This is a genomic window from Pseudomonas sp. D4-21, assembly GCF_051132125.1.
In the GTDB taxonomy this organism is placed as follows: Bacteria; Pseudomonadota; Gammaproteobacteria; order Pseudomonadales; family Pseudomonadaceae; genus Aquipseudomonas.
The window spans coordinates 5,145,367-5,203,037 of sequence record NZ_CP071664.1; the positions used below are offsets into that span (position 1 = coordinate 5,145,367).

At 62.2% G+C, this 57,671-nt stretch carries 43 protein-coding genes; 22 read left to right on the forward strand and 21 right to left on the reverse strand.

Annotated features, from left to right (window positions below; translation table 11 throughout):
* Nucleotides 1-102: 102 nt before the first annotated feature.
* The 7 genes from purU to J3Q04_RS23310 form a co-directional block, all read right to left on the reverse strand.
* A complete protein-coding gene (gene purU, locus J3Q04_RS23280) occupies nt 103-960 on the reverse strand; it encodes a formyltetrahydrofolate deformylase (RefSeq protein ID WP_420764933.1) in 858 nt (285 codons plus the stop codon).
* 174 nt (nt 961-1,134) lie between these two features.
* Nucleotides 1,135-1,767, reverse strand: coding sequence for a sarcosine oxidase subunit gamma (locus J3Q04_RS23285; protein ID WP_420764934.1), 633 nt, complete (start codon nt 1,765-1,767; stop codon nt 1,135-1,137).
* A gap of 146 nt (nt 1,768-1,913) precedes the next feature.
* Nucleotides 1,914-4,931 carry a sarcosine oxidase subunit alpha gene (locus J3Q04_RS23290; protein WP_420764935.1) on the reverse strand — a complete coding sequence of 1,006 codons (3,018 nt, stop codon included), beginning with the start codon at nt 4,929-4,931 and terminating at the stop codon, nt 1,914-1,916.
* Nucleotides 4,928-5,257: a sarcosine oxidase subunit delta gene (locus tag J3Q04_RS23295; RefSeq protein ID WP_434561923.1), complete on the reverse strand. Its 330-nt coding sequence runs from the start codon at nt 5,255-5,257 to the stop codon at nt 4,928-4,930. The genes J3Q04_RS23290 and J3Q04_RS23295 overlap by 4 nt, the downstream gene beginning before the upstream one ends.
* A 14-nt stretch (nt 5,258-5,271) precedes the next feature.
* Nucleotides 5,272-6,522, reverse strand: a complete 1,251-nt coding sequence (locus tag J3Q04_RS23300; protein WP_030139293.1) for a sarcosine oxidase subunit beta — start codon at nt 6,520-6,522, stop codon at nt 5,272-5,274.
* A 22-nt stretch (nt 6,523-6,544) separates the two neighbouring features.
* Nucleotides 6,545-7,798, reverse strand: coding sequence for a serine hydroxymethyltransferase (gene glyA, locus J3Q04_RS23305; protein WP_420764937.1), 1,254 nt, complete (start codon nt 7,796-7,798; stop codon nt 6,545-6,547).
* A 191-nt stretch (nt 7,799-7,989) separates the two neighbouring features.
* A complete protein-coding gene (locus tag J3Q04_RS23310) occupies nt 7,990-8,700 on the reverse strand; it encodes a TraX family protein (RefSeq protein ID WP_420764938.1) in 711 nt (236 codons plus the stop codon).
* A 193-nt stretch (nt 8,701-8,893) separates the two neighbouring features.
* Between J3Q04_RS23310 and J3Q04_RS23315 the strand changes: the two genes are divergently transcribed.
* The gene (locus tag J3Q04_RS23315; protein ID WP_434561919.1) at nt 8,894-9,934 is read left to right on the forward strand and encodes a low specificity L-threonine aldolase; all 1,041 of its coding nucleotides are present in this window, start codon (nt 8,894-8,896) and stop codon (nt 9,932-9,934) included.
* A gap of 172 nt (nt 9,935-10,106) precedes the next feature.
* Here the strand turns inward: J3Q04_RS23315 and gbcB are convergent, their stop codons facing one another.
* Nucleotides 10,107-11,207, reverse strand: a complete 1,101-nt coding sequence (gene gbcB / locus J3Q04_RS23320) for a glycine-betaine demethylase subunit GbcB (protein ID WP_434561917.1) — start codon at nt 11,205-11,207, stop codon at nt 10,107-10,109.
* 284 nt (nt 11,208-11,491) lie between these two features.
* Here gbcB and gbcA point away from each other — a divergent pair, with 284 nt between their 5' ends.
* Nucleotides 11,492-12,787 (forward strand): glycine-betaine demethylase subunit GbcA, encoded by a 1,296-nt coding sequence (gene gbcA, locus J3Q04_RS23325; RefSeq protein WP_434561915.1) that lies wholly within the window; start codon nt 11,492-11,494, stop codon nt 12,785-12,787.
* A gap of 116 nt (nt 12,788-12,903) precedes the next feature.
* Here gbcA and J3Q04_RS23330 read toward each other — a convergent pair whose 3' ends face one another.
* From J3Q04_RS23330 to J3Q04_RS23370, 9 genes are all read right to left on the reverse strand, one after another.
* Nucleotides 12,904-14,148 carry a metallophosphoesterase gene (locus tag J3Q04_RS23330; protein WP_434609130.1) on the reverse strand — a complete coding sequence of 415 codons (1,245 nt, stop codon included), beginning with the start codon at nt 14,146-14,148 and terminating at the stop codon, nt 12,904-12,906.
* Nucleotides 14,149-14,175: 27 nt separating this feature from the next.
* Nucleotides 14,176-16,044: a hypothetical protein gene (locus J3Q04_RS23335; protein WP_434609128.1), complete on the reverse strand. Its 1,869-nt coding sequence runs from the start codon at nt 16,042-16,044 to the stop codon at nt 14,176-14,178.
* A gap of 153 nt (nt 16,045-16,197) precedes the next feature.
* Nucleotides 16,198-19,650 (reverse strand): GMC oxidoreductase, encoded by a 3,453-nt coding sequence (locus J3Q04_RS23340; protein ID WP_420764944.1) that lies wholly within the window; start codon nt 19,648-19,650, stop codon nt 16,198-16,200.
* A gap of 1,097 nt (nt 19,651-20,747) precedes the next feature.
* Nucleotides 20,748-21,518: an electron transfer flavoprotein subunit beta gene (locus J3Q04_RS23345; RefSeq protein ID WP_420764945.1), complete on the reverse strand. Its 771-nt coding sequence runs from the start codon at nt 21,516-21,518 to the stop codon at nt 20,748-20,750.
* Between the two features lie 15 nt (nt 21,519-21,533).
* Nucleotides 21,534-22,754, reverse strand: coding sequence for an electron transfer flavoprotein subunit alpha/FixB family protein (locus tag J3Q04_RS23350; protein ID WP_434609125.1), 1,221 nt, complete (start codon nt 22,752-22,754; stop codon nt 21,534-21,536).
* Nucleotides 22,754-24,703, reverse strand: a complete 1,950-nt coding sequence (gene dgcB, locus J3Q04_RS23355; RefSeq protein WP_434609123.1) for a dimethylglycine demethylation protein DgcB — start codon at nt 24,701-24,703, stop codon at nt 22,754-22,756. The genes J3Q04_RS23350 and dgcB overlap by 1 nt, the downstream gene beginning before the upstream one ends.
* A 171-nt stretch (nt 24,704-24,874) precedes the next feature.
* The gene (gene dgcA / locus J3Q04_RS23360; RefSeq protein WP_420764948.1) at nt 24,875-26,935 is read right to left on the reverse strand and encodes a dimethylglycine demethylation protein DgcA; all 2,061 of its coding nucleotides are present in this window, start codon (nt 26,933-26,935) and stop codon (nt 24,875-24,877) included.
* 15 nt (nt 26,936-26,950) lie between these two features.
* On the reverse strand, nt 26,951-27,481 hold the full coding sequence (locus J3Q04_RS23365; protein ID WP_018612374.1) for a DUF5943 domain-containing protein: 531 nt from the start codon (nt 27,479-27,481) through the stop codon (nt 26,951-26,953).
* Between the two features lie 79 nt (nt 27,482-27,560).
* The gene (locus J3Q04_RS23370; RefSeq protein ID WP_420765167.1) at nt 27,561-28,538 is read right to left on the reverse strand and encodes a dipeptidase; all 978 of its coding nucleotides are present in this window, start codon (nt 28,536-28,538) and stop codon (nt 27,561-27,563) included.
* A gap of 233 nt (nt 28,539-28,771) precedes the next feature.
* On the opposite strand from J3Q04_RS23370, the gene J3Q04_RS23375 reads away from it, so the two are divergent.
* From J3Q04_RS23375 to J3Q04_RS23385, 3 genes are all read left to right on the forward strand, one after another.
* Nucleotides 28,772-29,173 carry a lysozyme inhibitor LprI family protein gene (locus tag J3Q04_RS23375; RefSeq protein ID WP_434609121.1) on the forward strand — a complete coding sequence of 134 codons (402 nt, stop codon included), beginning with the start codon at nt 28,772-28,774 and terminating at the stop codon, nt 29,171-29,173.
* 109 nt (nt 29,174-29,282) lie between these two features.
* The gene (locus J3Q04_RS23380) at nt 29,283-30,059 is read left to right on the forward strand and encodes a DUF4239 domain-containing protein (protein WP_434609119.1); all 777 of its coding nucleotides are present in this window, start codon (nt 29,283-29,285) and stop codon (nt 30,057-30,059) included.
* Between the two features lie 49 nt (nt 30,060-30,108).
* Nucleotides 30,109-30,525: a DUF3010 family protein gene (locus J3Q04_RS23385; protein WP_434609117.1), complete on the forward strand. Its 417-nt coding sequence runs from the start codon at nt 30,109-30,111 to the stop codon at nt 30,523-30,525.
* Between the two features lie 130 nt (nt 30,526-30,655).
* On the opposite strand, the gene J3Q04_RS23390 is transcribed toward J3Q04_RS23385, so the two are convergent.
* Complete coding sequence (locus J3Q04_RS23390) at nt 30,656-31,615, reverse strand: GlxA family transcriptional regulator (RefSeq protein WP_434609115.1); 960 nt, start codon at nt 31,613-31,615, stop codon at nt 30,656-30,658.
* A gap of 187 nt (nt 31,616-31,802) precedes the next feature.
* Here J3Q04_RS23390 and choX point away from each other — a divergent pair, with 187 nt between their 5' ends.
* The 6 genes from choX to J3Q04_RS23420 all read left to right on the forward strand — a co-directional run bounded on the left by choX (nt 31,803) and on the right by J3Q04_RS23420 (nt 37,270).
* Complete coding sequence (gene choX / locus J3Q04_RS23395; RefSeq protein ID WP_420764953.1) at nt 31,803-32,747, forward strand: choline ABC transporter substrate-binding protein; 945 nt, start codon at nt 31,803-31,805, stop codon at nt 32,745-32,747.
* A gap of 71 nt (nt 32,748-32,818) precedes the next feature.
* Nucleotides 32,819-33,706, forward strand: coding sequence for a 3-keto-5-aminohexanoate cleavage protein (locus J3Q04_RS23400; protein WP_045157164.1), 888 nt, complete (start codon nt 32,819-32,821; stop codon nt 33,704-33,706).
* A gap of 143 nt (nt 33,707-33,849) precedes the next feature.
* Complete coding sequence (locus tag J3Q04_RS23405) at nt 33,850-34,815, forward strand: L-carnitine dehydrogenase (protein WP_420764954.1); 966 nt, start codon at nt 33,850-33,852, stop codon at nt 34,813-34,815.
* A gap of 160 nt (nt 34,816-34,975) precedes the next feature.
* Nucleotides 34,976-35,452 (forward strand): thioesterase family protein, encoded by a 477-nt coding sequence (locus J3Q04_RS23410; protein ID WP_434609112.1) that lies wholly within the window; start codon nt 34,976-34,978, stop codon nt 35,450-35,452.
* Nucleotides 35,453-35,472: 20 nt separating this feature from the next.
* The gene (locus J3Q04_RS23415; protein WP_434609111.1) at nt 35,473-36,636 is read left to right on the forward strand and encodes a gamma-butyrobetaine dioxygenase; all 1,164 of its coding nucleotides are present in this window, start codon (nt 35,473-35,475) and stop codon (nt 36,634-36,636) included.
* A gap of 370 nt (nt 36,637-37,006) precedes the next feature.
* Nucleotides 37,007-37,270 (forward strand): hypothetical protein, encoded by a 264-nt coding sequence (locus tag J3Q04_RS23420; protein WP_434561889.1) that lies wholly within the window; start codon nt 37,007-37,009, stop codon nt 37,268-37,270.
* Nucleotides 37,271-37,364: 94 nt separating this feature from the next.
* Here J3Q04_RS23420 and J3Q04_RS23425 read toward each other — a convergent pair whose 3' ends face one another.
* Together J3Q04_RS23425 and J3Q04_RS23430 are read right to left on the reverse strand one after the other, a co-directional pair.
* Nucleotides 37,365-38,468, reverse strand: coding sequence for a GlxA family transcriptional regulator (locus J3Q04_RS23425; RefSeq protein ID WP_013694424.1), 1,104 nt, complete (start codon nt 38,466-38,468; stop codon nt 37,365-37,367).
* A 477-nt stretch (nt 38,469-38,945) separates the two neighbouring features.
* The gene (locus tag J3Q04_RS23430; RefSeq protein ID WP_434609108.1) at nt 38,946-40,322 is read right to left on the reverse strand and encodes an L-serine ammonia-lyase; all 1,377 of its coding nucleotides are present in this window, start codon (nt 40,320-40,322) and stop codon (nt 38,946-38,948) included.
* 433 nt (nt 40,323-40,755) lie between these two features.
* Between J3Q04_RS23430 and J3Q04_RS23435 the strand changes: the two genes are divergently transcribed.
* From J3Q04_RS23435 to choV, 3 genes are all read left to right on the forward strand, one after another.
* Entirely contained in the window at nt 40,756-41,703 is a 948-nt protein-coding gene (locus J3Q04_RS23435) for a choline ABC transporter substrate-binding protein (RefSeq protein ID WP_420764959.1), read from the forward strand.
* 66 nt (nt 41,704-41,769) lie between these two features.
* A complete protein-coding gene (gene choW / locus J3Q04_RS23440; protein ID WP_420764960.1) occupies nt 41,770-42,615 on the forward strand; it encodes a choline ABC transporter permease subunit in 846 nt (281 codons plus the stop codon).
* Nucleotides 42,612-43,790, forward strand: a complete 1,179-nt coding sequence (gene choV, locus J3Q04_RS23445) for a choline ABC transporter ATP-binding protein (RefSeq protein WP_420764961.1) — start codon at nt 42,612-42,614, stop codon at nt 43,788-43,790. The genes choW and choV overlap by 4 nt, the downstream gene beginning before the upstream one ends.
* Nucleotides 43,791-43,920: 130 nt before the next feature.
* Here the strand turns inward: choV and J3Q04_RS23450 are convergent, their stop codons facing one another.
* Complete coding sequence (locus J3Q04_RS23450) at nt 43,921-45,456, reverse strand: BCCT family transporter (RefSeq protein ID WP_434564071.1); 1,536 nt, start codon at nt 45,454-45,456, stop codon at nt 43,921-43,923.
* Between the two features lie 365 nt (nt 45,457-45,821).
* Between J3Q04_RS23450 and betI the strand changes: the two genes are divergently transcribed.
* The 8 genes from betI to J3Q04_RS23490 all read left to right on the forward strand — a co-directional run bounded on the left by betI (nt 45,822) and on the right by J3Q04_RS23490 (nt 57,547).
* Complete coding sequence (gene betI / locus J3Q04_RS23455) at nt 45,822-46,442, forward strand: transcriptional regulator BetI (RefSeq protein WP_434561885.1); 621 nt, start codon at nt 45,822-45,824, stop codon at nt 46,440-46,442.
* 79 nt (nt 46,443-46,521) lie between these two features.
* Nucleotides 46,522-47,994, forward strand: a complete 1,473-nt coding sequence (gene betB / locus J3Q04_RS23460; RefSeq protein WP_434609105.1) for a betaine-aldehyde dehydrogenase — start codon at nt 46,522-46,524, stop codon at nt 47,992-47,994.
* A gap of 218 nt (nt 47,995-48,212) precedes the next feature.
* On the forward strand, nt 48,213-49,916 hold the full coding sequence (gene betA / locus J3Q04_RS23465) for a choline dehydrogenase (RefSeq protein ID WP_434609103.1): 1,704 nt from the start codon (nt 48,213-48,215) through the stop codon (nt 49,914-49,916).
* Nucleotides 49,917-50,171: 255 nt separating this feature from the next.
* The gene (locus J3Q04_RS23470) at nt 50,172-51,614 is read left to right on the forward strand and encodes a TldD/PmbA family protein (RefSeq protein ID WP_434609101.1); all 1,443 of its coding nucleotides are present in this window, start codon (nt 50,172-50,174) and stop codon (nt 51,612-51,614) included.
* Complete coding sequence (locus J3Q04_RS23475) at nt 51,614-52,951, forward strand: TldD/PmbA family protein (protein ID WP_434609099.1); 1,338 nt, start codon at nt 51,614-51,616, stop codon at nt 52,949-52,951. Before J3Q04_RS23470 ends, J3Q04_RS23475 begins: the two co-directional genes overlap by 1 nt.
* A 174-nt stretch (nt 52,952-53,125) precedes the next feature.
* Entirely contained in the window at nt 53,126-54,553 is a 1,428-nt protein-coding gene (gene mdtD, locus J3Q04_RS23480) for a multidrug transporter subunit MdtD (RefSeq protein ID WP_420764967.1), read from the forward strand.
* A gap of 331 nt (nt 54,554-54,884) precedes the next feature.
* The gene (dbpA, locus tag J3Q04_RS23485) at nt 54,885-56,222 is read left to right on the forward strand and encodes an ATP-dependent RNA helicase DbpA (RefSeq protein WP_420765169.1); all 1,338 of its coding nucleotides are present in this window, start codon (nt 54,885-54,887) and stop codon (nt 56,220-56,222) included.
* 146 nt (nt 56,223-56,368) lie between these two features.
* A complete protein-coding gene (locus tag J3Q04_RS23490; protein ID WP_420764968.1) occupies nt 56,369-57,547 on the forward strand; it encodes an NAD(P)/FAD-dependent oxidoreductase in 1,179 nt (392 codons plus the stop codon).
* Nucleotides 57,548-57,671 lie beyond the last annotated feature (124 nt).

The following is a 57,671-nucleotide window of genomic DNA, read 5'->3' on the forward strand; positions in this document are numbered from 1 at the left end:
CTCCCACAGTGGATCGTGGGTGTCAGCAGGATCTGTAGAACGACACGGATCCTGTGGGAGCGAGCCTGCTCGCGAATGGGTTGCGAAGCGGCCCAAAAAAATCTAAAGAACAACCGTGCGATTGGCGTTCAAGAACACCCTTCGCTCAATGTGATACCCCACCGCCCGGGCCAAGGTGAGCCCTTCGATATCCCTGCCCTTGGCAATCAAATCTTCGGGGTAGTGGCTGTGGTCCACCACTTCCACGCCTTGGGCAATGATCGGCCCTTCGTCCAGATCGTTGTTGATGTAATGCGCCGTGGCGCCCACCAGCTTCACGCCTTTGTTGTAGGCCTGGTGATACGGCTTGGCACCCTTGAACCCCGGCAGCAACGAGTGATGGATGTTGATCGCCTTGCCATCAAGCTTGCGGCACAACTCTGGCGACAGCACTTGCATGTAGCGGGCGAGGATCACCAGTTCGGCGCCGGTGTCTTCGATCACCTGCCACACCTGCCGCTCCTGGGCCGGTTTGTCGTTCGGGTCAAGGGGGAAATGGTAGTAGGGAATCTGGTGCCAGTCGGCCAACGGCTTGAGGTCTGGGTGGTTGGACACCACGGCCACTACGTCCATCGACAACTGGCCGATGCGCTGGCGGTAGAGCAAGTCGTTGAGGCAGTGATCGGCCTTGGAGACCATGATCACCACTTTGGGTCGATAGTTGGGCGGGGTCAGTTCGAAGACCATGCCAAAGGCTTCGGCACGCTCGGCCAGGCCGGCGCGGAAACTCTGCTCATCGAAACCGTCAGGCTGGCGAAACTCCACGCGAATGAAGAAGCGCGCCGAGAGTCGGTCGTCGAACGAGTGGTGTTCGGTGACGTAGCAGCCCTGCTCGAACAGAAAGCGGGTCACCGCGTCCACCGTGCCGAGCACGCTGGGGCAATCGGCAGTCAGGATCCATGTGTCTGGGGCGCGGCTCATTGCGGTGACTCCTGTTCAAATTAGCGAAGCGACACAAAACCCGTGGCGAGGGAGCTTGCTCCCGCTCGGCCGGGCTGGCGCTCCAGTGCGTAGCAACCGCCAAAAAGCGAGGACCGCTACGCGCCCCAGCGGGAGCAAGCTCCCTCGCCACAAAAGCCGTGTCGGCTTTAATCCTTACGCCTGCACGCTCAACCCATACTCCGCCGCGGCATCCTGCAACCACAGCCACCAGTAGTCGGAGAAGCTGCGGCGGATCACCAGTTCCCAGGTGTCTTCAGCCGTATGGCGGATCACCAGTTGCGACTTGGCGAACACCGTGCCCACGGCTTTGCCCACCGGGAAATTGCTTGGGTGTACATCGTAGCTGGTGGATTTCATCAGCACGTCGCGCACGTTCGGGCCGGACAGTTCGAGGATCTGCTGGCCGCCGCTGACATTGACGATCTGGATGTGCAGGTCGCCGAGGGCTTCACGCAGCTTTTGCTCGGCGGCGAACTCCTCGCCGGTGGGCACCACCAGCAGCCATTCATCCGGGCCGAGCCATTGCAGGCTGGTTTCGCCCTTGATGACGACGGTCAGCGCGGCCGGCAATTCCAGGCCCAGGGCCTTGTGCACGCCAGCGGCGAACGCTGGGTCATGGCCGTCGCCACGAATGGTCAGGTGGCCCAGGAGTTTTTTCTCGCGCACGGTCACGCCGGCGTTCTTGCGACCCTTGCCCACCTGGCTTGCGAGGTCGGCATGGTGCAGCGACGACTCGGCCTTGGCCCCGGTGGTTGGGCGTTGTTGGTACACGTTGACTGCGGTCATATGGAGCACCTGTCTGAATACTATTGAGCCAACCTTGTGGCGACCTTCAGGCCGTCATCGCGAGCAAGCTCGCTCCCACAAGGGTTACGCGATCAACTGTGGGAGCGAGCTTGCTCGCGATTGCGCCCCACAGGATCTCAAGCCAATCAGATGTTCTGCCGATCCCCCTTCGGATCGAAGAACACCGAAGAAACGATCTCTGCCTCGATCACCCGGCCGTCGGCCAATGGCGCGAACACCCGCTCGCCCAGGCGCTTCAAGCCACCCTTGACCACACCCATCGCAAACGAATAACCCAGAGAGTTATGCGCATAGCTGGAGGTGACGTGGCCGACCATCGACATCGGGATCGCCTGCTTGGGGTTGAACACCAGCTGGGCGCCTTCCGGCAGCCAGACATTCGGGTCGATCGGCTTGAGCCCCACCAGTTGCTTGCGATTTTCGCGCACGCAATCTTCGCGATTCATCCCGCGCCAGCCGATCCAAGAGAACGGCTTGGTGCGGCCGACGCACCAGCCCATGTTCAGGTCGTCCGGGGTCATCGAACCGTCGGTGTCCTGACCGACGATGATGAAGCCTTTCTCAGCCCGCAAGACGTGCATGGTCTCGGTGCCGTACGGGGTCAGGTTGTATTTCTTGCCGGCCTCGACGATCTGCTCGAGCACACCCATGGCGTAGTCGGCCTGCACGTTGATCTCGTATGACAGCTCACCGGTGAACGAGATACGGAACACCCGCGCCGGCACGCCGCCCACCAGGCCTTCCTTCCAGGTCATGAACGGGAAGCCGTCCTTGTCCAGGTCGATGTCGGTGACTTCGCTCAGCAGCTTGCGGCTGTTGGGCCCCGACAGGGTCATGGTTGCCCAGTGGTCGGTGACCGAGGTGAAGTACACCTTCAAGTCCGGCCATTCGGTCTGCTGGTAGATCTCCAGCCATTGCAGCACACGAGCCGCGCCGCCAGTGGTGGTGGTCATCAGGAAATGGTTGTCCGCCAGACAGGCTGTCACGCCGTCGTCGAAGACCATGCCGTCTTCCTTGCACATCAGGCCGTAGCGGGCCTTGCCCACGTCGAGCTTGGTCCAGGCATTGGTGTAGATGCGGTTGAGGAACTCACGGGCATCCGGGCCCTGGATATCGATCTTGCCCAGGGTCGAGGCGTCCAGCAGGCCGACGCTGTCGCGCACGGCCTTGCATTCGCGCTTGACTGCGGCGTGCATGTCTTCGCCGTTCTTCGGGAAGTACCAAGGGCGCTTCCATTGGCCGACGTCTTCGAACTCAGCACCGTTTTTTACATGCCAGGCATGCAGCGCGGTGAAGCGCACCGGCTCGAAAATGTGCCCGCAGTGACGGCCGGCCACCGCGCCGAAAGTCACCGGCGTGTAGTTCGGACGGAACATGGTGGTGCCCATCTGCGGGATGCTCACGTTCAGCGAACGGGCCGCGATGGCCAGGCCGTTGACGTTGCCCAGCTTGCCTTGGTCAGTGCCGAAGCCCAGGGCGGTGTAACGCTTGACGTGTTCCACCGACTCGAAGCCTTCGCGGGTGGCGAGTTCGATGGCGGCGGCGGTGACGTCGTTTTGCAGGTCGACGAATTGCTTCGGCGCCCGAGCGGTGGTTTTTTCGTGGGGCACCTGGAACAGCGCCAGGGTCGGTTCTTCGTGACGGCTCAGGGCTTTGGGCAACACGCCCTCCACTGCCTTGAAACCCGCTTCGCTGGCCGCGCGCACGCCGCCTTCGAAACCGTCGGCCAAGCTATCGCCGAGGCTGTACACGCCATTTACACCGCCGACGCACACCCGTTTCTGCGGAGCTTCGCCCGGTACGAAACCGAGGATGTCTTCACGCCAGATCGGCTTGCCGCCCAGGTGCGAAGCCAGGTGGACCACCGGGCTGTAGCCGCCGGAGCTCGCCACCAGGTCGCAGTCCAGCCATTCGCCGGGGCTGGTGACTGTATGGGCGCGCACATCGATCGCGGCAACCCGTGCCCCGGTGACGCGCTTGCTGCCACGGGCTTCAATCACGGCGCTGCCGGTAAGGATGCGGATGCCCTTGGCGCGGGCTTCTTCCACCAGTGCGCCACGTGGGTTGCTGCGGGCATCGGCCACGGCAACCACTTGCAGGCCGGCGTCGAACCAGTCCAGGGCCACGCGATAGGCGTGGTCATTGTTGGTGCTCAGGACCAGTTTCTTGCCCGGCGCCACGCCGTAGCGGCGGATGTAAGTAGAAACCGCGCCAGCCAGCATGTTGCCCGGCACGTCGTTGTTGCCGTAGACCAATGGCCGCTCGCAGGCGCCGGTCGCCAGCACCACGCGCTTGGCGCGGACCCGGTTGATGCGCTGGCGAACCTGGCCGATCGGAGCGCGATCACCCAGGTGATCGGTGAGGCGCTCATGGATGGTCAGGAAGTTATGGTCGTGGTAGCCGTTCACCGTGGCGCGAGGCAGCAACACCACTTCCGGCATCGAGCGCAGTTCAGCCACCGCGGCAGCGACCCACTCGGTCGCCGGCTTGCCGTCCAGACTCTCGCGGGAATCGAGCAGGCTGCCACCGAACTCTTCCTGCTCGTCAGCCAGGATCACGCGCGCACCGCTGCGGGCCGCGGCCAGTGCGGCGGCCAGACCAGCAGGGCCGGCGCCGACGATCAGCACGTCGCAGTGACGGTTCATGTAGTCGTAGGTGTCCGGATCGTTCTCGGTCGGCGAGCGACCCAACCCTGCGGCCTTGCGGATGTACTTCTCGTAGGTCATCCAGAACGATTGCGGGTACATGAAGGTTTTGTAGTAGAAGCCCGGCGGCATCAGCTTGCCGCCGACCTTGCCGAGGATCCCCATCATGTCGTTGTTCACGTTCGGCCAGCCGTTGGTGCTGGTGGCGACCAGGCCTTGGTACAGCGCTTGTTGCGTTGCCCTTACGTTCGGAATCTGGGTGGCTTCGGTGGCACCGATCTGCAGCACCGCGTTCGGCTCTTCGGCGCCGGCGGCGAAAATGCCGCGCGGACGGGAATACTTGAAGCTGCGACCGATGATGTCGACCCCGTTGGCCAGCAGCGCGGCGGCCAGGGAGTCGCCCTCGAAGCCTTTGTAGGTCTGGCCGTTGAAGGTGAAGCTCAGCACTTTGTTACGGTCGATCCGTCCGCCGTTGGACAGGCGATTGATCTGGCTCATACCTTCTCTCCCAGAGCCTGCGCGGCCGCTTTCGGACTGTCAGCCTTGTCGGTGAATTGCGGCTTTTGACCGATCTTGTAGGTTTCGAGAATTTCGTAGGTCACGGTGTCACGGGTCGCGTTGAAGTACTGGCGGCAACCGGCGGCATGGATCCACAACTCGTGATGCAGGCCGCGAGGGTTGTCGCGGAAGAACATGTAGTCGCCCCACTCTTCGTCGGTGCAGGCGTTCGGGTCCAGTGGACGCGGGATATGCGCCTGGCCGGATGCATGGAATTCCTCTTCGGAGCGCAGTTCGCCGCAGTGAGGACAGAAGATGTGCAACATGGGGATTTCTCCTGTTAGTGGGCGACGGCAGCAGCGCCGTGTTCGTCAATGAGTGCGCCGTTGTGGAAACGGTCGATGGAAAACGGCGCGGCCAGCGGGTGCATTTCACCCTTGGCCAGGCTTGCGGCAAACACGTTGCCCGAGCCAGGTGTGGCCTTGAAACCACCGGTGCCCCAACCGCAGTTGAAGAACATGTTCGGCACCGGGGTCTTGGAGATGATCGGGCAGGCGTCCGGGGTGGTGTCGACGATGCCGCCCCACTGGCGGTTCATGCGCACCCGCGAGAGCACCGGGAACATTTCGACGATGGCCTGGATGGTGTGCTCGATCACCGGGTACGAACCACGCTGGCCGTAGCCGTTGTAGCCGTCGATACCGGCGCCGATCACCAGGTCGCCCTTGTCGGACTGGCTGATGTAGCCGTGTACGGCGTTGGACATGATCACGCTGTCGATGATCGGCTTGATCGGCTCCGATACCAACGCTTGCAATGGATGGGACTCAACCGGCAGGCGGAAGCCCGCGAGCTTGGCCATATGCCCGGAGTTACCGGCGGTCACCACGCCGACGCGCTTGGCGCCGATGAAGCCCTTGTTGGTTTCGACGCCGATGCACACGCCGTTTTCCTTGCGGAAACCGATCACTTCGGTCTGCTGGATCAGGTCCACGCCCAACGCGTCCGCCGCCCGGGCAAAGCCCCAGGCCACGGCATCGTGACGGGCCACGCCGCCGCGACGCTGGACGGTGGCGCCCATCACCGGGTAGCGGGTGTTTTTCGAGCAATCCAGGTATGGGATTTCGTCGGCCACTTGCTTGGCGTTGAGCAGCTCGCCGTCCACGCCGTTGAGGCGGTTGGCGCTGACGCGACGCTCGGAATCACGGATGTCCTGCAGGGTATGGCACAGGTTGTAGACGCCACGCTGGGAAAACATCACGTTGTAGTTCAGGTCCTGGGACAGGCCTTCCCAGAGTTTCATCGCATGTTCGTACAGGTGGGCCGACTCGTCCCACAGGTAGTTGGAGCGCACGATGGTGGTGTTGCGCGCGGTGTTACCGCCGCCCAGCCAGCCCTTCTCGACCACGGCCACGTTGGTGATGCCGTGCTCCTTGGCCAGGTAGTAGGCGGTCGCCAGGCCATGCCCGCCACCGCCGACGATGACCACGTCATAAACCTTTTTCGGCGTCGGCGTGCGCCACATCCGCTGCCAGTTTTCATGGTGGCTGAGTGAGTGTTTGAAGAGGCCGAAGCCCGAATAGCGTTGCATAGTCATTTACTCCAAAACCGACTCAGCGATAAACCGGGAAGTCCGCGCACAGGGCCGCCACTTGCTGCGCGACATTGGCCTCGACATCGGCATCGCCGAGGTTGTCGAGGATGTCGCAGATCCAACCGGCCAGCGTGACGCACTGGCTGACCTTGAAACCGCGCGTGGTCACCGCCGGGGTACCGATACGCAGGCCCGAGGTCACGAACGGCGATTGCGGGTCGTTCGGCACGGCGTTCTTGTTGACGGTGATGTGGGCGCGGCCCAGGGCGGCGTCGGCGTCCTTGCCCGTCAGGCCCTGGCGAATCAGGCTGACCAGGAACAGGTGATTATCGGTGCCGCCGGATACCACATCGTAGCCACGCTTGATGAACACGCCAGCCATGGCCTGGGCGTTTTCGATCACTTGCTGTTGATAGGCCTTGAAACCTGGTTCCAGGGCCTCCTTGAAGCACACGGCCTTGCCGGCGATCACGTGCATCAGCGGGCCGCCCTGGGCGCCGGGGAATACCGCGGCGTTGAGCTTCTTCTCGATTTCTTCGTTGGACTTGGCCAGGATCAGACCGCCACGGGGACCGCGCAGGGTCTTGTGGGTGGTGGTGGTGACCACGTCGGCGTACGGCAGTGGGTTTGGGTACAGGCCGGCGGCAACCAGGCCAGCGACGTGGGCCATGTCGACGAACAGCAGCGCACCGACCTTGTCGGCGATCTGGCGGAAGCGTGGAAAATCCAGGGTCTTGGAGTAGGCAGAGAAACCGGCAACGATCATCTTCGGCTTGCACTCGACCGCCAGGCGCTCGACTTCGTCGTAGTCGATCAGGCCGGTGGTGGTGTCGATGCCGTATTGCACCGCGTTGTAGAGTTTGCCTGAGGACGACACTTTCGCACCGTGAGTCAGGTGACCGCCGTGGGCCAGGCTCATGCCCAGGATGGTGTCACCGGCTTGCAGCAGGGCCAGGTAGACGGCGCTGTTGGCCGACGAACCGGAGTGGGGCTGGACGTTGGCGTAATCGGCGCCGAACAACTGCTTGGCGCGCTCGATGGCCAGGGCCTCGACCTTGTCGACGTGCTCGCAGCCACCGTAGTAGCGCTTGCCCGGATAGCCTTCGGCGTATTTGTTGGTCAAGCCGCTGCCCTGGGCCTGCATCACACGCTTGCTGGTGTAGTTCTCGGACGCGATCAGTTCGATGTGGTCTTCCTGGCGTTGCTCCTCGGCATTCATCGCCGCCAGCAGTGCATCATCGTAGCCTTGGATTTGGTCTTGCTTGCTGAACATCGCGTCTCTCCCAGCGGCGGCGGTGCGCCTTTCGTCTCGGTGAGGCACGGACCGTTTCGGTCGTGCCCTTTGGATGCGATGGTATGGCCGGCGCAGGCAGGTCAAATGCCTATGGACGCCACGCAAAGGTGCGTTTACGACATGGGATCAAATGGAATCGAACACCTTCCCTTGTGGTGAGAGAACAAGGGTCATGCAAAGGCTTGGCGAACCGCGAGCAACAGCAGAAAGTGCGCGGGATAGAGCAGATAGGCCCAACGTCGCATCGGCACCGGATGAAAACGACCCGCGTGTCGCAAAAGCACCAGGCCCAGCCCTGGCGCGATCAGGCAAGCCACCAACCCCCACAACGCCACCGCATCCCCCAGCCACGCGGCGCCATACAGCACCCGCCATTGATTGGCCGCCACGCACACCAGTCCCGGCAGCAAGGCCAGAAACAGCGAGCGCTTGAACGCCAGCAATGTCGCCAGTGGCAGCAGCACCCCATAGAAGCCAAACATCAACCGCGACGAAAACAGCGCCGCCAGCAGCAACGCCATCGCGGCCAGGCATCGCGCTTCCAAGGTGGGCGTCTGCCAACAACGCGCTACCAATAACCCAAGCACCAACGTAGGCATGACATTCAAGGTGGCGGGGGCGGGAATGAACAAGCGGTAGGGAATTTCGCTGACGGCGCTGAACAGCAACAGCCAGCCCAGGTAGCGCCACGCATCGGTGCCGGCGGCGCCGCCGCTGCGCGCCAGGTTTGCCGCCATCGCCAGGCAGAACCACGGAAACGCCAACCGCCCCGGCACATACAGCCAATCGACGGAAAAACCGACATATCGCAGATGATCGAGGACCATCGACAACAGTGCCAGCCACTTGAGCAGGTCCAGGGCGCCGTCGCGTCGACTCATGTGCGTCGCGGCCCTGGGGCTTTGTGATTTTCTGACAGAAACATCCCGTATGTTCCCCCGCTAATCTTGGGTAAAGTGCGCACCAACATAGACCACGGCGTTGCGCACTCAAGCACGCCGGACCAAGGAACCCCCATCCGGGAATTCCGCCAGGGATCTCTTACCCAGGACTCTCTAATCAAGGAGCACGGCCATGACCGACAAGAGTCAACAATTTGCCAGCGACAACTATTCCGGCATCTGCCCTGAAGCCTGGGCGGCCATGGAAGAAGCCAACCAGGGCCACCAGCGCGCCTACGGCGACGACGAGTGGACCCATCGCGCGGCGGATGATTTCCGTGCCTTGTTCGAAACCGACTGCGAAGTGTTCTTCGCGTTCAACGGCACGGCGGCCAACTCCTTGGCGCTGTCCTCACTGTGCCAGAGTTATCACAGCGTGATCTGCTCGGAAACCGCCCACGTCGAGACCGACGAATGTGGCGCGCCGGAATTCTTCTCCAACGGCTCCAAGCTGCTGGTGGCACGCACCGAGAACGGCAAGCTGACGCCCGACTCGATCCGCGAGGTCGCCCTCAAGCGCCAGGATATCCACTACCCCAAGCCGCGCGTCGTGACCCTGACCCAGGCCACGGAAGTGGGCAGTGTCTACACGCCGGAGGAAATCCGCGCCATCAGCGTCACCTGCAAGGAGCTGGGCCTGAACCTGCACATGGACGGCGCGCGATTCTCCAACGCCTGCGCCTTCCTCGGCTGCACCCCGGCCGACCTGACCTGGAAGGCCGGCGTGGACGTGTTGTGCTTCGGCGGGACGAAAAACGGCATGGCGGTGGGCGAAGCAATTCTGTTCTTCAACCACGACCTGGCCGAAGACTTCGACTACCGCTGCAAACAGGCCGGGCAACTGGCGTCGAAAATGCGCTTCCTGTCCGCGCCCTGGGTCGGCCTGCTGCAAAACGACGCCTGGCTCAAGCACGCCCGCCACGCCAACCGCTGCGCGCAATTGCTGGCGGAGCTGGTCAGCGACATCGAGGGCGTGGAACTGATGTTCCCGGTCCAGGCCAACGGGGTGTTCCTGCAACTCTCGGAGCCGGCTATCGCCGCGCTGACGGCCAAGGGCTGGCGCTTCTACACCTTCATCGGCAAGGGCGGCGCACGCTTCATGTGCTCGTGGGATACAGAAGAGGCGCGGGTGCGGGAATTGGCGGCGGATATTCGGGAAGTGATGGCCGCCTGAAGCAACGACCCATCGCTTCAGGCTTTTTGAGCTTTTGTGGCGAGGGAGCTCGCTCCCGCTGGGCTGCGCAGCAGCCCCATGCGGTCTATCAGGTAGTCCCCACCTACCAGATGACGACTGCTGCGCAGCCGAGCGGGAGCAAGCTCCCTCGCCACAGAGGGCCCGCCGCGATTTAAAACTCGATCCGCACATCCCCCTTCGGCACGCTGCAGCACGACAGGATATAACCCTCGGCCTCGTCGTCCTCGGTGATCCCGCCGTTGTGCTCCATCTCCACTTCCCCGCCCAGCTTCAACACCTTGCAAGTGCCGCAGATGCCCATGCCACAAGCCTTGGGGATCATCAGGCCGAGCTTGGCGGCGGCCGCGTGGACGGTTTCGCCCGGTGCTACGCCGATGCTCTTGCCGGAGGCGACGAATTCCACTTGGTGCAGGTCCGCCTGGTCAACTTCCGGTGCGTCAGCGGCCTGTTCGGCCTGTTCCACCGCATCGGCGCGGGCTTCCGGTGGCGTGGCGCCAAAGGATTCCTCGTGATAACGCTTCATGTCGTAGCCGGCGGCTTCCAGCAGGCGCTTGACCGCACTCATGTACGGCGTCGGGCCGCAGCAGAACACTTCGCGCTCGAGGAAATCGGGCACCATCAATTCCAGCATCTTGTGATTCAAGTATCCGCGGTACCCGGCCCACGGCTCGCCCAGGCCATGTTTTTCGCAAATCAGGTGCAAGCTGAAGTTGTCGATCCGCGACGCCATGTGCTCCAGCTCGCGGTGGTAGATGATGTCCTTGGGCGAGCGAGCGCTGTGGACGAAGGTCATGTCGACGTTGGCGTTGGTATCGTAGAACCAACGCGCCATGGACATGCACGGCGTAATTCCCACGCCACCGCTGAGGTAAAGCACTTTCGGACTCGGGAAATCGATGGCGTTGAACAGCCCCACCGGCCCGTGCACCGCCAGTTCCTGGCCCTCGTGCAGCGTATCGTGCAGCCAGTTGGAAACCTTGCCCCCCGGCACGCGCTTGATGGTCACCGAGAAGCTGTAGGGCACCGACGGCGAACTGGAAATGGTGTAGGAACGCATGATCGGCTGGCCTTCGATTTCCAGCTCCAGGGTGACAAATTGCCCGGGCTTGAAAAAGAACATGATCGGCTGGTCGGCCATGAAACAGAATGTGCGCACATCCCAGGTTTCCTGGATGACTTTGACGCAACGAACGATATGTCGGCCATTGGCCCAGGTCTGGGTGGTGACCGGGTTCAGGAAATTATTGGACATGCTGATCTCCACGGCCGACTGTCGGCCTTAATGATGGCGATTGTGCTTAGGCGCCTGTACCGCCATTTACCTATCTGCGACATTCACATACTTATCGCGACCAGCCCCCAACTACCGGGGCTTGCGCGTCGGGAACAGATTGGGCCATGTCGCCCATGGATAAGGTTGCGCCCCTGCGCGGCCCCACACTCGCCCCAACAGACAATCACAAATTTCTGCCTTGCGTAGCACAACCGATCAGCCACTTTTTTGATGGTCTCGTAGAGGACCATGAGGACAAAACGATGGACGTCACCACCACCCTGAGCCTGGGCGATCCGCTGGAACCCGCACGCAAGGCCACCGCGCAGATGCTGCAAGAGCGCGAGCGCACCTTTTCGCTGCCGCAGCCGTTCTACTCCGATGAGCGCTTGTTCGATATCGACATGCAGGAAATTTTCCAGAAGGAATGGTTGATCGCCGGCATGACCTGCGAAATCCCGGCCAAGGGCAACTACCTGACGCTGCAGATCGGCAAGAACCCGATCATTGTGATTCGCGGCGCCGAGGGCGTGGTGCATGCCTTCCATAACGTCTGCCGCCACCGTGGTTCGCGGCTGTGCACCAGCGACAAGGGCAAGGTCGCCAAACTGGTCTGCCATTACCACCAGTGGACCTACGAACTGGACGGTCGCCTGCTGTTCGCCGGCACCGAGATGGGTGCCGACTTCGACATGAAGCAGTACGGCCTCAAGCCGGTGAACGTGAAGACCGCCGGCGGCTACATCTTCATCAGCCTGGCCGAGAACCCACCGGCCATCGATGATTTCCTGTCGACCCTGAACCACTACATGGAACCCTACGACATGGAGAACACCAAGGTGGCGGTGCAAACCACCTTGATGGAAAAGGCCAACTGGAAACTGGTGCTGGAGAACAACCGCGAGTGCTACCACTGCAACGCCTCGCACCCTGAACTGCTAAAAACCTTGCTGGAATGGGACGACGTCACCGACCCACGCGCCGACCAGGCGTTCAAGGACCACGTGGCCGCTTCCGCCGCCGCCTGGGAAGCCGAGAAGATCCCTTACGCCCACGCCAGCTTCGGCCTGCGCAACCGCATCGTGCGCATGCCGCTGCTCAAGGGCACCGTGTCGATGACCATGGACGGCAAGCAAGGCTGCGCCAAGCTGATGGGCCGCATCAAGAATCCGGACCTGGGCTCGATGCGCATCCTGCACCTGCCGCACTCGTGGAACCACTGCATGGGCGACCACATCATCGTGTTCACCGTGTGGCCGATCAGCGCCCAGGAAACCATGGTCACCACCAAGTGGCTGGTGCACAAGGACGCGGTCGAAGGCGTCGACTACGACGTAGAGCGCATGCGCCAGGTCTGGGACGCCACCAACGACCAGGACCGTCGCCTGGCCGAGGAAAACCAGCGCGGCATCAACTCCACCGCCTACCAACCGGGCCCGTACTCCAAGACCTACGAGTTCGGCGTGGTGAATTTCGTGGATTGGTACAGCGAGCGCCTGCTCAACAACCTGGGGGCCGAACCTGCGCCGTACCTCAAGGGCGTTCCGGTCCAGGGCTAAGTCAGAAGCATCGTTGGATCGCCGCCCGGAGCAAGCTCGCTCCCACAGGTTCTGTGACCGACACAGAACCCTTGTGGGAGCGAGCCTGGTCGCGATAGCGGCCTGACATTCACCGACTACCTGGAAGACCACCGCACACTGCCATCCTCCCCATAAAACGTCTCGACAATCTCCTCCCCCTTTAGCTGAACCTTCACATACCCATTCAACACCCGCTCCGGATACGTCTCGTCCCCCGCCAGTTCAGTTTCCGACCATAGCACCCGGGCATGCCCGTTCAACTCGCTGGTGGTGCCATAGGGAATCGCCCCGTGCCCGGCGCAGCGCGCATGCAGCCCACCTTGGGGTGCGTAACAGATGCCATTGTGCAAATGGCCCCAATACCAATAATCCGGCTCGCGCCCCAGGGCGTCGCAGACCGGTTGATAAAGCGCGGTCTTGTTGTGCCCTGAAATATCGAAGCCTTGGTGATGACTGAGCACCATGAGCTTCTTGCGCTTGGGCAGGGTTTTCATCCACTCGATCTGCTGGGTGTTGAGGGTGCCGTCCATGTACAGGTTCATTGCGTCCGAAGCGTAGGCACTGTCGAGCCCGACCACCAGCCAGTCGTCGTTGTACAAGGCGAAATAACTGGTGCCCTGTTGCACCGGAAAACGCGACGCCAGCTCCTTGAAGTAGCCATGGGCGCCGCTGTACATCTCATGGTTGGAGTTGAGGGTGAACGACCCATGCTTGCCCTGCGGCCACCCGGCCATGTCGACATCTTCCTGGGAATGCGTGCCGGCGTAGTAGACATCGCCCAGGTGGATGGTGAAGTCAGCCTGGGCCAGTTGCATCTGGTTGGCGACGGCCACCGCGGGTGCGTGACTGTCGAACGGCCCGGTGCCCCAGTCGCCTGCGATGGCGAGCACCACGTCGTTGTCCATTTTCACCAGCGCCGGGGTGGTGGCGAACGTCGCGTGGTGGCGCAGGTTTTCAATCCATTTGAGCAGCGCCTCGCTCCACAGCAGGTCCAGCAATTCCCATTTGCGGCATCCCAGCAAGGTGCCGTCCTTGAGTACTCGGGTGCGCAGTTCGTCTTCGCTTTGCGGCAAGGCGCTGGCATTGCCGATCTTCAGGATCGACAAGCCATGAGCGAGCTCCCAGGGCACGGCCGGCTCATCGTCCGGCAGATCGCCGTGATCGATGACGTGCCGGGCCTGGTCATGGCCTCGCTGCAGCAACTTGACGATGGCCTGGAATTCCTCCGGTTCAAGATCGTTGACGAGTTTTTTCCAGGACATTTCCAGCCGCGTGACCAACCCATGCAGGCGGACCTTGACCTTGTCGAACTCATGTTCCCAATGATGCAGTAATGACATGTGGACGCTCCTTCGTTGTGCCCTGGGCTACAGGGTCTTCATGAATTCGATCAGGGCCCGCTTGTCGACGTCCGACAGTTGCGTGCCATACAGGTGACCGCCGTTGTGATTGCCTTCCAGGCGGGTGTCGTATTTGAAATCGGCCGACGCCTTCATCTGCGCGCCGCTGGTGATGAAGCCGACCTTCTCCTGGTCGTAGATATCGGAGCCGGTGTAAAAGACTTGCGGACGCTGCTCCGGCGCTTGCAGCAAATCCCACAAGGTCGGCACCGAACCGTTGTGCAGGTACGGCGCACGCAACCAGATGCCGTCGGTGGGCGTGTTGCTGTAGCTCTGGGTCTTGCGGTAGGCGCCAAAGTCGAACGGTGGTTTCTTGAAGCCGTGGAACGCGCTCACCAGGCCGGTGGTAAAGGAGTTCAGGCGATGGGGATCGGTGCCCAACTGGTCGATATTGGTGGTGACTTGCCCGGTATCGCTGCGCCCGAAATCGTGGCAACCGGCGCAGTTTTGATCCCAGATCGGCTTGCCCTGGGCAACTTTCCCTTGGTCCAGGGCGAACGGCCACGCCGGCGCCTTGTGGCCAAGCAGCCAGTTGGTCACGCGGTTGAAACTAGGCGGCAGTACCGATCCCGGCGTCGCGCCCACGGCCATGGCGGCGGCGTAGTTGCGTTCGTGGATCTTGTTGTTATTGCCGTCCCAGTGCAGGTACATGGACTCGCGAGGTTTCTGGTTCCACACCTGGGGCAAGTCCACGGTGCCGATGGTGGAGTCATCCGGGAAGCCAAAGACCACCATCTTGGTCGGGTTGAAGGTGTCGGTCCGCCCTGGCCCCTGGGCCGGACGCAGCTTCTGCCAGGCATAGGCCTGCTTCTGCTTGAGCAACGCGCTTTTTGCCATTGGGATGATCAGGTAGCGGTTGTAGAGCTTTTCGAAAAAGCCCAGCTGGAACTTGCCGTTGATCGCCGCCATGACGGCGTCGGGGGTGAATTTCGGGTCGCTGGCACACTCGTAGGCGAACCATTGGAAGGCTTGCAGTTGCAGGGTATTGGCCGGCGCGGCGGCGACGGGCACCGCGACATCGGAGGCATTGGCCCGATACGAACCGGTATGGCACAGGGCGCAGTTCGGCTCCACGGTGGGGTAGCCGAGCTGCCGCTTGGCCATGCCGATGGGCAGGTCGTTGCCATTTTCATAGAGAAAACCGAACACCTCGTAGCCGCCTGGCTTGGGCATTTTTTCCGGACACATCTGCGGCAGCACGGCGAACAGGTAATAGGGAATCCGCGCCTCGATGCCCAGGCCGATGGCGGCGTATTTGTAGTGATCTTCATCGGATGCAAAGTCCGGTTGCGGCACTTCCCGGATCATCTGGGACCAGGTCTGGTAGCCGATGAAACCCAACAACAAGACCACCACCAACGTGCCGACCCTGAACGCGTGGCTCTGCCAGCGCAGCGCCCAGCCGGCGCGCCACTCGCGCCAACCGGCCTGGAGCAAGGCCAGCGGACGGTTGGCCACCGGGCTGCCCAGGTAAAGCAGCACGCCCAGGATCAGGAACATGCTCAGGTCGCCCATCAACATCGGCACGAACAACGAGCCCTGGTTGTTGGTGTTGATCAGGTAGATCCAGAACACCACCGCCACCAGCCGCGACAGCACGCACAACCACGAATGCACCACGAAACGCGGCGCGTTGAAGCCCGAAGGCATGTAGAACAGGCTGATCCCCACCAGCAACATGCCGGTGTTCTCCAACCAGGGATCGGACAGCACGGGCGGCAGGCCAAGCATGGACGTCAGCAACGCCGGCGCGAACAGCGCCGGGATCGCGAAGACCATGTTCATGACGATGCCGATCCAGATGATGCGTTGGAACCAGCGGATGTGAGCGTTCATGGCATCCTTTTCCTTATTCTTGACTCACCACAAAACCCATGTGGCGTGGGAGCTTGCTCCCGCTGGGCCGCGTAGCGGCCCCCAAGACTTCAAAAGCGACGACTGCTTCGCAGCCGAGCGGGAGCAAGCTCCCTCGCCACCGAGGGCCGCCAGCTAGCCCAGCGCCGTTTTCTCCAGGTGCTCAAGAATGATCGGATACACATCCACCACCGCATCCTTGCCGAACATGCAGTCGATGTGACCGTAGCCGGGTATCTCGTGGCGGCTGAACAGTTGCGGGCCATGCATGTCGCACAGCCGCTCGTAGGTCTTGAGGGTGCTTTGCGGCAGGTAGCACTGGTTGTCGGCACCGCTGATGAAGCAGATCGGCAAACTCAACCGATCGAAATGCGGCATGTAGACGTCGTTGCCCTTGAAGTCCACCAGATGCCCCTTGCGCACGATCAACGCCAGATGCTCGAAGGTCTGGATGTTCGACTCGCCGAACAACTCGTGCAGGTTGTCGTGCAGGGTTTCGTTGAGGGTGTCGTGGCGGTACAGCGAGGCGTACATGAACGTGATGCGATGGCAGACCGGGTTGGTGCAATAACCCTGAGCCTCGATCCGGGCATAGCCATTGAGGGCCTTGTCGTAGAGTTTGTTGAACCAGCTTTCCTTGGTGTCGGCGTAGGCCGTCATGGATTTGATGCCGATGGCATCGAGCACTCCCGGCAGGTGCAGACCGGCCTTGAGCCCCGTGGCGGTGGCGACCACCGTGTCGGCCGCGATCTGCGAGCAAACCACCGAACGCACGCCCTGCAACCCGGCGAGCATCGACATGAAGAAGGTCGTCGCGCCATAGCAATGCACCACGCATTGCACGTCGCGGGCCAGGGTCGCCTGCTGGATCTGCTCGATGGCCGCCTTGAAGTCGTACTGGGCCACCTGGTCGCCATTCCATTCATGCTTGCTGGCCGGCAGCAGGATGCTGACGCGCAGGTCCAGTAGCCAGACGTCATATTCGTGCTTGCACAGGTACTCCAGCAGGTTGGTGTGGATGGTGTCGGTGGAGAAGATATTCGAGCCCACGCCCAGGCCATGCACCAACATCACGGGGCCTTTGCTGCCAGCTTGGTAGCGGGTCAGGCGAAGCTCGACGTTATCTTCGGTCTGGAAGAAATGCACCACCGGGGCCGGCGCATCCAAGGGGCGTTTCAAGCGTGGCGGCGCGTCCGGGTTGAAGTAGACGTCGCCGGCGAAGACGCCGCCGTAGCTTTCCCACAAGATACCCGCGAAGAACTTGCCGAACCGCGCCAACGCCTCCACGCGCTCGCGCTCATTGCGGGCGTTGAGCACTTTCATGGTGGTCATCTGCTTGGCGAAGTCGGCCGGCAGAATGTGCATGACGCCGGAGCCGAGCACCGCGCCGGTCTTGTCCGGCCCGCGATAAAGCGTGACGTACAGCGTGCTGGTGTCGTGCCAGATGTTCAGCACGCCGTTGTCCTCGGGCACGGTCTTGAAGGCGCTGAAGTAATAATCGCTGCCGTCTTCGGCGGTCAGCTTCATGTCGTAGTTCATGTGCCGCACGCCGACCTGTTCCTGGTATTGCTCGAACAGGTTGAATACGCCATTGCTGGCAACCAGGGGCTTGGGCGACAGCAGCGGCGCATCGAGGGTGCCCACCAGCGTCGCGGCGTGCTCCGGCTCCTTGATCAGGCGATTGAGGTCGGCGGCGGTGATGGTCAGGGTGAACTCGATGGGTGAGTTATCGGCCTGGCCGCGCTTGGCCGCCGCTTCGTAAAGGCTGAGGTCGGTGCCTTGGGGCTGGGTGAACGCCGTGGAGAAGAAGCCCTTCATGGTTTCGGTGAACTGCACGCCGAGGGTTGGCGCCGCCACCGGTTTGCGCGGCGCCGACGGTAGCGTGTAATCGATCAGCCAGCCGCGATCAGCCGCCAGCAGCCCCATGTTGCGCTCACTCACTGCTGAAATCGTCAGCAAGGGATTGACCGCCAGTGAGGTCGGAATCACCGAGCCGTCCGTCACATACAGGCCCGGGTAGACGTCGGTGCCGCTGGCGCCGCTGAACACCTGGCCCTTGTGGTTGACCACGCCCTGGACCGCGTCCTCGCCCATCACGCAACCGCCTAGTGGATGAACCGAAACGATGCTGTGCTTGAGCAACTTGGTCCAGATCGGATTCTCGACCCAGATCCCGCCCAAGGCCTTGGTGCTCTGGTGCAGGCGCTCGTTGCCAAGGGTGACGTTTTCCTGCTCGCCGACACCGGGCCAGTCGATGCGCAGTTGGTCCTTGTTATCGAGCACCATGCGGCCCTTGCCGTTGTCATGGCTCATGATCAAATAGGTCTGCATGTTGTGCAGCGCGCCGTAATACGGCCCACGCAGGAAACTCTCGGCCTCGCGGCCCTTGTACTTGAGGCTGGCACCGAAGCCGGTGTCGGTGGGCACGCCGATCGTTTCGGCGAACGCCGCCATGCTTGGCACCATGGCTCGGCCGAGGGCGCCGGGGATCGAGCCTTCCTCGATCACCATGCGGCTGCGCCAGTCGCCCTCGGTGCGCATGTCGATGACCGACGTAATGCATGGCCCCACCGGCTCGAGTTCCTTGGCCGAATGGGCGCCAAAGCCGATGCCGTTGATCACTTGATCGCAGTTGTGGCCGAAACCGAGGATGTCACCGTTGCCGCTCATGTTTTCGCCCAACTGGGCGGACATCGACAGGCCCTTGTCCCGCGAGCGCAGCATGATTTCGGTGGAACCCAGGGTGCCGGCGGACACCACCACGATGTCCGCGCGCACAAAGAGCGTCGGCGCCGAAAACATTTCGCGACCGCTGTCCAGGTATTGGAAATGCACGATCCAGCCGTCACCCTCGCGCTCCAGGTGACGCACCTCGGCCTGGCAGAAAATCTCCGCGCCATGGTTCCAGGCATCCGGCAGGTAGTTCATCAGCGTGGTGTTCTTGGCCTTGTTGTTACAGCCCGAGACGCAGTCGCCACAGCCATTGCACGGCAGTTGCTCAACGCCGACGTGATTGAGATTGTTGGGCAGCTTGTCGAAGGTGACGTTGATCGGCGGTTTGTAGAAGTGGGCGCCTTGCTTGAGGTAGTCCGCCGACTTCTTGTGGGCGTCGAGCTTGGGCAGGTTCGGCGAGGACGCCGGATAAGGGTTGGGCTTGAGCATTTCACGGGCCCGGGCGTAGCCGTCCTTGAGCAACGTATCGCTGTGCTCGCGCATCGCCAGGGGCCAGCGCGGGTCCTCGAAGACACCGGGCTCGGCTTCCAGCGCTACGTTGGCGTTGATCAGCGAGGTACCGCCCAGGCCACACCCGACCACGACGTTCTGCTGGGCGTTGACGTGCAGGTCGAACAACCCGGTGCGCGAACCGATGTGGCCGTCCGGGTCATGCACCTGCAATTCTTCGGTGGCGGCGAGCAAGGTATTGGGATACTCGCCGGGCTGGATCTCCCGGCCGCGCTCCAGCAGACAGACCTTGCGCCCGGCCCGGGACAAGCGTGACGCGGCGATACCGCCGCCGTAGCCGGAACCAATGACGATAACGTCGTAGTGCTCCTTGATTTCACTTATGGGGGTCGAGATCCGTGTCATGTTCAAGTCCTCTCAGGCAGAAGGGGCAACTCTGCGGTTGCCTGTAAATTCACAGGCGCAGGAACGCCTGGCCACTATCCCGTATGGGTTGAAGCGGCAGTCAACGGTGACTGGGGAAAAGCTCAGGTGTTATAGGCGTGCACGCTGATTGGCCCCGCGACGATGGGTGCGTCGAAGCGGCGAGACGGCAGGCGTAGGGATGCATGTCGGGGCTGAAGCGGGAAACGGTTGGGGGGCCTTGCTATCCATCGTGCGTTCTCCCTGAACCAGATATGGATAATGTTCGCTGTCCTTGTGCCATGAGTGAAGACAGGCGACACCCCTACGTCAAGGCAGTTCCTTAGAACTGTATGAAATTTGATCTATCGCGATTAGCACTAAGCCGGCCGCGGCTTCCAGAGTTTGGCGAACAAGTTATCCACATGACCACCCACAGCAAATGGGGACAAATGTGCACGCGCCGGCAATTTACCGAAGGCAATGTGAATAAAATCCGTGACTTATCAAACGGCAACAGTTTCCTGACGGTGTGACTGTTTTTTGATCAGCACTCTGAGAGCCTTTGATTTAAAGGGCTACAGGGCATAGCGAACACCTTATCCACAGAAGCGCCAACAGGGTTTGGGGGTAACTTTGACGGTTTTGTGGAAAACCCATTTCACGCCCTATAGATCCGTGTTTTCCAGTGGTTTTCCGGGTGACGGCGCGAATCTGGCTATTATTTGATCAGCGCCGTGAAAGCCTCGAAGCGCTTGGCCTGTAGCGGAGAGCGAACATCTTATCCACAGAAGCGCCAACAGAGATTGGGGGCAAGTTTTGCTCGAAGCGGGGTTTTATTCACGGAGAAAAGCCAATAAAAACCGTAAGTTAGGCTGGCTGTTTTTTGATCGAAGGGCTACAGCGCCTGATTGGCGTGGGCCGTAGCGAGGGGCGAACAGGTTATCCACAGAGGCGCACACAGGGATTGTGAGTAACGCCGAACAAACTATGGGAGCGAGCCTGTTCGCGAAGACGGCGCATCGGTCGATACCTTCAGCGGCTGACGGAGTGTCTTCGCAAGCAGGCTCGCTCCCACAGGGTTTTGTTTTGAATTGGGTTTAACGAACCACCCCTTCCTCTACCAACAATTTGAGAATTGCCTCTGCCCCTGCCTCCGGGCTCACGCCCTTGAGCACCTGCCCGCCCCCGCCGCTGGCCTTGGCCGTGGCGGCTTTCATGCGATCGGCGCCGCTCTTGGCCTTGATCACTTTCAGGCGCTTGGGTCTTGGCTTGGCCGGTTGCAGGGTCGCCACGGCCAACAACGTATCGTCAATGACCTCGACCTCCTCAGCATGCAACGCCCCACGCCGCGCCGGGCCGTAGGCGCTTTGCCGAGGTTTTGGCGCGGCGTTATCCACAGTGGCGAGAAATGGCAAGCGCACCTTGAGCCGCCGCCGCTGACCACGGGGCAAGGCTTGCAACACCAGGGCCGCGCCGTTTTCGATGGATTCGACCTGGGCCAGCCCCACCACCAGCGGCCAACCGAGGCTCTCCGCCAGCAAAAATGGAAGCATGCCCGAACCTTCGCCGGTTTCCGCCTGGCTGCCGGTCAGCACCACCTGGGCGCCGGCGTCACGCAGATAGTCGGTGAGGGCCGGCAGCGCGTCGGCTCCGACGGGGTTTTCCAGGACGTGAAGTTCATCCAGCCCCATGCCCAGATAAGCGCGCAACGCCGGTTCCGCCACATCCCCGGCATGCAGCACTTGCAGGTCGTTGCCGGCCAGCTGCAGGCCCAGTTCCACGGCACGGGCGTCTTGCTCGGCGCGCCGTGGCCGACCGGAGGTCGGGTGGGCGCCGATGGAGACAAGGCTGATCACTTGGGTACTCATGAACGTTTCCTTAGCTTAAGCCGCATCGCGCCTGGCTTCGTTGCGGTAAGCCTCTACCGCCGCGATCAGGGCCTGGAGAATCGCCGCGCTGTCACCGATCACCGACAGGTCCGCCCGTTTGATCATGTCGCAGCCCGGATCGAGGTTGATCGCCACCACCTTGTCGCAGGCGCCGATGCCTTGCAGGTGCTGGATCGCCCCAGAAATCCCGACGGCCACGTAGACCCTCGCCGTGACCCAGGTGCCGGACGCACCGACCTGGCGATCCCGGGCCATGAAACCGTCGTCCACCGCTACCCGCGAGGCACCCTCGGTCGCGCCCAATGCCGCCGCTGTCCTGTGGAAAAGCGCCCAGTCCTTGACGCCGTTGCCGCCGGAGAAAATGAACTCGGCCTCGGCCATCGGAATCGCACCCGGGTCAACCGCCACCGCGCCGAGGTCTTCAATGCGCGACAGGCTGCGCGCCACGCTTGTGGATAACTCCACCGGCAGGGCTTCGTGACGGGTTTCGCTGACCGGCTCGGCGCATTCGGCGGCGGCCAGGATCAACCGCGCCAATGGCCGAGCGAGGTCTTGCAGCCCTGCACCGGCGCGGCCGACGCAGGCCTCGTCCTTAACCTGCCAGACCCGCGTGGCCGGGCGCTCGCCCAAGGCCGCGGCAAAGCGCCGACCCAGTTCGCCACCACCGCTGCGGCTGTCGGGCAGCAGCCAGTGGCGTGGGTTGAATTGGTTATCCACAGCCCGTAACCCTTGCACCCGCTGCTCCGGTGCATAACCGCTGAATTCCTCGCCATCGAGCACCAGCAAGCGGTCCACGCCCGCCGTGGCGAAGGTGTTCTCCTTGTGTTCGCCGAAGACCACGGCCAGCACCGCCCCGTCACTGCCGGCCAGCTGATGGGCCAGGCCCAGCAAATCGCGGTCGTGGCTGCTGAGGCGGCCGCCGACCATATCCGGCACAACGCTGATATAGAACGCCGGTTGCACGATTTGATGCAGTGGCAATTGCACTTGCGTCGCGGCAGTGCGCTTGGTTGCACCGCCCTGCTGGGCACCGCTGCGATCAATCCGTTTGATCCCATTGGGGCCGATGAAACCCACGCCATGGACGTTCTTGCGAATGACGCCGTTGGGCCCCATCCAGCTGTGCTGCACCGGTTGCATGGCTGTGTGCAACGGGTGCAGCCGGTTGCGGGCAATCCACTCGGCGCGAGGGTCGCGGCGGATGATGTCGCTCATTAATGCACCTCCGCAGGTTCACGTTTGGCCGGCGCCACAGGCTTGCGCGGCGCGGCTTCTTCTAGCAGCGCGTCGGCCACCAGTTCGGCAATGTCCTTGATCATCGGCCGAGGTTCGACCACGCCTTCGAGCATCGCGGTGCATTGTGGACAACCCACCGCCACCAGCTCGGCGCCGGTTTCACGGATGTCTTCCATGCGCATGTCCGGGATGCGCTGCTTGCCCGGGATGTCGGTGATCGGCGCGCCGCCGCCACCGCCGCAGCAACGGGAACGGAAACCGGAACGCTGCATTTCCTTCACCTCGATGCCGAGCGCACGAAGCACTTGGCGCGGCGCTTCATATTCGCCGTTGTAGCGGCCCAGGTAGCAAGGGTCGTGATAGGTCACGCTGTCGCCCTTGTGCTGACCAAGATTCAGGGCGCCGGCGTCGATGATCTCGGCCATATAGGTGCTGTGGTGCTGCACCAGGTAATTGCCATCAAAGGCACCGTATTCGTTTTTCAACACGTGAAAGCTGTGGGGGTCGCACGTGACGATGCGGTTGAAGCTGTATTTGGCCAGGGTCTGGATATTGCGCTTGGCCAACAGCTGGAACGTCGCTTCATCACCCAGGCGCCGGGCCACGTCGCCGCTGTCGCGCTCCTCGAGACCGAGCACGGCGAAGTCGATTTTCGCCGCCTTGAGCACTTTGACGAAGGCACGCAAGGTGCGCTGGTTGCGCATGTCGAAGGCGCCGTCGCCGACCCAGAACAGAACGTCGGTGGATTTCTTCTCGCTGAGCAGGTCGAGGTTCAGGTCCGCCGCCCAATTCATTCGCCCGCCCGGGGCGAAGCCGCCGGGGTTATCGGTGGCGATGAGGTTTTCCAATACTTCGGCGCCCTTGTTCGGCGTCGCGCCTTTTTCCAGGGTCAGGTGACGGCGCATGTCGACGATGGCATCGACGTGCTCGATCATCATCGGGCATTCCTCGACGCAAGCCCGGCAGGTAGTGCAGGACCACAGGGTCTCGGCGTCCACCAGGCCGTTGACGATCGGCTGATGTGGATTGCCGCCGTGCTCACCCACCGGTTTGCCTGGATAAGGGCTGCCGGCGAATTTCGCATCGGTGCCGCCGGCCAGGCCGACGACCATGTCCTGGATGAGTTTCTTCGGGTTCAACGGCTGGCCGGCGGCGAACGCCGGGCAGGCCGCTTCGCACTTGCCGCACTGCACGCATGCGTCAAAGCCCAGCAGTTGGTTCCAAGTGAAGTCCTTGGGTTTTTCCACGCCCAGCGGTGCGGCAGGATCGTTCAGGTCCAACGGTTTGAGACCGGTGGAACGGCCTCCACCGAAGCGTTCGGCGCGACGGTGCCAGGCCAGGTGCAGGGCACCGGCGAAGGCGTGTTTCATCGGCCCACCCCAGGTCATGCCGAAGAACAATTCCGACACGCCCCACAACACGCCGACACCCAGAATCGCTGCCACCAGCCAACCACCGAAGTTTTCCGGCAGGATGCCCGCCACCGGCAGGGTCACCAGGAAGAACGACGCCGAGAAGGCCAGCAGGCTTTTCGGCAGGCGCATCCACGGGCCTTTCGACAAACGCGCCGGCGGGTTGCGCCGACGCAGGTACATGAAGATCGCGCCCACGAACATCACCGCCGACATCAGCAGCAAGGCGTAGCCGAGGATGCGGTTGTGCAGGCCAAAACCATGGACCAGGATCGCCAACACAATCGACGCCACCGCACCACCCGCCGTGGCGACGTGGGTGTTGGCAATGTATTTGTCCCGCGCCACCACATGGTGCAGATCCACCATGTAGCGTTTGGGCATGGCAAAAAGTCCGCCGATCAGATCGACCTTGGCCGGTCGTCCCCGGCGCCACATGTTCACCCGCCGCAAGGCGCCGAGGGCAGCGAGGCCCAGGGCTGCGAACAGCAGGATTGGAAGAAGGGTGTTCAACATAGGTGTTGCTCCCAAAGACCTCAGGGTCTTGCAGGCCAAACTGCGTGGATGCCTTGCCCGATTCCTGTGGGAGCGAGCCTGCTCGCGAAAGCGGTGGATCAGTCAATCCAACAGTGACTGACAAAATGCATTCGCGAGCAGGCTCGCTCCCACAGGGTTATCCACAAGCCGTTAGAAATCCTTGCACAACCGCAGGGCGTCGTAGATGGCCGCGTGGGTATTACGCTGGGCCACGCAGTCGCCGATGCGGAACAGCAGGTAACCATCGCCGCTCTGCTCCAGGCACGGCTGGGGTTTGATCGCGAACAGGGCTTCGACGTCGATCTGGCCCTTGTTGCGCGAACCTTCCTTGAGCGCGTAGTAGATTTCTTCGTCCGGCCGCACGCCGTTCTCCACCACCACTTGGTCGACCACGCGTTCTTCCTTGGCGCCGGTGTATTCGTTCTCCAGCACCGCCACCAGCTTGTCGCCTTCGCGGTAGACCTTTTCCAGCATCATGTCCCCGGTCATGATCACTTCCTTGGGGTACATGCTGCGGTAGTAGGTGGGGAACGAAGTCCCGCCAATGGCCACGCCCGGCTTGATGTCGTCGGTGACGATCTCGACCTGGCTGCCCTTGTCGGCGAGGAAGTCGGCCACCGACATGCCGGTGAATTCGCAAATGGTGTCGTAGACCAGCACGTTCTTGCCCGGCGCGACCTTGCCGTCGAGCACGTCCCAGCTGCTGACCACCAGCCCTTCGGCGGCGCCCCAGTGTTCGTTCTGCTCCACGTTCGGATGACCGCCGACGGCGAGCACCACCACGTCCGGACGCAGGTCCATGATGGTCGGCGCGTCCGCCGCCACGCCCAGGCGCAGGTCGACTTTCAACCGCGCAAGTTCCAGTTGGAACCAGCGGGTGATACCGGCGATCTGGTCCCGTTGCGGCGCTTTCGAGGCGGTGGTGATCTGTCCGCCGATGAATTCCTTCTTCTCGAACAGGGTCACGTCGTGTCCACGTTCGGCGGCCACGCGCGCCGCTTCCATCCCGGCCGGGCCGGCACCGACCACCACGACTTTGCGCTTGGGCCCGGTGGACTTCTCGATGATGTGCGGCACGCCCATGTATTCACGGGACGTCGCGGCGTTCTGGATGCACAGCACGTCCAGGCCCTGGTACTGGCGGTCGATGCAATAGTTGGCGCCGACGCACTGCTTGATCTGGTCGACCTGGCCCATTTTGATCTTGGCGATCAGGTGTGGGTCGGCAATGTGGGCGCGAGTCATGCCGACCATGTCGACGTAGCCGCCCTCCAGGATCCGCGTGGCCTGGTTCGGGTCCTTGATGTTCTGCGCGTGCAGCACCGGGACCTTGACCACTTCCTTGATACCGGCGGCCAGGTGCAGGAACGGCTCCGGTGGATAACTCATGTTCGGAATGACGTTCGCCAGGGTGTTGTGGGTGTCGCAACCCGAACCCACGACGCCGATGAAGTCGAGCATGCCGGTGTCGTCGTAGTACTTGGCGATCTGCTTCATGTCCTCGTGGGACAAGCCGTCCGGGTGGAACTCGTCACCGCACAGGCGCATGCCCACGCAGAAATCCTCGCCCACTTCGGCGCGCACGGCCTTCAGCACTTCCAGGCCGAACTTCATGCGGCCTTCGAAGCTGCCGCCCCATTCGTCGGTACGCTTGTTGACCCGCGGGCTCCAGAACTGGTCGATCATGTGCTGGTGCACGGCCGACAGCTCGACGCCGTCCAGGCCCCCGGCCTTGGCACGCCGCGCGGCCTGGGCGTAGTTGCCGATCACCCGCCAGATTTCTTCTGGCTCGATGGTCTTGCAGGTGGCACGGTGCACCGGCTCACGCACGCCGGACGGCGACATCAGGGTCGGCCAGTTGAAGCCGTCCCAACGCGAGCGACGGCCCATGTGGGTAATCTGGATCATGATCTTGGCGCCATGCTTGTGCATGGCGTCGGCCAGGTTCTGGAAGTGCGGGATGATACGGTCGGTGGACAGGTTCACCGAGCTCCACCATTCCTGCGGGCTGTCGATGGCAACTACCGACGAGCCACCGCAAATCGCCAGGCCGATGCCGCCCTTGGCCTTCTCTTCGTAATACTTCACGTACCGGTCGGTGGTCATGCCGCCGTCGGTGGCGTAGACCTCCGCGTGCGCGGTGCTGAGCACGCGGTTGCGGATGGTCAGCTTGCCGATCTGGATCGGCTGGAACATTGCTTCAAAAGCCATGGCGCGATCCTCGACTTACAACGGCTTGACGATGAACAGGCCGTCGTCGTGGCCTTCTTCGGAACCGCCGTAGACCTGCTCGGCCACGGTGCGGATCTGGCTGCCGCGCGCGGCGAGGATCTGGTCCATGGCGCCGGCGAACCAGCCGGTGAACATGTAGTCGACCTTGCGCCCGACCTTGCCGTACACATAGACGAACGCCGAGTGTTCGAGCTTGACGCTGGCGGTGCCTTTGTCCAGGTCAATGTCCTGGATCTTGAACAGGCCCCAGCCACGCTGCGACAAGCGCTTCATGTAGTGTTCGAACACCGCGACGCCTTCCAGGCCGTGGCATTCGGCTTCTTTTTCACACCAGTGCCAGGCGGATTTGTAGCCAGCCTTGTAGAGAATCTCGGCGTAGGCGTCGGCGCCCAGCACTTCCTCGATGCCCATGTGGTTGTTGACGAAAAAGTGGCGCGGCACGTACAGCATCGGCAGGGCGTCGGAGGTCCAGACACCGGTTTCGCTGTCGACTTCGATAGGCAGTTGCGGGGCGATCTTGGCCATGAAAACTTGACTCCGGAAATTCGTGATGTGCCTGCGGCGCGAGTGGCCGCAGGTAAAGGATTCAGTGACGCGACGGCGTTTATTCGCCCCAGACATCTTTCAAAATGTTGACCCAGTTCTCGCCCATGATCTTGCGCACCACCCGCTCCGGGTGACCGCGCTTGAGCAGCGTTTCGGTGAGGTTCGGAAACTCGCCCACGGTGCGGATGCCCAGGGGGTTGATGATCTTGCCGAAGCTGGTCAGACGACGGGCGTAGCCCTTGTCGTGGGTCAGCATTTCGAAGAAGTCCTGGCCGTGACCCTGGGTGAAGTCGGTGCCGATGCCGATGGCGTCCTCGCCGACGATGTTCATGGTGTACTCGATGGCTTCGGCGTAGTCGTCGATGGTCGAATCGATGCCCTTGGCCAGGAACGGCGCGAACATGGTCACGCCGACGAAACCGCCGTGATCGGCGATGAACTTCAGTTCTTCATCGGATTTGTTGCGCGGGTGTTCTTTGAGGCCGGACGGCAGGCAGTGGGAGTAGCAGACCGGTTTCTTCGATTCGAGGATGACTTCCTCGGAGGTCTTGGAGCCAACGTGGGACAGGTCGCACATGACGCCGACGCGGTTCATCTCGGCGACGATTTCGCGACCGAAGCCCGACAGGCCGCCGTCGCGCTCGTAGCAACCGGTGCCCACCAGGTTCTGGGTGTTGTAGCACATCTGCACCACACCGACGCCGAGCTGCTTGAAGATCTCGACGTAGCCGAGCTGGTCTTCGAAGGCATGGGCGTTCTGGAAGCCAAAGATAATGCCGGTCTTGCCCTGTTCCTTGGCGCGGCGGATGTCGGCGGTGGTTTTCACCGGGATCACCAGGTCGCTGTTCTCGCGGATCAGTTTCTGGCTGGCAACGATGTTGTTGATGGTGGCCTGGAAACCTTCCCACACCGACACCGTGCAGTTGGCTGCGGTCAGGCCGCCCTTGCGCATGTCTTCGAACAGGTCGCGGTTCCACTTGGCAATGATCAGCCCGTCGATAACGATGCTGTCGGCGTGCAATTCGGCTGGGCTCATCAGGCAGTCCCCTTGTTGGCGATTCATGCGCCGAATCGTGTGCCGGCGCTTTGGGGCCAGCATATGCCGGAGGGCCGTGGCGACCGGGTGCAAAAACGACAGGGGAATTGCCGAAAGCGTCAATCCACGACAATGGGCTGCGACGGGCCCCCTCTGTCCATCTGTTATTTACCCGGCGCTTGGGCCAGAATCCGCGGCACCACTGGCTTCCACTGGATTTGAGCGACAACCCGATGAAATCGATCTTCCTTGCCCTGGCACTGATCAGCACCGTCGCCCACGCGACCGAAGACACCGAGCCCAACCCCTGCGACGAAGTTGAAAACGACGTCCAGACCCTGGCCTGTTCCGCCTATGGCAAAGCCGCCGCCGAGCAGTTGCTCAGCGACAACCTGCAGAGCCTCAACGAACGCCTGCAAACCCGCTACGCCAGCGACAAGACCCAGCTCAACGACATCACCGCCAAGATCAAGGCCGCTCAACAACTCTGGCAAAAACAGCGCGAAGCCGACTGCGCCATCGCCGCCTTCCCGGCCAAGCCCGGCAGCGACGCCTACAAAATCGCCGAAAACGACTGCATGGCCCAGGTGAGCGATGACCGGTCGGAGTTCTTGGAATCGATTGGGCAGGAGTGAACGAACAGCGGTTATAGGAAGAACTGCGCAACGCCGTCTACACTGGCTGTATACCCGTCCGAGCCGGGCTGTACAGACGAGTCACACACGACGATCAGAGGATTTTCGTATGCACTCTCTTACAGCCTTGCCCTTCTACGGGTTAGCCATCTTTATCGCCATCGTGCTGAGCATCGAGGCCGGTCGCCAAGTCGGCAACCGTCACCTGGCCCAGGACCCGGACGGCGCTCGCCAGGGCATCGGGGCCATCGAAGGCGCGGTGTTTGGCCTGCTGGCGCTGCTGATTGCCTTCACCTTTTCCGGGGCGGCCTCGCGCCTGGACCAGCGCCGCGCGTTGATCGTTGCCGAAACCAATGCCATGGGCACCGCCTGGTTGCGCCTGGATCTTCTGCCCGCCAGCGAACAACCGGACATCCGCCAGGCATTCCGAGAGTATGTCGATGCCCGTATCGAGTATTACCGCGACTTGCGCGAAGACGAAGTCGACGAAGCGGCCCATGACCGAGCCAATGATCTGCAGCAAACCATCTGGAAACGAACCGTCGCCGCCCTGCAACAGATGCCCACCCCAACCTTGGGAACGCCTGTGCTGCAGGCGCAAAACGAAATGATCGACATAACCACGACGCGCGCCGTGGCTCACGAAACCCACCCACCCCTGACCATTTACCTGATGCTCGTGACCATGACCCTGATCAGCGCCATGCTGATCGGCTACGGCATGGCCGGCACCCGGCAGCGCAACTGGCTGCACAGCCTGGGCTATGCGGCGGTGATGGTCTGCGTGTTGTATGTGATCCTGGATTTCGAGTACCCGCGCTTTGGGGTGATCCGGGTCGACTATTTCGACAAGATCATGCTGGACCTGCGGGCGAGCATGAATTGAGCAAGGCGGATAGACTGGCGTTCCAGACCTCCGGAATCCAAGGCCAAGCATGATCATCTGCGGCATCGAAATCAAAGGCAGCGAAGCGATCATCGCCGTTGCCTTGCTGGACCAGCAGGCGTTGAGCCACGTCGCGCTGAACACCAAGAAAATCGCCCTGGACGATGACGACGAAGCCGCCAACGTCAAAGCCTTCGCCGCGCAAGTGCGGGCTTTCGTGGCGGACAATGGCATCGACCGCATCGCCATCAAGAAGCGCAGCAAGAAAGGTGAGTTCGCGGGCGGCCCGACCACCTTCAAGATCGAAGGCGTTTTCCAATTGCTCGAAGGCTGCGAAGTGACACTGCTGTCGCCACAGAGCATCAACGCACAGAGCAAAAAACATGACTTCGCCCTGCCGACGACGCTGAACAAGTATCAGCATGAGGCATACAAGGCGGCGTGCTCGGCGTTGATGAAGAAGTAGCCCTTTCCAAACACAGTACCCGTGGCGAGGGAGCTTGCTCCCGCTCGGCTGCGCAGCAGTGGTGAACCGGTTTGCAGGGGTTACCTGTTGCACCGCGGTGTCTGGTTTTGGGGGCGACCGGGCCAGCCTGTCAAACCACCTCCCGCTCATCCCCCTGCCGCCGCCGATCCTCCCTAGGGCAACGTGCAAACCGTGCCCTGTAGCTGCGGGTGAAATACGACGGCGATTCGAATCCACAGGCAATGCTGACTTCCAGCACACTCATGTCGGTCTGGCGCAGCAGTTGCCGGGCCTTTTCCAAGCGCAGGCGCAGGTAGAAATTACTCGGCGTGTCGTTCAGGTGCAGGCGGAACAGGCGTTCAAGCTGGCGGCGCGTGACGTTGATCGATTCGGCCAGCGCCAGGGTGCTCAGTGGCGGTTCGCTGTTGGCCTCCATTTCTCCAATCACATGCACCAGCTTCTTGTTGCGAATGCCGTAGCGGGTGGCGATTTCCATGCGCTGGTGATCTTTGCGTGGACGAATGCGACTGAGCACGAACTGCTCGCTGACCTGGATTGCGAGTTCCGGGCCGTGGGCCTGCGCGATCAGGTCGAGCATGAGGTCAATCGAGGCAGTGCCGCCGGCGCAAGTGATGCGGCGGCGGTCGATTTCGAAGAGCTCCTGGGTCACGGCGAGCTGGGAATAGGACTCCTTGAACGCCTCGATCGCCTCCCAGTGCAGGGTGACGCGATGGCCATCCAGCAATCCCGCCTCCGCGAGCACCACGCTGCCGGTGTCGATTCCGCCGAGGATGACACCGTCGTTATCCAGCCGGTGCAACCACCTCTCAAGCACCGGGCTGACGAACTTCAACGGCTCGAAGCCCGCCACGATCCAGAGCGTCGCGCCCTTCTTCAGCGGCTCCAGCGCAGCATCGGCGTTGACCGACATGCCATTGCTCGCCAGCACCGCTCCGCCATCGGCACTCAGGACATGCCAGCGGTAAAGCTCGCCACGAAACCGATTGGCGACCCGTAACGGCTCGATGGCCGAAATGAAACCGATGGCCGAGAAACCCGGCATCAACAAGAAATAGAAATCCTGGGACATGAAACGCTCTCGGTTGGCGGGCAGCGTGCGGACCTTGATACGCCAGTTGCAACAACCGTTCAAGAGTCGCTGTAGTGCAAGAGCACGTCGCCGCTGTGCGTTTTGCCCCGCCCGGACCTGCGTAACGTGGCATCACCGGCGCACAGACACCGGGCCCCATAACAATAAGCTGCCGAGGAACCCGACAATGAAACGACTGATCAGCTGCTGCGTTATTGCACTCAGCACCACTTCTTTACTGAACCAGGCCGCCCTCGCAGCCGAACCCGCCGCCTGCCAGAATGTGCGCCTGGGCGTGGTCAACTGGACGGACGTCATTGCCACCAGCGCCCTGACCCAAGTGATGCTCGACGGCCTCGGCTACAAGACCAAGCAGACCAGCGCCTCCCAGCAGATCATTTTCGCCGGCATCCGCGATCAGCGCCTGGACATGTTCCTGGGCTACTGGAACCCGCTGATGACCCAGACCATCACCCCGTTCGTCGAAGCCAAGCAGGTCAAGGTGCTTGAGCAGCCCAGCCTGAAGGACGCCCGCGCCACCCTGGCCGTGCCGACTTACCTGGCCGACAAGGGTCTGAAGACGTTCGCCGACATCGCCAAATTCGAGAAGGAGCTGGGCGGCAAGATCTACGGCATCGAGCCCGGCTCCGGCGCCAACACCCAGATCAAGGCGATGATTGCCAAGAATCAGTTCGGCCTGGGCAAATTTCAACTGGTCGAGTCCAGCGAGGCCGGCATGCTCGCCGCCGTGGACCGCGCCGTGCGACGCAAGGAAGCCGTGGTGTTCTTCGGCTGGGCGCCGCACCCGATGAACGTCAACGTGCAAATGACCTACCTCACCGGCAGCGAAGACGCCCTCGGTCCGAACGAAGGCATGGCCACCGTGTGGACCGTCACCGCGCCGAACTACGCCGAGCAATGCCCGAACGTCAGCCGTCTGCTGAGCAACCTGACCTTCACCGCCGAAGACGAGAGCCGGATGATGCAGCCGCTGCTTGATCACAAGGATCCGCTCGAATCGGCCCGGCAATGGCTCAAGGACCATCCACAGGACAAACAGCGCTGGCTCGAAGGCGTGACCACCTTCGATGGCAAGCCGGCCGCCGACAACCTGAAACTCACCAGTAACTGACTGAACGTTATCCCTCTGCGCGATCTTCAAGGGCTGCGCAGTGACTCACCACGCCTGAAGGAATCCGCACCATGAACCACGACGTCATCATCACCTGCGCACTCACCGGTGCTGGCGACACGACCGCCAAGAGCCCTCACGTGCCGGTCACTCCGAAACAGATCGCCGCCGCTGCCGTCGAGGCCGCCAAGGCCGGCGCCACCGTTGTCCACTGCCACGTTCGCGATCCGCAAACCGGCAAGTTCAGCCGTGATGTGGCGCTGTATCGCGAAGTGATGGAGCGCATCCGTGAGGCGGACGTCGACATCATCGTCAACCTCACCGCTGGCATGGGCGGCGACCTGGAGATCGGTGCCGGCGAACGTCCGATGGAGTTCGGCCCCAACACTGACCTGGTGGGTCCACTGACCCGCCTGGCCCACGTTGAAGAGCTGCTGCCGGAAATCTGCACCCTGGATTGCGGCACCCTGAACTTCGGCGACGGCGACACCATTTACGTCTCCACTCCGGCGCAACTGCGGGCCGGCGCCAAGCGCATCACCGAGCTCGGCGTGAAGGCCGAGCTGGAGATCTTCGACACCGGCCACCTGTGGTTCGCCAAGCAACTGATCAAGGAAGGCCTGCTGGACAATCCGCTGTTCCAACTCTGCCTGGGCATCCCATGGGGCGCGCCGGCCGACACCACCACAATGAAAGCCATGGTCGACAACCTGCCCGCCGACGCGGTGTGGGCCGGCTTTGGCATCGGCCGCATGCAAATGCCAATGGCGGCCCAAGCCGTGCTGCTGGGTGGCAACGTACGGGTCGGGCTGGAAGACAACCTCTGGCTGGACAAAGGCGTGCTCGCCACCAACGGCCAACTGGTGGAGCGCGCCGGCGAAATCCTCAGCCGCCTCGGCGCACGGGTGCTTACGCCTGCCGAAGGTCGCAAGAAAATGGGCCTGGTCCAGCGCGGCTAAACCCGAGTCCACATCTCCCCCTTGTGGGAGCGAGCCTGCTCGCGATAGCGGTGCAAGAGCCTACACATTCGTCGACTGACACTCCGTCATCGCGAGCAGGCTCGCTCCCACATTTGGATCACCGCACTATTCAGGAAACCACCATGAGCTTTATCACCGACATCAAGACCTTCGCCGCCCTGGGCAGTGGCGTCATCGGCAGCGGCTGGGTCAGCCGCGCCCTGGCCCATGGCCTCGACGTGGTCGCCTGGGACCCGGCGCCCGGCGCCGAAGCCGCGTTGCGCAAGCGCGTCGCCAATGCTTGGGGCGCCCTGGAGAAACAAGGCCTGGCCCCTGGCGCTTCGCAGGATCGGCTGCGTTTTGTCGCGACCATCGAGGAATGCGTGCGCGACGCCGACTTCATCCAGGAAAGTGCCCCCGAGCGCCTGGAGCTCAAATTGCAGCTGCACAGCCAGATCAGCGCCGCCGCCAAGCCGAACGCGTTGATCGGGTCGAGCACCTCCGGGCTGCTGCCGAGCGAATTCTATGAAAGCTCGACCCATCCGGAACGGTGCGTGGTCGGTCACCCGTTCAATCCGGTCTACCTGCTGCCCCTGGTGGAAGTGGTCGGCGGCAAAAACACCGCACCCGAGGCCGTGCAAGCGGCGATTCAAGTCTACGAATCCCTCGGCATGCGGCCGCTGCACGTGCGCAAGGAAGTGCCCGGTTTCATTGCCGACCGCTTGCTTGAAGCGCTCTGGCGCGAGGCGTTGCACCTGGTCAATGACGGCGTGGCAACCACCGGCGAAATCGACGATGCCATCCGTTTTGGCGCCGGCCTGCGCTGGTCATTCATGGGCACATTCCTGACCTACACCCTGGCCGGCGGCGACGCTGGGATGCGTCACTTCATGGCTCAGTTCGGCCCGGCGTTGCAACTGCCCTGGACCTACCTGCCGGCACCGGAACTGACCGAGAAACTGATCGACGATGTGGTGGACGGGACGAGCGAACAGTTGGGGCAGCACAGCATTTCAGCTTTGGAACGCTATCGTGATGATTGCCTGTTGGCGGTGCTGGAGGCGGTGAAGGCCACCAAGCAAAAGCACGGAATGATTTTTAGCGAATAACACCATTCCTATGGCGAGGGAGCTTGCTCCCGCTCGGCCGCGCAGCGGTCGCAAAACCAGCGAATGCCATTTGGCTGATACACCGCGTACAACCGGTTTGGGGCTGCTTCACAGCCCAGCGGGAGCAAGCTCCCTCGCCACGATTGCATTGGAGTCCAACATGCCCACCCTCACTACCTACCAAACCCGCATCCTCCCAGAATGGGTCGACTACAACGGCCACCTGCGCGACGCCTTCTACTTGCTGATCTTCAGCTACGCCACCGATGCGTTGATGGACCGGCTCGGCCTTGACAGCCAGAGCCGCGAAGCCAGCGGCCATTCGCTGTTCACCCTCGAGCTGCACCTGAACTACCTGCACGAAGTGAAGCTCGGCGCCGATGTCGAGGTGCATACGCACATCATCGGCAACGATGCCAAACGCCTGCACCTCTACCACAGCCTGCACTTGGCGGGCGGCGACAAAGAGCTGGCCGGCAATGAGCAGATGCTACTGCACGTCGATCTGGCGGGGCCACGTTCGGCGCCGTTTAGCGAACAGACCCTGGGCCAACTCAAAGCCCTGCTCGACAGCCAGTCCGACCTGCCGGCGCCATCCTGCATCGGGCGTGTCATCGCCCTGCCACCCGCCCGATAAGCCTCCTATAGGAGACCGACATGCACACCGCCGCCGCAATTGCCGACTTCCGCAGCTACCCTCTGGTCCACGCCTTGACTGCCGCAATCCCCTTGGCCGACCGGGTTCACGTCACGTGGGCCGATGGTCGGATCAGTCCTTTTCATCACCAGTGGCTGCGGGACAACTGCCCTTGCCAGGCATGCGTCTACAGCGTGACCCGTGAGCAGGTCCTGGAGATTGTCGATGTGCCCGAAGATCTGGCGCCGGATGAAATCCGCGTTGATGGTGAAGGCCGCCTGCGCGTGGCCTGGCGGGACGGCCACCAAAGCCAATTCGACCCGGGCTGGCTGCGCGCTCACGCCTATGACGAAGTCTCCAGGGCCGAACGACTCGACGGCAGGCCGCAACGCCAGCTATGGCAGTGCGACTTGCAGCTGCCAGTGTTCGAATACCAGGCGCTGATGGAGGATGCCGACGCGCTGCTGCAATGGCTGCTGGCGGTACGCGACATCGGCCTGACCCAAGTGCGGGGCGTGCCCACCGAGCCCGGCTCGCTGAGACAGATTGCCCAACGCATTTCCTTCGTTCGCGAGAGCAATTTCGGCGTGCTCTTCAACGTGCAATCCAAGGCCGACGCCGACAGCAACGCCTACACCGCTTTTAACCTGCCGTTGCACAGCGACTTGCCGACGCGGGAATTGCAGCCGGGGTTGCAGTTCCTGCATTGCCTGGTGAACGAGGCCGTGGGTGGCGAGAGTATCTTCGTCGACGGTTTCGCCATTGCCCAGGCGCTGCGCCAGGAAGATCCCGATGCCTTCGAGGCGCTGTGCCAGATCCCGGTGGAATTTCGCAACAAGGACCGCCACAGCGACTACCGCTGCCTGGCGCCGATCATTGCGTTGGACGCCCTTGGGCAAGTCTCGGAGATCCGCATGGCGAACTTTCTGCGCGGCCCCTTTGACACCTCGGTGGAGCAGATGCCCAGGCTCTACCGCGCCTACCGCCGCTTCATCGCGCTGACCCGCGAGCCACGCTTTCGCCTGGTGCAACGACTCGAACCCGGGCAGCTCTGGTGCTTCGACAACCGCCGCACGCTTCACGCGCGCAACGCCTTCGACCCTGCTACCGGGGCGCGGCATTTCCAGGGGTGTTATGTGGATCGGGATGAATTGCTGTCGCGCATTCTGGTGTTGCAACGTTAGACCGCGTCATCGTTCATCGCGAGCAAGCTCGCTGCCACAGGTGAAAGCATTTCCCTGTGGGAGCGAGCTTGCTCGCGATAGCGGCCTGCCAGACAACCGATTATTTGCGGATTCACACAGGCAAAAAAATCCCCGATCAAGCCGTGACAGGATCGGGGCAGGAGCGTTACTGGAGGAGCTGTGGCGCGAGGGTGACCAAACCATCGTGATGCAGCTTGGGGCCAGTGTGCCCAGTCCCGGACCCAGCGAGTTAGCCGAAAACGACGCGTTCATAGTCAATCATGACAGAACGACGATTTGCCCTTGCCGCCGATTCGGGTGGCTACCAGAATCCAGGCACGACCCCAATCCCTGAACAAGGAAAAGCGTCATGATGTACGCCGATTTGATCGACCAGGAAGACCTGCTGGGCCATCTGAAGGCCCTGGGGTTGCAGATACCCAGTGGCGCGACTGCCGAGCAGGCGTGCGAGTGCGCCGTACGAGGCCTGGACAGGGCTCGCGCCAATGAGCTGCGCAGGCTGGTCAAGGAAATGTACACCAGCAGCGCGACCATCCTGCCGGCGGTGCGCCAGGCAATCGATCAGCAACTGTTGCCGGCGTTGGCGCAGTACCAGCAGAACCATAACGCCTGATGAAACCCATCGCGAGCAAGCTCGCTCCCACAGGATTTGTGAACGACACAAAACCTGTGGGAGCGAGCCTGCTCGCGATGAACGCGCTGAAGTCTTAGAGCCTCACACTCGCAAACGTCGACTCATTGCGCGCCTGGCTCAGCGCCGACAGCGGGCCGGACAGCGGCGACAGCACCAACGCCTGCGGCAGCGGCATCATCGCCACTTGTTGCGTGGTGTTGGAGCCGACGCGCTCGTCCCGTGGCGGAATGCCGAAGTATTCGCGGTAGCACTTGGAGAAATGCGGCGTGGAGACGAAGCCGCACACCGAGGCCACTTCGATGATCGACATCGGCGTCTGCTTGAGCAGTTGCCGCGCACGAATCAGTCGCAGCTTGAGGTAATAGCGCGACGGCGAACAATGCAGGTATTTCTGGAACAGGCGCTCCAGCTGACGGCGGGACACAGCGACGTACACCGCCAACTCGTCCAGGTCGATCGGCTCCTCGAGATTGGCCTCCATCAGCGCGACGATTTCCTGCAACTTCGGCTGGTTGGTGCCAAGCATGTGCTTGAGCGGCACACGTTGGTGATCCTGCTCGTTGCGGATACGCTCGTAGACAAACATTTCCGAAATCGCCGCCGACAACTCGCGACCGTGATCACGGCTGATCAAGTGCAGCATCATGTCCAGCGGCGCGGTGCCGCCGGAGCTTGTGAAGCGGTTGCGGTCAAGCGTGAACAGGCGCGTGCTCATCGAAACCCGTGGGAAAGCTTCCTGCATCGCGGCCAGGCATTCCCAGTGCACGCTGCAATCGAAACCGTCCAGCAGGCCGGCGCACGCCAGGGCCCAACTGCCGGTGCAGACTGCGCCAAGACGACGGGATTGACGGGCCTGGCCTTGCAGCCATGAGACATGTTCGCGGGTTACGGTGCGCTGGATGCCGATGCCGCCGCACACGATGACGGTGTCCAGGGCCGGGGCTTTGTGCATGGAGGCGTCCGGGGTGATCTGCAAACCGTCACTGGCCCAGACCTGGCCGCCATCGACGGTCAGGGTGGTCCAGCGGTACAGCTCGCGCCCCGACAGCTGGTTGGCCATGCGTAGCGGTTCCACCGCGGACGCCAGGGAAATCAGCGTGAAATTGTCCAGCAGCAGAAAGCCGATGGATTGAGGCGCACGGTTCTGGGGTTGGGCCCCGGAGTTGGACGTCGTCATCGCGGTATCTCCTCACACAAAGCGGGTGATGGCCTCAGGCGGAGGCTCTTGTTATTGCCCTCATTCTCTTGCGTGAGAGGGGCTTTATCGGGACAGAGCAATTGCCATGCCTAAATTTGAATGCGCGTTCAATAACTCCTGAAAACGACATGCCGGCGTGTCTATATAAGGGCCCTGTCAAGGCCGGGTTCCAAGTGCCATCATGGGCTGCGGGCGAACGCCAGGGCGGGCTGTGAGCAGATCGGTAGCACTTGTGGTCACTGGGCCGCGCCGTTTGCGCGATGGTTGTCACCGCAAGCGCGGGGACGGACGGTAGGGCGGCGTACAAAGGCGTGACCGCCAAGTCACGCCTTATCTGTTTGCGACGCGCCAAAACGTGGCGTGTTTTTCCTGCGGTGTGCGTTTTACGAGCGATTTTTCAACACCCGTGGCGAGGGAGCCTGCTCCCTCGCCACGGGATTATCTTGCAGTGCTGAATCAGCATTCCACCGCGCTTACCGCCAGCCCGCCCCGTGAAGTCTCTTTATATTTGTCGTGCATGTCGGCGCCGGTATCGCGCATGGTGCGGATCACACGGTCCAGGGAGATGAAATGCTGACCATCACCCCGAAGGGCCATCTGCGCGGCATTGATTGCTTTCACCGCGGCGATGGCGTTGCGCTCGATACAAGGCACCTGGACCAGGCCGCCCACCGGATCGCAGGTCAGGCCGAGGTTGTGCTCCAGGCCGATTTCCGCCGCGTTGCACAGTTGCTCCGGCGTGGCTCCGAGGATTTCCGCCAGGCCTGCCGCCGCCATGGCGCAGGCCGAGCCGACTTCACCCTGGCAGCCGACTTCGGCGCCCGAGATCGAGGCGTTCTTCTTGCACAGGATGCCGACCGCCGCCGCGCCGAGGAAATAATCCACGACGTTGGCGTCAGTAACGGCCTCGCTGAATTTCATGAAGTAATGCAGCACCGCCGGAATGATCCCCGCCGCGCCGTTGGTCGGCGCCGTGACCATGCGCCCGCCAGCGGCGTTTTCCTCGTTGACGGCCAAGGCGTACAAGTTGACCCACTCCATGGCGCTCAGGGTCGAGCCGATCACGTTCGGTTTGTTCAGCTCTTGCAGGCTGCGGTACAACTTGGCCGCGCGCCGACGGACATTCAAGCCACCGGGCAGAATGCCTTCGTGCTTGAGGCCCTGCTCGACGCAGTCCTGCATCGCTCGCCAGAGCCTCATCAGGCCGCTGCGAATCTCTTCTTCCGAACGCCAGACCTTCTCGTTGGCCATCATCAGCTCAGCCACTCGCAGGTTATGCGTGCGACACAGCCCGAGCAGTTCCTCGGCGCTGGAGAAGTCGTAAGGCAACTCGGTGGTGTCCAGGTCCATCACGCCGCTGGACGCCTGGGCCTGGTCGACCACAAAGCCGCCACCGACCGAATAATAGGTGTCGCGGTGCAGTTCGCCGTTTTCACCCTCCGCCACCAGCGTCATCGCGTTGGGGTGGAACGGCAGGTTTTCGTCGAGCAGGCGCATATCGCGGGACCAGACGAAAGGCACCGGCAGGCGGCCATCGAGCAGCAGGGTCTGGGTCTCGCGCAGCAGCTCGATGCGCGTACCGATTTGCGACGGATCGATCGAGTCGGGCCATTCGCCCATCAAGCCCATGATCGTGGCGGTATCGCTGCCGTGACCGATGCCGGTGGCCGACAGCGAACCAAACAACTGCACCTCGACCCGCCGCACATCATTTAAAAGCGACTTGGCCCGCAACGCTTCGACGAACAGCGCCGCTGCGCGCATGGGCCCCACGGTGTGGGAACTGGACGGGCCGATACCAATCTTGAACAGGTCGAACACGCTGATGGCCATTGCCTTGACTCTCCAGAACGGACACATCCGGGCGCGGGAGCGTCCGGTGGCGCAGCTGCTACGCTCAACGCCGGGATGGCCGCATCATCCGGCTTTTGAATGGGCTTTCGACGTCTGACACCGACGCAATCATGCCCACCAACGCCGCGTCTTTGTCGCGCAGGTTTTACGACGTTTTTTACGTATCAGAAGCCAGCCGAGGGCCGAAAAAATCTGTAAACGACGTCACCAACACTGGATGCGACCCTCCCTGTACTGGATACGACGCGCCCTGTAGGCGTCGGATTTGCACTGGTACATGATCGGTTACGGCTCGTTTGCAAGGCCGCGTGCCACGAAGAGTGCCCACGCGCCGCCAACCGCAACTTAAAAAAAGCAAAAAAGCGCGGTTGTCCCGACCGGACACTGCCGATAAAACACCAGGAGTCCACCCATGAAAGGTTCCACGCCGTTGTTGTTGGCCGCCATGCTGAGTCTTCCGATGCTGGCCAACGCTGCAGAACCCGCCCAATGCAGTACCGTCAACTTCTCCGATGTCGGCTGGACCGACATCACCGTGACCACCGCCACCACCAGCGTCGTGCTCGACGCCCTCGGCTACAAGACCAAGACCACGATGATCTCCGTGCCGGTGACCTACAAGTCCCTGGCCGATGGTAAGAACATGGACGTGTTCCTCGGCAACTGGATGCCGACCATGGAAAACGACATCAAGGCCTATCGTGAAGCGGGCACCGTGGAAACCGTGCGCGCCAACCTGGAAAACGCCAAGTACACCCTGGCGGTCCCCGAAGAGCTGTACAACAAAGGCCTCAAGGATTTTGCCGACATCGCCAAGTTCAAGAAGGAACTGGACGGCAAGATCTACGGCATCGAACCGGGCAACGACGGCAACCGCTTGATCCAGAGCATGATCGACAAGAACGCCTTCGGCCTCAAGGACGCCGGCTTCAAGGTCGTCGAGTCAAGCGAAGCCGGCATGCTTTCCCAGGTCGATCGGGCCCAGCGTCGCAGCACCGCCGTGGTGTTCCTGGGCTGGGAACCGCATCCGATGAACACCCGCTTCAAGATGAAATACCTCACCGGTGGCGATGAATACTTCGGCCCGAACTTCGGCCAGGCGACCATCTACACCAACACCCGCAAGGGCTATGCCCAGGAATGCAGCAACGTTGGCCAGTTGCTGAAAAACCTGGTCTTTACCCTGGACATGGAAAGCACGCTGATGGGCAACGTGCTGGACGACAAGATGAAGCCTGAAGCCGCCGCCAAGGCCTGGTTGAAGAAAAACCCACAAGTACTCGATACCTGGCTCGCCGGCGTCACCACCGTTGACGGTAAACCTGGCCTGGAGGCCGTGAAAGCCAAGCTCGCGCAGTAAAAAGCTTATGCCGGGCGAGTTCGCTCGCCCGGGCTGTTTATTCCTTGCATGCGGACGTTCACTACCATGCTTATTGATCAGAAAATACCCTTGGGCCAGTACATCGCGGGCTTTGTCGAATGGTTGACGCAAAACGGCGCCGACACCTTCGATGCAATCGCAATGTTTCTGGAAACGATGATTCACGGCGTGACGTTTGCGCTGACCTGGTTCAATCCCCTGGTGCTTATCGGCCTCATCGCGCTACTGGCGCACTTCATCCAGCGCAAATGGGGCCTGACCGTTTTCGTTATCGCGTCCTTCTTGTTGATCCTCAACCTGGGTTACTGGCAAGAGACCATGGAAACCCTCGCCCAGGTGCTCTTCGCGACCTTGGTCTGCGTGCTTATCGGTGTGCCGCTGGGCATTGTTGCCGCGCACAAGCCGATGTTCTACACCATGATGCGTCCGGTGCTCGATCTGATGCAGACCGTACCGACCTTCGTCTACCTCATTCCTACCCTGACCCTGTTCGGTCTGGGTGTGGTCCCGGGCCTGATCTCCACGGTGGTATTCGCGATCGCCGCGCCCATCCGCCTGACCTACCTGGGCATCCGCGACGTTCCGGACGAACTGATGGACGCCGGTAAAGCCTTCGGCTGCTCCCGGCGCCAGCTCCTGTCGCGCATCGAACTGCCTCACGCCATGCCGAGCATCGCCGCCGGAATCACCCAATGCATCATGTTGTCGCTGTCGATGGTGGTCATCGCGGCACTGGTCGGTGCCGACGGCCTGGGCAAACCCGTGGTCAACGCATTGAACACCGCTGATATCGCCCTGGGCTTCGAAGCCGGCCTGGCGATCGTATTGCTGGCGATCATGCTCGACCGAATCTGCAAACAACCCGACGCCAAAGTAGGGGGTGACGCATGAGCATAATCCGCTTCGAAGAAGTCGACGTGATCTTCTCCAAAGATCCACGCGAAGCCCTCAAATTGCTCGACAAGGGCATGACGCGCAACGAAATCCTGAAGAAGACCGGGCAGATCGTCGGCGTGGAAAAAGCCAGCCTCGACATCGAAAAAGGCGAGATCTGCGTGCTGATGGGCCTTTCCGGCTCCGGCAAATCCAGCTTGCTGCGTTGCATCAACGGTTTGAACACCGTGAGTCGCGGCAAATTGTTCGTCGAGCACGAAGGCCGGCAGATCGATATCGCCTCCTGCACTCCCGCCGAACTGAAGATGATGCGCACCAAGCGCATCGCCATGGTGTTCCAGAAGTTCGCCCTGATGCCTTGGCTGACGGTGCGCGAAAACATCAGCTTCGGCCTGGAAATGCAGGGCCGGCCGGAGAAGGAACGCAAGAAGCTGGTGGATGAAAAACTCGAGCTGGTGGGCCTGACCCAGTGGCGCAACAAGAAGCCCGACGAGCTGTCTGGCGGCATGCAGCAACGGGTCGGCCTGGCCCGCGCCCTGGCGATGGACGCCGACATCCTGTTGATGGACGAACCGTTCTCGGCCCTCGACCCGCTGATCCGCCAAGGCCTGCAGGACGAACTGCTGGAACTGCAACGCAAGTTGAGCAAGACCATCGTGTTCGTCAGCCACGACCTGGACGAAGCCCTGAAGCTGGGCAGCCGTATCGCGATCATGAAAGACGGCCGAATCATCCAGTACAGCAAGCCGGAACAGATCGTGTTGAACCCGGCGGACGACTATGTGCGCACGTTCGTCGCCCATACCAATCCGCTCAATGTGCTCTGCGGCCGCAGCCTGATGCGCACCCTGGACAACTGCAAGCGCATCAACGGCTCGGTGTGCCTGGATCCGGGCGGCGACTCCTGGCTTGACCTGGCCGAAGGCAACACCATCAAGGGCGCCCGGCAGAACGGCGCCGCCTTGGACCTGCAGAACTGGGCGCCAGGGCAGTCTGTCGAAGGCTTGGGGCGTTTCCCGACCTTGGTCGACTCCAGCATCGGCATGCGCGACGCGTTGCAGATCCGCTACCAGACCGGCAACAAACTGGTGCTTCACGATAATCAGCAAGTCGTCGGCATCCTCGGCGACAGCGAGCTGTATCACGCCCTGCTCGGCAAGAACCTGGGCTAAAGCCAATGCACACAAAAACGCCGCGAGATGATCGCGGCGTTTTTGTGTGCGCAGAAACAAGAATTGGAATGCTCTTGTGGCGAGGGGATTTATCCCCTCGCCACAACAGTGTTCACAACTATCGAACGGGTCAGCTAAAGACCCGACCCAGCGCCGCCAACTCCGCCCGTTCCTGCTCAACCCGCACATCCTCGCGCATGGCCTTGTGCAGCCCGAACATGAAGCATACCAGCACCACCGAGAACGGCAGGCCAGCCAACACCACCATGGTTTGCATCGCCTCGAAGTTGCCCGCGAACAACAGGCCGATGGTCACCAGCGTGATCACCACCGACCAGAAGATCCGCAGCCAATGCGGCGCGTCTTCGTCAACGTTGCCGCCCTGGCACGAAAGGTTCGCCATCATCACCGCGCCGGAGTCAGCCGGGGTCAGGAACAGGACGAAACCAACGAAGATCGACACGCCGATCACGACCTTCGACGCCGGATAGTATTCGAGCAGCTGATAGATCGACATCGACGGCTGCGTCAACGCCGTCTTGCCCAGCTCGACCGCGCCGTGGTTCATCACCAGGTCCAGGGCCGAGTTACCGAAGATCGACAACCAGGCCAGGGTGAAGCCCAGGGGAATCAGCAACACGCCCGCCACCAACTCACGCACGGTGCGGCCACGGGAAATGCGCGCGATGAACATGCCGACAAAAGGCGCCCAGGAGATCCACCAGGCCCAGTAGAACAGGGTCCACAAGCCCATCCAACGGCCCGATTTCGCGGTGTCGTCGGCATAGACGTACAGGTCGAATGTCTTGAGCACCACGCCGTTGAGGTAGTCGCCGATGTTCTGCACGAAACCGTTGAGCAGGTGCAGGGTCGGACCGAACAGCAACACGAAAATCAGCAAGCCGCTGAACAACACGATGTTCAGGTTGGACAACCGGCGGATGCCGTTTTCCACGCCGGACACGGCGGCGATGGTCGCCACGGTGCTCATCACGATGATCACGATCAGCAAATTGGTGTTGCTGTGCTCGATGCCAAACAGGTTTTCCAAACCGGACGCGACTTGCAGCGAACCGATCCCCAGGTTGGTCACCAGCCCCAGCAACGTCACGAACATGCCGAAACCGTCCACCGCATGGCCGGCCGCGCCCTTGACCCAGCGCTCGCCCACCAATGGATACAGGGCCGAGCGCAGCGCCAGCGGCTGGTTGTGCCGATAGGCGAAATACGCCACGGCCAAGCCCACCAGGGCATAGATCGCCCAACCATGCAGGCCCCAGTGCAAGAACGTCAATTGCACGGCCTGGCGCGCGGCCATCTGGCTGCCGGCCACGCCTTCAGGGGGGTTGAAGAAATGGTCCAGCGGCTCGGATGCGCCGAAGTACAGCAATGAAATGCCGATGCCCGACGAAAACAGCATCCCGGCCCAGGCGCCGTAGCTGAAGTCCGGCGTATCGTCCTTGCCGCCCAGCTTGAGCTTGCCATAGGAGGAAAATGCCAGGCCGACCACAAACACCAGATAGGCAGCGATGACCACCATGTAGTACCAGCCGAAGCTGCGGGACAACCACGCCTGGGCAATGCCGAGCAGACGGCCGGCCTCCTGCGGGGCGATGATCAGAATGGCGGTCAGCAACAGAATCAGCGCGGTGGAGGTGTAGAACACCCAACCGTTGACCGTCACCTTCTGCGGCGGGGTCTTTATTAGCAAGGCAGAACTCATTGCACGGATGCTCCAGGCAGTGCGAGAGAAGGACAAGGCAACGCGATACCCGGCCAATCGGTGGGTTGGCAGCCGACCGGCGGGTGTTATAAAGACACCCGGAAAGCCCTTGCCCCGCGATTGCGCGGGTCTCTGGGCTCTTGATGTCTCGTTTCTGCGCCATTTACCCCGTAGGAAAACCGGTAAATCGCGACGAATTGTCGCAGAGCTTATTCTTTGTTGATTGAACGTTCAATCAAAACAAAATAGACTGGCCCTCATGACGGCGGACCTTACTCGTCCGCCCGATGGCCTAAGGAGATTTGCAGATGCCCAAGGTCGGTATGCAACCCATCCGCCGCCAGCAATTGATCGAAGCCACTTTGCAGGCTGTCGATCAGGTCGGGATGGGGGACGCCAGCATTGCGCTGATCGCCCGTTTGGCCGGTGTTTCGAACGGCATCATCAGTCACTACTTTCAGGACAAGAATGGCCTGATCGCGGCTACGGCCCAGTACCTGATGACTGTCCTGAGCGAGAACGTCACCGCGCGTCGTCAAGCGCTGACGGACCCGAGCCCGCGAGCTCACCTGAAGGTGATCATCGAGGGCAACTTCGACGCCAGCCAGGTCAACGGCCCGGCAATGAAAACCTGGCTGGCCTTCTGGGCCACCAGCATGCATCACCCGTCATTGCACAGGTTGCAGCGGATCAACGATCACCGTCTGTATTCCAACCTGTGTTGCCAGTTCCGCCGCGTGTTGCCTGTCGACCAGGCACGCAGCGCGGCCCGGGGCCTGGCCGCTCTGATTGACGGTTTGTGGCTGCGCGGAGCGCTGTCGGGAGACGCGTTCGACACCGCCCAGGCACATCGGATCGCGTACGAATACATGGATTTCCAACTGGCCAAGGCAGGAGCGCCAGAGCACACAGAACCGCTCGACTCCTGAACCCCCACCGCAGCGCGTAGTCAGCTGTAAACGACACGCTCGGTGGTCAGCCAACCACTTATGCACTTGCGAGGACTTTATGGCCCGTTTCGAACTGCAAAAACTCTACATCGATGGCGCGTACAGCGATGCCAGCGGCGACGCCACTTTCGAAGCCATCAACCCGGCGAACGGTGAAGTACTCGCCCTGGTGCAGCGCGCAACGAAAGAAGACGTCGAGCGTGCCGTGGTCAGCGCCGAAAAAGGCCAGAAAGTCTGGGCGGCGATGACCGCCATGCAGCGCTCGCGCATCCTGCGTCGCGCCGTGGACATCCTGCGCGAACGCAACGATGAGCTCGCGGCCCTGGAAACCCTGGACACCGGCAAGGCCTATTCCGAAACCCGCTACGTCGACATCGTCACTGGCGCCGACGTGCTGGAATATTACGCAGGCCTGGTGCCCGCTATCGAAGGCGAACAGGTTCCGCTGCGCACCACGTCGTTCGTCTACACCCGCCGCGAGCCCCTGGGCGTCGTCGCCGGTATCGGCGCATGGAACTACCCGATCCAGATCGCCCTGTGGAAATCCGCCCCGGCCCTGGCCGCTGGCAACGCGATGATCTTCAAGCCCAGCGAAGTCACCTCGCTGACCACCCTGAAACTGGCCGAGATCTACACCGAGGCCGGCGTTCCAGCAGGCGTGTTCAACGTGCTGACCGGCAGCGGCCGTGAGGTCGGCACCTGGCTGACCGAGCACCCGCGCATCGAGAAAATCTCCTTCACCGGCGGCACCGACACCGGCAAGAAGGTCATGGCCAGTGCCTCGAGCTCTTCGCTCAAGGACGTGACCATGGAGCTGGGCGGCAAGTCGCCGCTGATCATCTTCGACGACGCCGACCTGGACCGCGCCGCCGACACCGCGATGATGGCCAACTTCTACAGCTCCGGCCAAGTCTGCACCAACGGCACCCGGGTGTTCGTGCCGAGCCACCTGAAGGCTGCCTTCGAAGCCAAGATCGCCGAGCGCGTGGCGCGCATCCGCATCGGCAACCCGGAAGACGAGAACACCAACTTCGGCCCGCTGGTGAGCTTCGCCCACATGGAAAACGTGCTGGGCTACATCGATAAAGGCAAGGCCGAAGGCGCGCGCCTGCTGTGCGGCGGCGGTCGCCTGACGGAAGGCGAACTGGCCAAGGGCGCGTTTGTGGCCCCGACCGTGTTCACCGATTGCACCGATGACATGACCATCGTGCGTGAAGAAATCTTCGGCCCGGTGATGAGCATCCTCACCTACGAAACCGAAGAAGAAGTGATCCGCCGCGCCAACGATACCGACTTCGGCCTGGCCGCCGGTGTCGTGACCCGCGACCTGAACCGCGCGCACCGCGTGATCCACCAGCTCGAATCAGGCATCTGCTGGATCAACGCCTGGGGCGAATCGGCGGCGGAAATGCCGGTCGGTGGCTACAAGCAATCGGGCGTGGGCCGGGAGAATGGGATCAGCTCGCTGACCAACTACACGCGCATCAAGTCGGTGCAGGTCGAAATGGGCGATTACACGTCGGTGTTCTGATCTGAGACCGAGCCTGAGGCCGGGGCCCTTGTGGCGAGGGAGCTTGCTCCCGCTGGGCCGCGAAGCGGCCCCGACCCAGCTCCCAGGTTCATCCAGACAGAACACGGTCGCCCTGTTTGCGACTGCTGCGCAGCCGAGCGGGAGCAAGCTCCCTCGCCACAGAGAATGTGGCACTCGATGACCGCGACCTGAACCAACTCCAAAAGAGGGTACATTTCATGTCCCAAGAATTCGATTACATCATCATCGGTGCCGGCTCGGCCGGTAACACCCTGGCTACCCGCCTGACCGAAGACGAAGGCGTTACCGTCTTGCTGCTCGAAGCCGGCGGCCCGGACTATCGCCTCGACTTCCGTACCCAGATGCCCGCCGCCCTGGCATTTCCTCTCCAGGGTCGCCGCTACAACTGGGCCTACCAGACCGATCCGGAGCCGCACATGAACGGCCGTCGCATGGAATGCGGTCGCGGCAAGGGCCTGGGTGGTTCTTCGCTGATCAACGGCATGTGCTACATCCGCGGTAACGCGCTGGACTACGACAACTGGGCCAAGCTGCCCGGCCTGGAAGACTGGACCTACCTCGATTGCCTACCGTATTTCCGTAAAGCCGAAACCCGAGACATCGGCCCGAACGACTACCATGGCGGCGACGGCCCGGTCAGTGTGACCACGCCCAAGCCTGGCAACAATCCGCTGTTCCACGCCATGGTCGAAGCCGGCGTTCAGGCCGGTTACCCGCGTACCGAGGACCTCAACGGCTTCCAGCAGGAAGGTTTCGGCCCGATGGACCGTACCGTCACGCCCAATGGCCGTCGCGCCAGTACCGCGCGCGGTTACCTGGACGTCGCCAAGAAGCGCTCGACGCTGACCATCGTCAGCCACGCGCTGGCCGACAAGATCCTCTTCGAAGGCAAACGCGCGGTCGGCGTGCGTTACCTGGTGGGCGCCGCCGAAGAACGCGTCGAGGCCCGGGCGCGCAAGGAAGTGCTGCTGTGCTCCGGCGCCATCGCCTCGCCGCAGATCCTGCAACGCTCCGGCGTCGGCCCTGCCAAGCTGCTGGAAAACCTCGACGTCCCGGTGGTCCACGACCTGCCGGGCGTCGGTGAAAACCTGCAGGACCACCTTGAGCTGTACCTGCAATACGCCTGCACTCAACCGGTCTCGCTGTACCCGTCGCTGCTCTGGTACAACCAGCCGGCGATCGGTGCCGAGTGGCTGTTCAACGGCACTGGTATCGGCGCCAGCAACCAGTTCGAGGCCGGCGGCTTCATTCGTACGCGCCCCGAGTTCGATTGGCCGAACATCCAGTACCACTTCCTGCCGGTGGCGATTAACTACAACGGCAGCAACGGCGTGAAAGAGCACGGTTTCCAGGCGCACATGGGCTCCATGCGTTCGCCAAGCCGTGGCCGGATCCAGGCCAAGTCCAAGGACCCGCGCCAGCACCCGAGCATCCTGTTCAACTACATGGCCACCGAGCAGGACTGGCAGGAATTTCGCGACGGCATCCGCCTGACCCGCGAGATCATGCAGCAGCCGGCGCTCGATCCGTTCCGTGGTCGCGAAATCAGCCCGGGCATCGAGGTGCAGACGGACGAGCAATTGGACCAGTTCATCCGTGAGCACGCCGAAACCGCGTTCCACCCATCCTGCTCGTGCAAGATGGGCACCGATGATATGGCCGTGGTGGATGGCGAAGGCCGCGTGCACGGCATGGAAGGGTTGCGCGTGGTCGACGCCTCGATCATGCCGATCATCACCACCGGCAACCTGAACGCGCCGACGATCATGATCGCCGAGAAAATCGCCGACAAGATCCGTGGCCGCAAGCCTTTGCCGCGCAGCACCGCACCTTACTACGTCGCCGGCGACGCGCCGGTGCGCGGCAAGCCGTTGCGTGAAGTGGCGACGGCCGCGCAGTAAGACTCCAGATCGCGGCGCGGCCTTCGTCGGATCGCCGCCCGGAGCAAGCTCGCTCCCACAGGGGATTGGCGGTGAACACAGATTTTGTGACCACCAAAGATCCACTGTGGGAGCGAGCTTGCTCGCGATGACGTCCGACCTGACACCGCAAATCCCCATCTGCCTTGATCCCTCCCCCGCCCCAGGCCTACTCTAGAGCCGCCCGCGCCAATGCGCCGCACCTCGCTGCATCGCCACTCCAGACAAGGAGGTTCCATGTTCGACTTCCAACCCCAGCTCAAGCAGCGTTTCGCTGCCTTGCGCACGGGCGCTGAGTTCTTTTCCCTGCGTTACGTACGCGAGTCCGGCCAACACTTGTCGGTGCGCAAGAACGTCGCCGAACCTCCGAGCCTGAGCCACGACGAAGGCGCCATGCTCACCGTGCGGGTCAATGGCGTCGAAACCTATGCGGCCACTAACGACCTTTCCCTGGCCGGCCTGCAAGCGGCGCTGGAGCGGGCCGAGCAATACGCTCGCCAGCTCAAGCCCCACGCCCTGCTGGACCTGCGCGACCAACCGGTGTCCAGCGACCGCGCCGACTACTTCTCGCCGCATTTCGACCAGGCCTTCCCGCCCCTGAGCGATTGCTACCAATTGCTCGGCGACGAATCGGCCGCGGTGCCCGCCGACGAGCGCCTGGTGAACTGGCAGGCCAGCATCGGCCTGACCCAGGTCGAGCAGATCTACCTCAACAGCGCCGGCGCTGAACTGCGCCAGGCCCAACGCTTCATCTACCCGGCCCTGGACGTCACCGCCTTCGACGGCAATGACAGCCAGACCCGCACCCTGGGCCGGGAAAATTTCGGCCAGCAAGGCGGTTTCGATGTGATCAGCCGTTGCGGCCTGATCGGCGCCGGTCCAAGGATCGCCGACCAGGCCCTGCAATTGCTCATGGCGCCCAACACCCCCCAAGGTCCCCGCGACCTGCTGCTGATGCCCGACCAGATGATGCTGCAGATCCACGAGTCCATCGGCCATCCGCTGGAACTGGACCGCATCCTCGGCGACGAGCGCAATTACGCCGGCACCAGCTTCGTCAAGACCGAGGATTTCGGCCACCTGCAGTACGGCTCCAGCCTGTTGAACGTGACCTTCGATCCGGACATTCCCGAGGAGTTGGCCAGTTACAGCCATGACGACGACGGCACGGCCGCCAGCAAGCAGTTCCTGATTCGCGAAGGCCTGTTGCTGCGCCCATTGGGCGGCGCGCTGTCGCAGTTCCGCGCCGGCCTCGACGGTGTTGCCAACAGCCGCGCCTGCGGTTGGAATCGTCCGCCCATCGACCGCATGGCAAACCTGAACATCGAGCCCGGCGACCAATCCCTGGAGCAGTTGATCCAAGGCATCGAGCATGGCGTGCTGATGCGCACCAACCGCTCCTGGTCCATTGACGACGCCCGCAACAAATTCCAGTTCGGCTGCGAATGGGGCCAGTTGATCAAAAACGGTGAGCTCAAGGGCGTAGTGAAGAACCCCAACTACCGGGGCATCTCCGCGCAGTTCTGGAAGAGCCTGCGGGCCGTGGGCGACGCCAGCACTTCCCAAGTGCTTGGCACACCGAATTGCGGCAAGGGCGAACCGAACCAGGTCATCCGCGTTGGCCATGCGTCGCCGGCCTGTGTGTTCAGCAACGTGGACGTGTTTGGGGGGGATGCCTGATGAGCACCGTCAATAATCAAGCTGGGGCGTTCAAAGCACTGGTCGATTGGTTGCGCGACGCGTTGCGCGAACCTGAGCAATTCACCCTCGGCTACGCCGCCGAGTCGTCGGCCTTCGTGCGCTTCAACCACGGCAAGGTCCGTCAGGCCGGCCAGGTGCAACAGGCCAACGTCAGTTTCAAGTTGATCAATGACGGCCGTCATGCCGATCTGCAGATCACCTTGTCCGGCGACACCGAGACCGACCTGCGACGCTTGGCCGACGGGTTGCAACAGTTGCGCGAGACGTTGCCGCTGCTGCCAGCCGATCCCTACCTGCTGCTCAACCACAACCATTGGCAGAGCAACAACGTGCAGGACCACCCCCTGCCGGACACCGAGCAAGCCGTCGCTGAAATCAGCCGTGCCGCCGAGGGCCTGGACTTGGTCGGCTTTTACGCCGCAGGCCCCATCAGTCGTGGCTTCGCCAGTTCCTCGGGAGCGTTCGGCTGGCATCAGGCCAACAGTTTCAACTTCGACTTCAGCTTGTTCCATGAAAACGGCCAGGCCGTGAAGGCCAGCTACGCGGGACACGCCTGGAGCAGCGAAGGATTCGCCCAACGTTTCGAGCAGGCACGCCAGCAGCTGCAATTCCTCGGCCTGCCCCTACGTACGCTGCCGCCGGGCGAATACCGCGCCTACCTGGCGCCGGCCGCGTTGGAAGAAATCATGGGCATGCTCAGTTGGGGCGGATTCTCGGCCCGGGCGATCGCCAGCAAGCAAAGCCCGTTGCAGAAATTCTACGCCGGCGAAGCCCACTTCAGTCCCAACGTGTGGTTGACGGAGCAGGTCAGCGGCTCACTGAGCCCGGCATTTTCCGACGAAGGTTATCCCCGCGATGACCTGGGGCTGATCGCCAAGGGCATGGCCAACGCGCAACTGGTCAACTCCCGCAGCGCCGCCGAATACGGCCTCGCCGCCAACGGCGCCAGCAGCTATGAATACCCCACGGCGCTGGACATGCAGGGCGGGCAATTGGAACAGAAGTACATCCTCGGGCAACTCGGCACTGGGCTGTACATCAGCAATCTCTGGTACCTGAACTACTCCGACCAACCGGCGGCGCGTCTGACCGGCATGACCCGCTTCGCCACGTTCTGGGTCGAGAACGGTCAGATCCAGGCGCCGGTGAGCACGATGCGCTTCGACGACAGCGTCTACAGTTTGCTCGGCTCGCAACTCGAAGCGCTGACCCGGGAGCGGGAACTTCTGCTTTCGGCCAGCACCTACAGCCAGCGGGCCACGGCCTCGATGTTGCTGCCGGGGGCGTTGGTCAAGAAGCTCACGTTGACGCTATAACACGCAGTGCCCCGTGGCGAGGGAGCTTGCTCCCGCTCGGCTGCGAAGCAGTCGTAATCCAGGCGACGCTATCTGTCAGGCACACCGTGTTCACCGGTTTGGGGGTGCTCCGCACCCCAGCGGGAGCAAGCTCCCTCGCCACAGGTAATTGTTTTATTTCACACAAGAGGTCCCATGCCCAACCGCGCTCCCCTCGACGCCGTCACCGCCCGCTGGCTTCCGTGGGTGGTGGCGATTGCCTTCTTCATGCAGTCCCTGGATGGCACCATCCTCAACACCGCCCTGCCCGCCATGGCCAGCGACCTTGCGGAAAACCCGCTGCGCATGCAAGGCGTGATCATTGCCTACATGCTCACCGTGGCTTTGCTGATCCCGGCCTCGGGCTGGATCGCCGACCGCTTCGGCACCAAGAAGATTTTCTTCGGCGCGATCCTGCTGTTCAGCTTCGGCTCGCTGCTGTGCGCCTTGTCTAACTCGTTGAGCATGTTGATCGGCGCACGGGTCGTCCAAGGCTTGGGCGGTGCGCTGATGTTGCCGGTGGGCCGGCTGGTGGTACTGCGGGCTTACCCGCGCTCGGAGTTGGTGCGAATCATGGGCTTCATCACCATCCCCGGGCTGCTCGGCCCGCTGATCGGCCCGACCATGGGCGGCTGGATGGTGGAGTACATGACCTGGCACTGGATTTTCCTCATCAATCTGCCGGTGGGCGTGGTCGGTTGCTACGCGGTATGGAAATTCATCCCGGACCTGCGCGGCACTGAGCGCACGCGCTTCGATGGCGTGGGCTTTCTGTTGTTCGGCGCGGCGATGGTGCTGATCACCGTCGCCATGGAGGGGCTGGGTGAACTGCACCTGCCGCACCTGCGGGTGATGCTGCTGCTGTTTGGCGGCATGGCTTGCCTGGCGGCTTACTGGGTGCGCGCCGGGCACGTCGAGAACGCGCTGTTTCCACCGTCGCTGTTCAAGACCCGGACCTTCGCGGTGGGCATCCTCGGCAACCTGTTCGCGCGCCTGGGCAGCGGTGCACTACCGTTCCTGGTGCCGTTGCTGTTGCAAGTCGCCCTGGGTTATTCACCGTCCCAGGCGGGGATGAGCATGCTGCCCCTGGCGGCCGCCGCGATGGTCGCCAAGTCCGTGGCCCGCCCGCTGATCGAACGCTTCGGCTATCGCATCGTCCTGACCGGCAATACCCTTGCCCTCGGCGTGATGCTGGCGAGCATGGGCTTGGTCAGCGAGCAAACACCGTACTGGCTGTTGCTGGCGCACCTGGCAGTGCTGGGAGCGATCAACTCGCTGCAATTCACCGCGATGAACACCGTGACCCTGATCGACCTGGACGACGCCAGCGCCAGCAGTGGCAACAGCCTGCTGTCGGTGGTGGCGCAACTGTCCCTGAGCCTGGGCGTGGCTTGTGCAGGTGCCCTGCTGGGAGGCTTTACCGCCCAGGTCGGCAACGACGGTGTGGACACGGTGCTGGGCGCCTTTCAATTGACTTTTGTGACGGTGGGGATCATGGCGATGCTGGCGGCGACGATCTTTTCCCAGCTGTCGAAGCAGGATGGGCGACGGGTCAAGCGGCCGGATGAGCATATCGAGCACTAGATAGGACTCGAACGGTTTTAAGGCTTCAGGGCTTTTGTGGCGAGGGAGCTTGCTCCCGCTCGGCTGCGCAGCAGTCGCAATCCAGGCAATGCGAACTTTCAGGTGCACCGTGTTGGCCGGTTTGGGGCCGGTTTGGGGCCGCTTCGCGCCCCAGCGGGAGCAAGCTCCCTCGCCACGGGGAATTCGCCCACTTCAGAACTGCGCCACAGCTCGTCCAGATCTTTCGAAGAAAGTGGCACGAGGCTGCTACACTGCGCGACATTTTGTTTTGCAGGCCCGTCCCGTGACCACCATCGCCACCGCTTTTAATACTTTGCCGTTGTCCGCCGCCATGCTGGCTAACCTCGAATCACTCGGTTATGCCCAGATGACGCCGATCCAGGCGCAAAGCTTGCCGGTGATCCTCAAGGGCATGGACCTGATCGCCCAGGCCAAGACCGGCAGTGGCAAGACCGCGGCCTTCGGCATCGGCCTGCTGAACCCGATCAACCCACGCTATTTCGGCTGCCAGGCCCTGGTGATGTGCCCGACCCGCGAGCTGGCCGACCAGGTCGCCAAGGAAATCCGCCGCCTGGCCCGCGCCGAAGATAACATCAAGGTCCTGACTCTGTGCGGCGGCGTGTCCTTCGGCCCGCAGATCGCCTCCCTCGAACACGGCGCCCACATCATCGTCGGCACGCCAGGGCGTATCCAACAGCACCTGCGCAAGGGTTCGCTGGTGCTCGATGGCCTCAACACACTGATTCTCGACGAAGCCGACCGCATGCTCGACATGGGCTTCTACGACGCCATCGAAGACATCATCCAGCAGACCCCGGAACGCCGCCAGACGCTGTTGTTCTCCGCGACCTACCCGGTGGGCATCAAGCAACTTGCTTCCAAATTCATGCGCGACCCGCAGCAGGTGAAGGCCGAAGCGCTGCACTCCGACGCGCAGATCGAACAGCGGTTCTACGAGATTTCTCCCGAGGAGCGCATGGACGCGGTGGTCAAGGTCCTGGCGCATTTCCGTCCGGCGTCTTGCGTGGCGTTCTGCTTCACCAAGCAGCAGGTCCAGGAAACCGTCGACCATCTGACGGCCAAGGGCATCTCCGCCGTCGGCCTGCACGGCGACCTGGAACAGCGCGACCGCGACCAGGTGTTGGCAATGTTCGCCAACCGCAGCACCTCGGTGCTGGTGGCCACCGACGTCGCGGCCCGCGGCCTGGACATCGATGCCCTGGACATGGTGATCAACGTCGAACTGGCAAGGGATTCGGAAATCCATATCCACCGCGTCGGCCGCACCGGTCGCGCCGGTGAGAAAGGCATCGCCATCAGCCTCGTGGCGCCCTCCGAAGCCCATCGCGCCCAGGCCATCGAGCAACTGCAGAAATCGCCGTTGAACTGGGACCAACTGGACAACCTCAAGCCTCAGGGAGGCGGCCCGTTGCTGCCGGCCATGAGCACCCTGTGCATCGGCGCCGGGCGCAAGGACAAAGTCCGCCCCGGTGACATCCTAGGCGCCCTGACCGGCGAGGCCGGCATCCCCGGCGCCCAGGTCGGCAAGATCGCAATCTTCGATTTCCAGGCCTATGTGGCCGTGGAACGCGGGATCGCCAAACAGGCGCTGCAACGCCTGAACGATGGCAAGATCAAGGGTCGGTCGTTGCGGGTGCGGATCCTCTGACCGATAGACAGAGATCAAACTGTGGGAGCGAGCTTGCTCGCGATGAGGCCGGTACATTCAACATTGATGTTGTCTGACAGTCCGCCATCGCGAGCAAGCTCGCTCCCACACTGGGTTTTGTGGCGACACATTTAGAGGACACCGTTTTGCGCTCTACCGAAGTCGTGATCATTGGCGCTGGCGCCGCGGGGTTGATGTGTGCGCTCACCGCTGCCGCGCGCGGGCGCCAGGTGATGTTGCTGGACCACGCCAACAAGGCTGGCAAGAAAATCCTCATGTCGGGCGGTGGACGCTGCAATTTCACCAACATGTATACCGAGCCGGGCAATTTCCTTTCCCAGAACCCGCACTTCTGCAAGTCGGCCCTGGCCCGCTACACCCAGTGGGATTTCATCGCCCTGGTGGCCAAGCACGGCGTGCCCTATCACGAAAAAAAACTCGGTCAGTTGTTCTGCGACAACAAGTCCAGCGACATCCTTGGCCTGCTGCTGGATGAATGCGACCAGGCGGGCGTCAATCTGCACCTGGACACTTCCATCGAGCAGATCGAAAAGACCGACGGCGGCTACCAGTTGCAGACCACCCTCGGACCGATCGCCTGCCAGTCCCTGGTGATCGCCACCGGCGGGCTATCGATCCCGACCCTGGGCGCGACCGGTTTCGGTTATCAAGTCGCGAAGCAGTTCGGCCATCAATTGCTGCCGACCCGCGCCGGGTTGGTGCCGTTCACCATTACCGATCAACTCAAGGCCCTGTGCACCGAACTGTCGGGCACCTCGGTGGATTGCCTGGTGAGCTGCAACGACCAGAGTTTTCGCGAAAACATCCTGTTCACCCACCGCGGCCTGAGCGGTCCGGCGATCCTGCAGATTTCATCATTCTGGGAGCCAGGGGACACGGTGCAGATCAACTTGCTGCCCGACCATGACGTGCCGCAATGGCTGCAACAGCAACAAGCCGAACGCCCCAACAGCGAGCTGAAGACCTTGCTGGGCGAGCTGTTCACCAAGAAAATGGCCAACCTGCTGGCGGACACTTGGTTCGTCTCCAAACCCATGAAGCAATACACCCACGCGGAGCTCGCCGACATCGCCGAAAAACTGGCGAGCTGGAACGTGGTGCCCGCCGGCACCGAAGGCTACCGCACCGCCGAAGTCACCCTGGGTGGCGTCGATACGCGGGAAGTCTCGTCCAAGACCATGGAATCGTTGAAAAGCCCTGGCCTGTATTTCATTGGCGAAGTGCTGGACGTCACCGGGCACCTGGGCGGGTTCAACTTCCAGTGGGCATGGGCGTCAGGGTATGCGGCGGCGCAGTACGTCTGATTCTCACCGAGGTGGAGCCTGCTTTTGTGGCGAGGGAGCAAGCTCCCTCGCCACAGGGTAAAGGTGTGTCCTTGGCATGCAGGAACACTTTTTGCTGCCAGATGTGATCGCCGCCATTGCATCG

What these genes read in the sequence shown, in the direction of transcription:
- J3Q04_RS23390 (WP_434609115.1), bottom strand. Translation starts at nt 31,615, where the DNA reads ATGTCCCAGGATTTCTATTTCTTGTTGATGCCGGGTTTCTCGGCCATC.
- J3Q04_RS23300 (WP_030139293.1), bottom strand. Translation starts at nt 6,522, where the DNA reads ATGCAACGCTATTCGGGCTTCGGCCTCTTCAAACACTCACTCAGCCAC.
- J3Q04_RS23350 (WP_434609125.1), bottom strand. Translation starts at nt 22,754, where the DNA reads ATGAGCGACATCATCCGCCGCGACCCTCGCGCCGAGTGGATTGCCCGC.
- J3Q04_RS23430 (WP_434609108.1), bottom strand. Translation starts at nt 40,322, where the DNA reads ATGGCCATCAGCGTGTTCGACCTGTTCAAGATTGGTATCGGCCCGTCC.
- betI (WP_434561885.1), top strand. Translation starts at nt 45,822, where the DNA reads ATGCCCAAGGTCGGTATGCAACCCATCCGCCGCCAGCAATTGATCGAA.
- J3Q04_RS23290 (WP_420764935.1), bottom strand. Translation starts at nt 4,931, where the DNA reads ATGAGCCAGATCAATCGCCTGTCCAACGGCGGACGGATCGACCGTAAC.
- J3Q04_RS23415 (WP_434609111.1), top strand. Translation starts at nt 35,473, where the DNA reads ATGCACACCGCCGCCGCAATTGCCGACTTCCGCAGCTACCCTCTGGTC.
- dbpA (WP_420765169.1), top strand. Translation starts at nt 54,885, where the DNA reads ATGCTGGCTAACCTCGAATCACTCGGTTATGCCCAGATGACGCCGATC.
- glyA (WP_420764937.1), bottom strand. Translation starts at nt 7,798, where the DNA reads ATGTTCAGCAAGCAAGACCAAATCCAAGGCTACGATGATGCACTGCTG.
- J3Q04_RS23400 (WP_045157164.1), top strand. Translation starts at nt 32,819, where the DNA reads ATGAACCACGACGTCATCATCACCTGCGCACTCACCGGTGCTGGCGAC.
- betA (WP_434609103.1), top strand. Translation starts at nt 48,213, where the DNA reads ATGTCCCAAGAATTCGATTACATCATCATCGGTGCCGGCTCGGCCGGT.
- dgcB (WP_434609123.1), bottom strand. Translation starts at nt 24,703, where the DNA reads ATGTTGAACACCCTTCTTCCAATCCTGCTGTTCGCAGCCCTGGGCCTC.
- purU (WP_420764933.1), bottom strand. Translation starts at nt 960, where the DNA reads ATGAGCCGCGCCCCAGACACATGGATCCTGACTGCCGATTGCCCCAGC.
- J3Q04_RS23425 (WP_013694424.1), bottom strand. Translation starts at nt 38,468, where the DNA reads ATGACGACGTCCAACTCCGGGGCCCAACCCCAGAACCGTGCGCCTCAA.
- gbcA (WP_434561915.1), top strand. Translation starts at nt 11,492, where the DNA reads ATGGACGTCACCACCACCCTGAGCCTGGGCGATCCGCTGGAACCCGCA.
- J3Q04_RS23405 (WP_420764954.1), top strand. Translation starts at nt 33,850, where the DNA reads ATGAGCTTTATCACCGACATCAAGACCTTCGCCGCCCTGGGCAGTGGC.
- J3Q04_RS23470 (WP_434609101.1), top strand. Translation starts at nt 50,172, where the DNA reads ATGTTCGACTTCCAACCCCAGCTCAAGCAGCGTTTCGCTGCCTTGCGC.
- J3Q04_RS23410 (WP_434609112.1), top strand. Translation starts at nt 34,976, where the DNA reads ATGCCCACCCTCACTACCTACCAAACCCGCATCCTCCCAGAATGGGTC.
- choX (WP_420764953.1), top strand. Translation starts at nt 31,803, where the DNA reads ATGAAACGACTGATCAGCTGCTGCGTTATTGCACTCAGCACCACTTCT.
- mdtD (WP_420764967.1), top strand. Translation starts at nt 53,126, where the DNA reads ATGCCCAACCGCGCTCCCCTCGACGCCGTCACCGCCCGCTGGCTTCCG.
- J3Q04_RS23365 (WP_018612374.1), bottom strand. Translation starts at nt 27,481, where the DNA reads ATGGCCAAGATCGCCCCGCAACTGCCTATCGAAGTCGACAGCGAAACC.
- J3Q04_RS23475 (WP_434609099.1), top strand. Translation starts at nt 51,614, where the DNA reads ATGAGCACCGTCAATAATCAAGCTGGGGCGTTCAAAGCACTGGTCGAT.
- J3Q04_RS23330 (WP_434609130.1), bottom strand. Translation starts at nt 14,148, where the DNA reads ATGTCATTACTGCATCATTGGGAACATGAGTTCGACAAGGTCAAGGTC.
- choW (WP_420764960.1), top strand. Translation starts at nt 41,770, where the DNA reads ATGCTTATTGATCAGAAAATACCCTTGGGCCAGTACATCGCGGGCTTT.
- dgcA (WP_420764948.1), bottom strand. Translation starts at nt 26,935, where the DNA reads ATGGCTTTTGAAGCAATGTTCCAGCCGATCCAGATCGGCAAGCTGACC.
- J3Q04_RS23295 (WP_434561923.1), bottom strand. Translation starts at nt 5,257, where the DNA reads ATGTTGCACATCTTCTGTCCTCACTGCGGCGAACTGCGCTCCGAAGAG.
- J3Q04_RS23420 (WP_434561889.1), top strand. Translation starts at nt 37,007, where the DNA reads ATGATGTACGCCGATTTGATCGACCAGGAAGACCTGCTGGGCCATCTG.
- J3Q04_RS23380 (WP_434609119.1), top strand. Translation starts at nt 29,283, where the DNA reads ATGCACTCTCTTACAGCCTTGCCCTTCTACGGGTTAGCCATCTTTATC.
- J3Q04_RS23385 (WP_434609117.1), top strand. Translation starts at nt 30,109, where the DNA reads ATGATCATCTGCGGCATCGAAATCAAAGGCAGCGAAGCGATCATCGCC.
- J3Q04_RS23370 (WP_420765167.1), bottom strand. Translation starts at nt 28,538, where the DNA reads ATGAGCCCAGCCGAATTGCACGCCGACAGCATCGTTATCGACGGGCTG.
- betB (WP_434609105.1), top strand. Translation starts at nt 46,522, where the DNA reads ATGGCCCGTTTCGAACTGCAAAAACTCTACATCGATGGCGCGTACAGC.
- J3Q04_RS23375 (WP_434609121.1), top strand. Translation starts at nt 28,772, where the DNA reads ATGAAATCGATCTTCCTTGCCCTGGCACTGATCAGCACCGTCGCCCAC.
- J3Q04_RS23310 (WP_420764938.1), bottom strand. Translation starts at nt 8,700, where the DNA reads ATGAGTCGACGCGACGGCGCCCTGGACCTGCTCAAGTGGCTGGCACTG.
- J3Q04_RS23285 (WP_420764934.1), bottom strand. Translation starts at nt 1,767, where the DNA reads ATGACCGCAGTCAACGTGTACCAACAACGCCCAACCACCGGGGCCAAG.
- J3Q04_RS23315 (WP_434561919.1), top strand. Translation starts at nt 8,894, where the DNA reads ATGACCGACAAGAGTCAACAATTTGCCAGCGACAACTATTCCGGCATC.
- J3Q04_RS23335 (WP_434609128.1), bottom strand. Translation starts at nt 16,044, where the DNA reads ATGAACGCTCACATCCGCTGGTTCCAACGCATCATCTGGATCGGCATC.
- J3Q04_RS23345 (WP_420764945.1), bottom strand. Translation starts at nt 21,518, where the DNA reads ATGAGTACCCAAGTGATCAGCCTTGTCTCCATCGGCGCCCACCCGACC.
- J3Q04_RS23435 (WP_420764959.1), top strand. Translation starts at nt 40,756, where the DNA reads ATGAAAGGTTCCACGCCGTTGTTGTTGGCCGCCATGCTGAGTCTTCCG.
- J3Q04_RS23340 (WP_420764944.1), bottom strand. Translation starts at nt 19,650, where the DNA reads ATGACACGGATCTCGACCCCCATAAGTGAAATCAAGGAGCACTACGAC.
- gbcB (WP_434561917.1), bottom strand. Translation starts at nt 11,207, where the DNA reads ATGTCCAATAATTTCCTGAACCCGGTCACCACCCAGACCTGGGCCAAT.
- choV (WP_420764961.1), top strand. Translation starts at nt 42,612, where the DNA reads ATGAGCATAATCCGCTTCGAAGAAGTCGACGTGATCTTCTCCAAAGAT.